Below are 57,671 nucleotides of genomic sequence, written 5' to 3' on the forward strand. Positions count from 1 at the left end.
GGCTAAATACTACCTAGCGACCGATAGTGAACCAGTACCGTGAGGGAAAGGTGAAAAGCACCCCGGGAGGGGAGTGAAATAGTACCTGAAACCGTGTGCTTACAAATAGTCGGAGCCCGTTAAAAGGGTGACGGCGTGCCTTTTGTAGAATGAACCGGCGAGTTACGGTAGCGTGCGAGGTTAAGTCGAAGAGACGGAGCCGCAGCGAAAGCGAGTCTGAATAGGGCGCAAGTACGTTGCCGTAGACCCGAAACCGTGTGATCTAGCCATGTCCAGGGTGAAGGTAGGGTAACACCTACTGGAGGCCCGAACCCACGCACGTTGAAAAGTGCGGGGATGAGGTGTGGCTAGCGGTGAAATTCCAATCGAACTCGGAGATAGCTGGTTCTCCCCGAAATAGCTTTAGGGCTAGCCTCGGAATAAGAGTCTTGGAGGTAGAGCACTGATTGGGCTAGGGGCCCTCATCGGGTTACCGAACTCAGTCAAACTCCGAATGCCAATGACTTATGTCCGGGAGTCAGACGGTGAGTGCTAAGATCCATCGTCAAAAGGGAAACAGCCCAGACCATCAGCTAAGGTCCCCAAGTATACGTTAAGTGGGAAACGATGTGGAGTTGCCCAGACAACCAGGATGTTGGCTTAGAAGCAGCCACCATTTAAAGAGTGCGTAATAGCTCACTGGTCGAGTGACTCTGCGCGGAAAATGTAACGGGGCTAAACGTATCACCGAAGCTATGGCAGTCCTTACGGACTGGGTAGGGGAGCGTTCCAAGCAGCAGTGAAGCCGTACTGGAAAGAGCGGTGGAGCGCTTGGAAGTGAGAATGCCGGTGTAAGTAGCGAAAAGACAAGTGAGAATCTTGTCCACCGAAAGCCTAAGGGTTCCTGGGGAAGGCTCGTCCTCCCAGGGTTAGTCGGGACCTAAGCTGAGGCCGAAAGGCGTAGGCGATGGACAACAGGTTGATATTCCTGTACCACCTCTGTTCCGCTTGAGCAATGGCGTGACGCAGGAGGATAGGGTGAGCGGCCTACTGGATGGCCGTCCAAGCAGTGAGCCTGGTGTGTAGGCAAATCCGCACACCGTAAGGGCAAGCTGTGATGGCGAGGGAAATTTTAGTACCGAAGTCCCTGATTTCACACTGCCAAGAAAAGCGTCTAGCGAGGAACAAGGTGCCCGTACCGCAAACCGACACAGGTAGGCGAGGAGAGAATCCTAAGGTGCGCGGGATAACTCTTGCTAAGGAACTCGGCAAAATGGCCCCGTAACTTCGGGAGAAGGGGCGCCCCGGTAGGGTTTATAGCCCGAGGGGGCCGCAGTGAAAAGGCCCAAGCGACTGTTTAGCAAAAACACAGGTCTCTGCGAAGCCGCAAGGCGAAGTATAGGGGCTGACGCCTGCCCGGTGCTGGAAGGTTAAGGGGATGAGTTAGCGCAAGCGAAGCTTTGAACCGAAGCCCCAGTAAACGGCGGCCGTAACTATAACGGTCCTAAGGTAGCGAAATTCCTTGTCGGGTAAGTTCCGACCCGCACGAAAGGCGTAACGACTTGGGCGCTGTCTCGGCAAGAGACCCGGTGAAATCATAATACCTGTGAAGATGCAGGTTACCCGCGACAAGACGGAAAGACCCCATGGAGCTTTACTGTAGCCTGGTATTGGAACTTTGTGCATCATGTACAGGATAGGTGGGAAGCTGAGAAGCAGGGGCGCCAGCCTCTGTGGAGCTGTCGGTGGGATACCACCCTTGATGTACGGAGTTTCTAACTCGTCGCCCTTATCGGGCGAGAGGACCATGCCAGGTGGGCAGTTTGACTGGGGCGGTCGCCTCCCAAAAGGTAACGGAGGCGCCCAAAGGTTCCCTCAGAATGGTCGGAAATCATTCGTAGAGTGTAAAGGCAGAAGGGAGCTTGACTGCGAGACCTACAAGTCGAGCAGGGACGAAAGTCGGGCTTAGTGATCCGGTGGTTCCGCATGGAAGGGCCATCGCTCAACGGATAAAAGCTACCCTGGGGATAACAGGCTTATCTCCCCCAAGAGTCCACATCGACGGGGAGGTTTGGCACCTCGATGTCGGCTCATCGCATCCTGGGGCTGAAGTAGGTCCCAAGGGTTGGGCTGTTCGCCCATTAAAGCGGTACGCGAGCTGGGTTCAGAACGTCGTGAGACAGTTCGGTCCCTATCTGTCGCGGGCGCAGGAAGTTTGAGGAGAGCTGTCCTTAGTACGAGAGGACCGGGATGGACGCACCGCTGGTGCACCAGTTGTCACGCCAGTGGCACAGCTGGGTAGCTATGTGCGGACGGGATAAGCGCTGAAAGCATCTAAGCGTGAAGCCCCCTCCAAGATGAGACTTCCCACAGCGTTAAGCTGGTAAGACCCCTCATAGACGATGAGGTTGATAGGTTCGGTGTGGAAGCGCGGCAACGCGTGGAGCTGACGAATACTAATCGGTCGAGGGCTTATCCACACAATCCTTGCATACATGCGTATTCAGTTTTGAAGGAATGAACGAGCCATCCGGGTAGGGTGGTTTTTTTGTTGAGAATAGGATGAAGAAAACCTTCTTGCTTTCGGCAGCGAGAAGGTTTTTTTCTAAGAAACGTGTATCTGACTGAGACAAAGTTCACGGATGCGCATAGAGCGAGTTTTTTTGTTGAACTTGCCTCATAATAACAGTGGGAAAAGATTCGATGTGGTACTCCAGAAACTCCTCAAGAAGGACACGCTCTGCGTAATCATGAGTGAACGTGATTTCGCCCCACCACTCTGTTTCGTAACGGCAGAGCATGCTGAGCAGGTATAGCAGCAAGTAATGGCTGGCCCATTCAGGAAGGGGCAGCGTGTTTGCGGAACCGTTCCAAAAAAACAGTTCATCACCCAGAACACGGAACAAGGGATGTTGCTCCAGGGTATAAAGGGCGGAATGAGGAAGGAGCAGTTCTTTGCCCGTTCCCTTTTTCCAATGAAGTCGTTCTGCATGCCACCCAGCAGGTGCCAGGCGGCGGATGTACTGCGCAAACGTATCGCACGAGTAAGCCAAAGGGCCGTCCTGTTTTTCCGGGAAAACGATGGACATCCAGGACTCGCATGAACCCATAGAATGCCCGTCGGCAGAGTCCGCTGAAGGCGAATGGATGCATGAGTTCAGCTTCAGGCGAAGCCAGAGCGGTTGGGCATGGGTGAGCAAAGCGATCGTCTGGCTGACCCCGGGCATCGAGGTCACAAGTTCGCGGACGACATAGCGGTCCTGCAAAGGAGAAAGCTCGAATACATGGGCAAGATGGGCAAAAAAACCCTCTTTTTGCGGTCGGATCTCGTCCTCAATCAATGAGTACGTGCTGCGCTTGAGCCTCCTGGTCGTAACCCCATGCTGAAGCACCCGGCTGTTTTGCGGATAGGCGGGATCACGGGTCAAAAGCATTCCTTTTAGCAAATGGGCAGAACCATAAAATAGGAGCAACGGCCGTACAGATAGTTCGGCTGTTTCGGCAGTCCTGTAATATTGTCGGGCTTGCTTCCAAAAATAGAGGAAACGCGTGCTGTTTTGAAAGGCTAACCGATCGGCGTGTTCCAACTCTATACCTTCATAGCAGGCAGTCAAAAACTTCCGCGCCGTCGGCTCCGCCTCCAAAAATTGGAACGTTTTCCACGCATGGTCCATTAGAATTCACCTTCGATAATTTTCGTATGTAAGATGCAATTGCCTGTGATTTTTTTGATTTATCTGGATAATCTACTCCATACCCGAACGTTGTACGCATTTCTTGACAGTAAATTATGGCGTTTGCTAAACTGTCTTAAACTATCACCGAGGGGAGACTGCTACTGTGCGGGAAGATAAATTTGTAAAAGAGGGTCTAACATTTGATGACGTATTGCTCATTCCGGCAAGATCGGAAGTGTTGCCAAGGGATGTTGACTTAAAAACGAGATTGAGCGATTCCGTTATTTTGAACATTCCCCTGATCAGTGCCGGCATGGATACGGTGACGGAATCAGCCCTTGCCATTGCGATGGCGCGCCAGGGCGGTATCGGGATCATCCATAAAAATATGACCGTCGAGCAGCAGGCGAGTGAAGTCGACCGCGTCAAACGCTCGGAAAGCGGAGTCATCACCAATCCGTTTTCGTTGACCCAAAACCATACGGTGCAGGACGCTGATGCGCTGATGGGCAAATACCGCATTTCCGGGGTGCCAATCGTAGACGAGGGAAACCGCCTGATTGGGATTTTGACGAACCGCGACCTTCGTTTCGTGCACGATTTCTCTACGCCTATCCGTGAAGTGATGACCAAGGACAACCTGGTGACTGCACCGGTAGGGACGACCCTCCACCAGGCGGAAGCCATCCTGCAAAAGCATAAGATCGAAAAGCTTCCATTGGTGGACGAGCAGAACATCCTCAAAGGCCTGATCACCATCAAGGACATCGAAAAGGCGATCCAATATCCGAATGCGGCGAAAGACCCGCAAGGCCGCCTGTTGTGTGGTGCAGCGGTAGGTGTATCCGCCGACACGTTCGATCGCTCGGCTGCTTTGGTCAAAGCGGGTGTGGACGTGCTGGTAGTGGATACCGCGCATGGCCATTCCAAAGGGGTCATCGAGACCGTCAAGGAATTGAGAAAGCTGTATCCGGAGCTCACCATCGTGGCAGGGAACGTCGCCACAGGGGAAGCGACACGCGACCTGATCGAAGCTGGGGCTTCCGTCGTAAAGGTCGGGATCGGTCCCGGCTCGATTTGTACCACTCGTGTAGTAGCAGGTATCGGGGTTCCGCAAATTACCGCGATTCACGACTGTGCCCGTGTAGCTCGAGAGTACAATATTCCAATTATTGCCGACGGGGGCATCAAATACTCGGGCGATTTGCCAAAAGCGATTGCAGCCGGCGCTTCCGCTATTATGATCGGCAGCTTGTTTGCGGGTACCGAGGAAAGCCCGGGAGAATTTGAGATCTTCCAGGGCCGCCGCTTCAAGGTATACCGCGGGATGGGATCCATTGGCGCCATGAAAGCAGGCAGCAAGGATCGTTACTTCCAGGAAAATGAGCAAAAGCTGGTTCCAGAGGGAATCGAGGGACGCGTCCCTTACAAAGGACCGTTGGCAGACGTGACCTATCAGCTGATTGGTGGATTGCGTGCAGGCATGGGGTATTGCGGAGCGAAAACAATCAACGATCTAATCGAAAACGCCCAGTTTGTGCGCATCACCGGTGCCGGCCTTCGTGAAAGCCACCCGCATGACGTGCAGATTACGAAGGAAGCTCCAAACTACTCAATTTCCTAAGAAACGTTTAGTACACAAGACCTAAACCCCCCTTTCCTTCTAAATGAAAGGGGGGTTATTTCATAGATTTCCATAATCCACAGGTGCAAACAAGCTTCAAGCATGCCTATTACCTATGGTAAACTAAAAATGTTGTGCTTGTTTTAGCAAGGAAGCCAGAAAATCGACAGAAATGGGAGAGTGAGAGAAACTGATGAAACGAAAGACATGGACCAAGCGATTAACAGGTCTGTTCCTTTCTGTCGCTGTATTTGCTACAGCCATGGGAGGAGCCGCGACGAAGGCCGATGCAGCACCCGAAGCCAATCTACAACTGGCAGCCAAATCTGCCATTCTCTTAGAAGCATCCACGGGGAAAATTTTGTACAGCATGAATCCGGACATACCATTACCTCCTGCCAGCATGAGTAAAATGATGTCGGAGTATTTGGTGCAAGAGGCCGTCAAGCAAAAGAAGATCAGCTGGGACGAGCAAGTGCCGGTAAGCGAGTACGCTTTTTATGTAGCGAAGATCTCTGACGCATCCGGTGTCTACTTGAATATGGGAGAGTCGTTTTCCGTCCGAGACTTGTACAAGGCGATGGCTGTCGTATCGGCAAACGATGCTACCGTGCTGTTGGCCGAAAAAGTAGCCGGCAGCGAAGCCAACTTCGTGCAAATGATGAACAAGAAGGCAAAAGAACTGGGCATGACCAACACCTCGTTTGTGACTTCTACAGGGCTGCCCGCGAACGAACTGGGGCCGTACTCCGTTCAAACCGATCAGGTGGAAAACCTGATGTCTGCCCGTGACTCGGCGATTCTCGCCCGTGCTTTGATCCGCGATTTCCCGGAAGCGCTCGAGGTATCCAAAATTCCTCGTCTGACGTTCCGTCCAAGTAAGCCAAATGAGAAAAAAGCAAACTACAACTGGATGCTTCCTGATCTGAACAACTACTACCCAGGCGTGGACGGTTTGAAGACCGGATATACCGCCCTTGCAAAGTATTGCTTCACCGGTACGGCAACTCGCGACAACATGCGCCTCATTTCCGTCGTCATGGGTGCCGATAGCGAAACCAAACGCTTTGTGGAAACGAAAAAGATGTTCGACTACGGTTTCAGCAACTTCAAGCTCACGAAGCAAATGGACAAGGGTGCCACCGTCAAAGGCTTCGAGACCGCTCCTTTGAAAAACGGTGTGGATCTGACAGTGGGCGCAGTAACCGGCAAAGAAGTAAACGTAGTGACCAAAATCGGTTCGGATGCGAAATTCACTCCGACCGTCACCTTCCAGAACCTCACCGCTCCAATCAAGCAAGGCCAAGTGATCGGTAAGCTGGCCTTGAAAGAAGAAGGAGCAAAGGACAGCGATTACCTGCAGCCGGAGGACGCTCAAAACGCGGGCGTAGACATCGTGGCAAGTCAGGAAGTCGAGGAAGGCAGCTGGATTCGCCTGTTCTTCCGCAGCATCATCCAATTTTTCAGCAATCTGTTCAGCAGTGCCACAGGCAAGTAAATCACCAACCCCATCTCATGACGAGGTGGGGTTTTCTTTTTGCATTTTTTTGAACTGCAGAAATAAGTGTTGTTTTTTTCACCCGGTTTCGTTTACAATGGCCTTAGCTAACGAGGCATAACACCACATAACACTTTGAATCTCACTTCATGTTATAGGGGGAAGCAAAATGGTACAAGTAGGAACATCCCGCGTAAAAAAAGGTATGGCTGAAATGCAAAAGGGCGGCGTCATCATGGACGTCGTGAATGCGGAGCAGGCGAAGATTGCGGAAGCTGCCGGGGCTGTTGCGGTCATGGCATTGGAGCGCGTGCCCTCCGACATTCGCGCGGCGGGCGGCGTAGCTCGTATGGCTGATCTGAGCATTGTGGAAGAAGTGTTGAATGCTGTATCGATTCCTGTCATGGCCAAAGCGCGTATCGGCCATTTCGTGGAAGCGCGTGTTCTGGAGTCCATGGGCGTGGATTACCTCGATGAAAGCGAAGTACTGACCCCTGCGGACGATTTGTACCATATCAATAAAAAAGACTTCACGGTTCCGTTCGTATGTGGTGCCCGCGACCTGGGTGAAGCGCTGCGCCGCATCGGCGAAGGGGCATCCATGATCCGGACCAAGGGCGAGCCGGGAACTGGGAACATCGTGGAAGCCGTTCGCCATATGCGTACGATGATGGCACAGATTCGCAAAGTCCAGGCGATGTCCTACGACGAGCTGATGGCCGAAGCGAAAAATCTGGGTGCGCCTTACGAGCTGCTGGAGCAAGTGCACAAAACAGGGAAGCTGTCGGTCGTCAACTTCGCAGCAGGCGGCGTAGCAACTCCTGCGGATGCGGCCCTGATGATGCAGCTCGGTTCTGATGGCGTATTCGTCGGCTCCGGTATCTTCAAATCCGAAAATCCGGAGAAATTCGCCCGCGCGATCGTGGAAGCGACGACCCACTACGACGATTACGAATTGATCGCCCGCGTATCCAAAGGTTTGGGAAGTGCGATGACCGGCATCGAAATTTCCAAAATCCGTGAAGCCGATCGCATGCAAGAGCGCGGCTGGTAAGGTGAGCGATATGAAAATCGGTGTACTGGCCTTGCAAGGAGCGGTAGCAGAGCACGTAGGCATGCTGGAGCAAGCGGGAGCTACGGCCGTTGCCGTGAAGAAGGTGGAAGAGCTCGACGATTTGGACGGACTGGTCATTCCGGGCGGAGAGAGCACGACGATCGGCAAGCTGATGAACAAGTACGGCTTCATGGAAGCGATCCGCCGATTTGGAGCAGAGAAGAAACCGATTTTCGGGACATGTGCCGGAGCGATCCTCCTGGCGAACCGGGTCAACGGCCAGGAGGAAGCTCATCTTGGCCTGATGGATATGAAAGTGGAGCGCAATGCGTTTGGCCGGCAAAAGGAAAGCTTTGAGGTAACGATGCCTGTAGCGGGTGTGGCCGCTGATTACCCGATGGTGTTTATCCGAGCGCCTTATATCATGGAAGTCGGGGAAAACGGTCAGGTGCTGGCGAAATACGAAGAAAAAATCGTAGCAGCGCGGGATCGGCACTATCTGGCGGCGGCCTTTCATCCGGAATTGACCGATGATATTCGGTTGCATCGATACTTCCTCGATATGGTGAGGGAGTATCGCAGCTAACGAAGGGAATACGGCTTGCCACCCTTTTTCCGGGTGAGAAAGCAGGGGCACGAGCGGGAACAAAAGACCGGCATGAGTGGATGCCGGTCTTCTCTTTGCTTATGCCTCCAAAGAGCCGCCCTTGAACAGGAAAAACTGGTGGAAGTCAGGATAGCCGCCCTTTACATAGGTATAGAACATGTAGTACAGTTAACAATAGTAGAAGAAATGGATGAAAGAATGCGATGATGAGAACAAGTACTTCGCAATTGCCTGGCCTAGAGAGTCGGTGGTAGGTGCAAACCGATCCGGTGTGCGAAGGAATCCATCTCGGAGTGGCAAAGGATCAACTTTGCCCGGTCCCGTCCCGTTAAGACGGAAGAGTGGACAGATGCGACGAGTATGAGTGCATTTGTCAACAAGGGTGGCAACGCGGGTATACAACACTCGTCCCTTACCAGGGGACGGGTGTTTTTTGTTTTTCGAAAATCGATTCGGAGGGATTCTCATGTTGGACGTAAAAGTATTGCGCCAGGATCTGGAGGAAGTAAGACGCCGCTTGGCCCATCGCAATGAAGATATTTCGGCATTGGACCAATTTGCGGAAGTGGACGAAAAACGCCGCCAGCTGATTCAGGAAGCGGATACGTTGAAAAACAAGCGAAATACCGTCTCGGAGCAAGTGGCGGTGATGAAGCGCAACAAGGAAAACGCAGACCATTTGATCGCCGAAATGAAAGAAGTAAACGAACGCATCAAAGCGCTGGACGAAGAGCTGCGTCAGCTGGATGAGCAGCTGGAATTCATCTTGCTGAGCCTGCCAAACCTGCCGCATGAAAGCGTTCCGGTAGGCACTTCGGAAGACGACAACGTGGTCGCTTGGACATGGGGAGAGCCGCGGCAGTTTGATTTTGAACCAAAGCCGCACTGGGATCTGGCCAGCCAGGCAGGGATTCTCGATTTTGAGGCAGCGGCAAAAGTAACCGGCAGCCGTTTCGTATTTTACAAAGGCATGGGCGCTCGTCTGGAGCGTGCCCTGATGAACTTCATGCTCGATTTGCACGCCAATGAACACGGCTACGAAGAAGTCATCCCGCCGTACATCGTCAACCGCACGAGCATGACGGGGACCGGGCAATTGCCTAAGTTCGAAGAGGACGCGTTCAAACTGGAAGGACCGGATTATTTCCTGATCCCGACAGCGGAAGTTCCGGTGACCAACATGCACCGTGACGAGATCATGGATGGAGCAGACCTGCCTCGCTACTATGCGGCGTACAGCGCTTGTTTCCGTTCGGAAGCGGGCTCGGCTGGGCGCGACACGCGCGGACTCATTCGCCAGCATCAGTTCAACAAAGTCGAACTGGTCAAATTCGTCAAGCCGGAGGAATCGTACGACGAGCTGGACAAATTGGTGAAAAACGCAGAGAAAGTCCTGCAGCTCCTCGGATTGCCATACCGGGTCCTCTCGATGTGCACGGGCGACCTCGGCTTTACGGCTGCCAAGAAGTTTGACCTCGAAGTATGGATTCCAAGCAACAACATGTACCGGGAAATCTCGTCGTGCTCGAATTTCGAAGATTACCAGGCTCGTCGTGCGAATATCCGCTTCCGCCGCGACACCAAATCGAAGCCGGAATTCGTGCATACACTGAATGGATCGGGCCTCGCGATTGGCCGAACCGTCGCTGCCATTTTGGAAAACTACCAGGAGGCGGACGGCACGATCGTCATTCCGGAGGTGCTGCGTCCGTATATGGGCGGAGTCGAAAAGATCTCGCCGAAATAAGAAGAAGCCTCAGAGCGACAGCTCTTGTTCCTACGGGACAAGGGCTGTTTTTTTATTCGGTAAGACATACCAAGACAACGAACAAGAGAGAAAGTGAGACTTGTACACTTGGGGTGCAAAAAGCTTGCCGGGGGCAAGTTTCCAATGGCACTAGACCCTGGTGGCGCAGGCCTTGATGCCGCAAAAGATACGAAGCCGCCGTTGTGTTATAACACAGAAAGAATTTTCTAAAAATGGTGTTGCACTGTACCAATTGCTGTTATATAATAAAAACAAATCTTCCGAGTATTGTTTTAATACAGAATAAAGATGTGGAGGGAATGGAAAATGGACTGCTACCGTTGCGAAGGAAATGGCGAACAAAATTGCACGAGGTGTGGGGGAGTAGGCCACGACGAAAGTGGGGCGGCTTGCCATCATTGTCTTGGAGTCGGGCATGTCATCTGCAGTCATTGCAGTGGCAGCGGATATCAGGAGTAAGACCATTTTTTTTGAACCGACTGTACTATAATAATTCAACAAAAAAATATCTGTATCATAATAACGTTCTGTAAAAGGAGGAGGAGATGTTTTGACTACTATACCGACCAATCCGTATCCACTGGAGCTGAGCATCACTGGTGAAATGCACGAAGGGTATCGAGAAATTCTCACGCCGGAAGCGATCCAATTCATCATCAAGCTGGAAAGGGAGTTCGGAGACAGGCGGCTGCAGCTGCTCGCCGCACGTCAGGAGCGGCAACAGCAGCTGGACGCCGGAAAACGGCCGGACTTCTTGCCGGAAACCGAGGAGATCCGGAAAGGGGATTGGACGGTAGCCCCCTTGCCTCGTGACTTGCAGGATCGGCGCGTAGAAATTACAGGTCCGGCGGGCGATCGGAAAATGGTCATCAATGCACTCAATTCCGGGGCGCGACTCTTCATGGCCGACTTCGAAGACGCCAACTCGCCTACGTGGGAAAACACAATTCAAGGCCAGATCAATATGAAGGACGCAGTTCGCCGCAACATTTCCTACACCAGCCCCGAAGGCAAGCATTACGCGCTTAACGAAAAAACAGCGGTACTGATCGTCCGTCCCCGGGGATGGCACCTCGATGAAAAGCACATCGCTCTGGACGACAGGCCGATTTCGGGCAGCCTGTTCGACTTTGGACTCTATTTTTACCACAATGTGCAGGCTCTTCTGGCGAACGGCACAGCCCCCTACTTTTATTTGCCCAAGCTGGAAAGCCATCTGGAAGCTCGTCTCTGGAACGATGTGTTCCTTTTCGCCCAGGATGAGCTCCACATTCCACGCGGCACCATCCGGGCCACGGTATTGATCGAGACGATTCTCGCCGCCTTTGAAATGGACGAAATTTTGTACGAGCTGCGCGATCACAGCGCCGGACTCAACTGCGGACGGTGGGATTACATTTTCAGCTACATCAAAAAGCTGCGCAACCAGCCGGATGTCATCACACCCGACCGCGCTCAAGTGACGATGACGGTGCCTTTTATGAAGGCGTACACATCTCTTGCAGTAAAGACATGCCACAGACGGCAGGCGCCTTGCATCGGCGGGATGGCCGCGCAGATTCCGGTCAAGAACGACCCGGTCAAAAATGAAGAGGCGATCGCCAAGGTACGCGCCGACAAAGAGCGGGAGGCATACGACGGGCACGACGGGACATGGGTAGCGCATCCGGCCCTGGTGCCAGTGGCGATGGAAGTGTTCAACCGCCTGATGAGGGAACCCAACCAGATCTGGTACAAACGCGAGGATGTGCAAGTGACGGCCGGCGACCTGCTGGCTGTGCCGGAAGGTGTGATCACCGAGGAAGGGGTCCGCACGAATATCAGTGTCGGTCTGCAATACGTCGAGGCTTGGCTGCGCGGCTTTGGCGCCGTGCCCATCAACAATCTGATGGAGGACGCTGCGACCGCGGAAATTTCCCGGGCACAAGTCTGGCACTGGATTCGTCATCCCCGAGGCGTCTTGCAGGATGGGCGCAAGGTGACGGAGGGCCTGGTCAAACAATGGCTAAGCGAAGAGCTGCAGGCATTGAAAACGGCGATGGGGCCGGAGCGCTACGATGCGAGCAAGCTATCGCAGGCAGGCGAGCTGTTCCTTTCGCTCGTGACCGAGGATGAATTCGAAGACTTCTTGACCGTTCCAGGCTACCGCTATCTTTCCTGAGCAACCTCTATCGAGGCCCTGCCTGCAGAAGAGCAGAGCAGCCGCGATTTAGCAGGTCATAAAAATGATTGATAAAAATTGGAGTGGGGGAAATGAAAATGGGCAAACAAACCAAGCAAGAAGCGATTCAGCAGCTGGAGCAAAGCTGGAAATCCGAGCGTTTCCAGGGGATTACCCGTACTTACACCGCAGAAGACGTGGTCCGTCTGCGCGGATCTGTCCAGATCGAACATACCTTGGCCCGCCTCGGTGCCGAGCGGCTGTGGCAGCTGCTCCATAGCGAGCACCACATCAAGGCGTTGGGCGCTCTTACCGGGAATCAGGCTATCCAACAGGTCAAAGCGGGGCTGAAGGCGATTTACCTCAGCGGCTGGCAAGTGGCGGCAGATGCCAATCTCTCCGGGCAAATGTACCCCGATCAAAGTCTTTACCCAGCCAACAGCGTGCCCCATGTCGTCAAGCGCATCAATCAGGCGCTGCAGCGCGCCGACCAAATCGATCAGTCGGAGGGTGGTACGGACACTTACTGGTTTGCGCCGATCGTGGCTGACGCCGAGGCAGGGTTTGGCGGGCCGCTCAACGTCTTCGAGCTGATGAAAAGCATGATTGAAGCGGGAGCAGCCGGCGTTCATTTCGAGGATCAGCTCGCTTCCGAGAAAAAATGCGGCCATATGGGCGGGAAAGTGCTGATTCCCACCCAGGCGGCAGTTCGCAACCTGATCTCGGCCCGGTTCGCGGCAGACGTGATGGGAGTTCCGACGATCATCGTGGCACGCACCGATGCCAATGGCGCTTTCCTGATCACGAGCGACATCGATGAGCAGGATCGTCCATTCCTTACCGGGGAACGTACCCCCGAAGGATTCTTCCGTCTGCGCGGCGGACTCGATGCGGCGATTGCCCGCGGTCTGGCTTACGCTCCATACGCCGACCTGATCTGGTGCGAGACGTCCGAGCCAAACCTGGAGGAAGCACGCCGTTTTGCCGAAGCCATCCATGCGAAATATCCCGGAAAGCTGCTTGCCTACAACTGCTCGCCGTCCTTCAACTGGAAGAAGAAGCTGGACGAAGCTTCGATCGCACGCTTCCAGGAAGAGTTGGGCGAGATGGGCTACAAATTCCAGTTCGTGACCTTGGCAGGCTTCCACGCCTTGAACTACAGCATGTTCGAGTTGGCCAGAGGCTATCGCGACCGCGGCATGGCGGCATACTCCGAGCTGCAGCAAGCGGAGTTCGCCAGCGAGGTGCACGGCTATACGGCGACCCGCCACCAGCGCGAGGTAGGCACCGGGTACTTCGACGAGGTCGCACAGGTCATCGCAGGAGGGAATTCCTCCACGACGGCATTGACCGGATCGACAGAGGAAGAGCAGTTTGCCCACCAGTGAGGAGGAAAGCCGTTCCTTCGTCCAAAATGAGCAAGCGTGTTTGCCAAAAGAGGGGGATCGGCATATAATAAGAGGGTAAGCAGCAGAACAACTCGTCTGACTGCGCCCGTGTCCTCGTAGCTCAGCAGGATAGAGCGTCAGTTTCCTAAACTGTAGGTCGGAGGTTCGAATCCTCTCGGGGACGCCATTGTAGGGAAAACCTTGGTGTATCAAGGTTTTTTCTTTTTTTATGGCGCTCTGTTGACCAACGGTTTACCTTCTGAAATCAGGTAGACTGTGGTTTCAAGCGGCATGAAACTGTTGGTGTAATTGCCTAGCTTATGAATGACTGTGTTATCTCCTGTAGTCGATGTCAGGAGGAAAAGACATTGGAAACAGGCACAGAAAGCAGAAAAGGGAAAAGAATCGTTCTGCAACGTGGGAAAGCTTCATCAGGGGATATAAGTACGCTTAGAGAGAGCCAGACGACCATTCAAGAGGCGTTTGAACTGTTTGTGTGTATTAAAGAAGCAGAGAATGTAAAAACACGTACAAAGAGCGAATACTATGTCCAGTACCGATACTTTGTGGATTGGCTCCAAGAGCAGCATTCAGAGGTTGTGTACGTGCAAGACGTGTCCACTTCAATGATTCGGTCTTACATCAACTACTTAGCTTATGAAAAGGAGAAATACGAAGGTATACCCTACCGTAGTGAAATGCTCGGTAATCAAAAGGGGTTATGCCTTACACCATCAATATCCGTATACGGTTTCTTAAATGCTGGTTCAACGTACTGGTCAGAGAAAAGCTAGTGCTTGATAGCCCTGTAAAGAACATAAAGTTGATGAAGGTCGATATAGACTTGAAAGACCCTTTGACCGAAGATGAAGTCCGATTGCTACTTCAACAGCCAAATCAGCGACAGTATGCCCAATATCGTGATTATGTGATGCTCATGCTGTTTATCGACAGCGGAATGAGGGTTCAAGAGGTGTGCGCCCTTGATGTTGAGGATATTGACCTTACTACCAGATGTGTTCACTTGCCAGCAAGCAAAAATAAAAATCGGAAATCGAGGGTAATCCTGTTATCAGCGGAAGTCATTCGCCTTCTACAAGAATTGATTACCGAGACACGGCAATATTTCGATACTAATGTCCTTTTTGTCAGCAACTTTGGTGAGAGATTAACACCTGATGGCATAAGAACAAATATCAAAAAATACGCGAAGAGAGCGGGACTTAGAAAGACTGTGTCTCCTCACGCATTTCGAAGGTTTTACGCGAAGCATTCTGCCTTGAACGGAATGGATTTGTTTTCATTACAGCGGATACTGGGACACGCTGATATCACCACCACAAGGCGTTATATACAGCTCAATAATGAGGATTTGGTCCAGCAGCATAATCAGTATAGTCCCTTGTCTAATGTTCTGAGAAAGAAAAGAAGAGAATACTAACCACAACTAAAATGAAACGCAGGAAAGCATGTGATTCCTGCGTTTCATTTTTTCAATATGAATGCTCTTTTTCGTTCTATAGCGTATATTCACTCAAAATAAATTGTGGGTCTAATAAATAATCAATAGGGTACACATCGTCATTTGCTGTAATCAACGCTTTTACTAATCCAACTTTATATGGCCCTGTGATTTCGATGACAAGAAAAGCGTCCCGCTTTTTCGAGAGGGGATAAATCACATTGTTTGAATCAAATACTTTGTTCTCATAATCAAATGTAGAAATGTAGAAGGAAAGCCCTTGCCACTTTGTTTTATAAATCTTAAAGGCTCGATTTACTACTAGGTTGATGAGTTTGTCTTTTGTTAGATTCAATTCAATGCCAATTAAATACCCGTCCTTATCCAAGTCATTACAATATTCCGCATCAATCTCAGTTCCGAGAGCCTGTTTGTAGGTTTTTTCGGACAAACTCATACCTTCAAGGAAATTACTTTTGTCTGATTCTATTTCCAAAGGTATCTGTAATGAATGTTCATCAACATATTGGCTTATTTTATTGTCTTTATCACATAGAAGTTTTTTCAAATTTTCTTTTGGTGGTTGTACATAGATATATCCCATATTACAGTAGGCATCACATGTAATAATCACTAGTGTCAGCTCCATTTCATTTTCACATATTCAAGGCGAGTTTTATCTGACTATAGAATCTAGATAAAAAATACCATCGGCTGCACTTATGAAAAAATCTCAATTGAATTGAGATTTTATTTATAAAACGATTACATTAAAAGGAATTTAGAGAGAGTGTTCTAAATGTTCTAATAAATTCTTTTTAAATCACCGTACTCAAATATATCCTCTAAACCATTGCTAATTACAAGCGAGTTATCTATATCAAAAGTAATCCAACTGTGATTATTGTTAAGATGCTTTATGGCGTAACGAAACATGTCCAATATTTTTTTGTCACTAGGTAGCTTGTCAGTCTTGGATATTATGGTGATACTTTTCCACTCTTTTTATATAAATAATACCATCTTCTTTTAGCTTTGTTTGAAAACTCTTCAATTGTTAGTCTTCCAAATTTGACTTGTAACCAATGACCTCCAAAATCGCATTCAATGTACAATTTGATACCTGGAAAAGCAACATCTAACAAATAATTTCCAACAGCATAATTGATTTTTCCACCAACTACGTTTTTAATTTGAAGTTGTTGTCTGGAACAGGGGCCATTCCCATTCATACTTAATGTTTCTTTAGCTTTGTTTAATATTTCCTTGTTTTGCATGGGATATTTGACGTTATACTTTCTCAGTGTTGTATTAATCTGTTTCATTCTTACCTTTGGGTGTAGGGTAGGGCTAACATGTCCATATTTCTCTAAATTCGTTTTCATTATTTTCTCTTTAATCTCTTTATTTTGAGCAGGTGCTTTTGTTCCATACCGCTCCAAGACTGTCTGTTGAACTTTTTCTCTAATCAATCTGCTAACCATACAATTTTCTCCACCATATCTTTTAATACAGGTATCCTTTTGCTTTTGTCTGATTTCTTGAATTTGGTTCGTACTTTCTACTCCATATTTTAGTAAATTACTTTCCTTTATCTTCAGAGGTCTGCATTCATAACAACAATCCTTATTCAAATTCGCCTTTTTATGTTGTGTGGCATAATCTCCATATGCTTTTAGGCTCACGTTTTTTTCACAATAGTCACATAACACTTGAACAATAGCGCGACAACCATCTGTTAATTCATTAATATTAGCTTCAAAAGCATCTCCATATTCAGTGAAGATATATCCCTTTTTTATGTACCATTTTTTATTTCTTTTTGTCCATCTGATACTTATACTTTCATCCAGTAACATGGCACTACCTCCTTGAAGGGATATAATTCCCAAACATGGGAGGATAATTCGTGAATTTAAATTATTTATTCTGCCAAATGCCAAAGAAAGTATTCACCTGTTACAGATATTTTTATGTGATTAACAAAGAACGTGCTGGTGGTTCATGTTGAACGAAAAAAGTCTGTACAGTTGGAAGATAATGGGGTACCAAATAGTGGTGAGTTTCAGCATCAAGAGAGAAAGTTGATTGCATAGGGTTTACGCGATTTCGTAATTCCCTAGGTCGTTTGCTTTTTGGTTTAGGTCTGAGATTGACAGGGATAAAATCGCAACACTTTTTGGAGCAGTAAACCCATTTGCCACGAGAAGGAGAATCGTGTAAAGGGTCTTAGGCTGTCTGTTTCGTAAAATCCGTTCTATTACACCCTTATATAACAATATAGTTAGTACGTTTCAATAAGAGTTTTTCTATTACATTATACATGTACTTATTGTTAAATGAGGGAGGAGTTGAACGGATTTTAAAATTTTACAAAAACGAACTAATAATCGGATGAATCTAAAACAGTGGAATAAGTTATGGAAAAAACACTATGTAAAATGTAAGGGTAAAAAAATTAAGTCCTTTATCATGTAACATGGCAGGTAAATTTGGAATGCAATTGCCAAACCGAATATGAATTACTTTGACCAACACAAATGAGTGCTGGTCTTTTTTTTGCACAAAAAAACTGTTGGAGTGATTGAGATATGAGAGCGGAGACAGATTACTTCTTTTGTTACACCCCCAAGATGATGGCACATCTGAAGAAAAGTGGATTTAGATACATTTGTTCTGCGTTACATGAGAAGAGCGGCAATAGGTTTTGGTTGTTTCAGAGAAGTCCAGGAATGCAAGAGTGTATTGATAGTTTTAAGGGATAGGATTTTGCCAGTGGATAATCAATCGTATGGGATAAATAGACAGGAGAGATGGCGAAATGGCGAGAAAACGACAAGCATTCTTTACAGCTGTATTTTGCAACTCAAAAATGCAGAGTTTGGCGGCCAATTTATGCAGAACACTGCCAACATCAATACAAAAGAATTTAGGAAGACTTCATGCTGGATAGAGCATGGCGCAGTCGGTAGCTTTCTCCGGTAAACGCCAGAATATGGGCGTGGTGGACGAGGCGATCCACAAGGGCTGCCGTCAATCGCGTATCTCCAAACACCGTATTCCACTGCCCAAACTCCAAATTCGACGTCACAATCACACTGTTTCTCTCATAGCAGGCCGAGATAACATGAAACAACAGCTCAGCCCCCGTTTGGTGAAAGGGAACAAACCCAACCTCGTCCAAAATCAACAACTCACAGTCTGCCAGTTCTTTTTGAAACCGCATCAGTGCCCCATTCGCGTGTTTTTCCTGCAAGAGCGCAACCAGATCGGGAACACGGAAGAATCGAACGGCATATCCCCTTCGGCACGCCTCTACGCCAAGCGCTGTTGCCAGATGGGTCTTCCCCGTGCCCACTTTTCCCAGCATCAGCACATTTTCCTTGCGCTCCAAAAAACGTAGGTCGATCAATCCCTCCTTTGTACATGTTTCCGGTAAGGTGACTGCCTCAAAAGCGTAATCTTCCAGTGTCTTCAGTTGGGGAAACGCGGCTTTCTTTATCAGTCGCTTCAGCTTTGTCTCCTCCCGCCGTTGAATCTCCATCCGCAAGACTCCCAGCAAGAAGCTCTCCCGATCTTCAAACGGCACCTGTTCATAGGTTTCCATCACATGCGCCAAATGCAAAGTTTTGCACACCTTTGCCAGCTCTTCTCTCATTCCACCCTCACCCCCAGGATCCGGTCGTACTCATCCAGCATGGGTATCTGCCCGTGAAGGGCAGGGGGTGTATGCGACTCTGAAAACGGTTCCGGGCGGAAAACAGGGTGTTTTATCGCGTAAAGGGCATGCTCCAAGGCAACAGCCAGATGCTCTTGCTGATGCGACAATTCTCCCAGTACTTGCCCGATTTCCTCCAACGTATAGGTGTCGAGCAATCGATGGAGCAGGCGAATTCGTGCTTTTCGTGCATTCATGTCTTCCACCGTCAAAAACGTTTGGAGCGCCTGAGGCATCATGTTGGTAAAGGAAGAATACATCACCGCCCGCGGGCGTTTTTCATATCTCTTCAATACCGCCTTCCAATCTACTGAAATGACTTTCTCCGTATAGGGACGAGGCAATGTCACAATCGGGGTATATGTCCCGTCTGCCGTTAACACCTCCAGCACATCCCACTTGACTTTCACCAAAACCGGCTGCATGGCCCGACACTGCGGCAACGGGAAGAGAGCCGCGTCAAACGACAGCTCAGCGTATTTGTTCAGGTGGCACGTCTCCAGCCGGAAAATCTCCAGCGGTGTCGTCGGCAGCGTCAGCAGCTTGCATTTTTCTTGCTCCCACAACTCGGCAATGGTTTGCTTTTTCACATAGTGAGGGCGCTGCATATCCGCACGGGCAGCTTCCGCCAAATACGTCTCCAGTTGTTCCGGCGTATCGATAACCGGTGGCGGAACACACCAGTTCCGGCGTCCATACCCCACTTTGTTTTCCACATGGCCTTTCTCATGGCCGCTGTATGGATTGCAAAACAGGGGCTCAAAGCGGTAATGGGCGCAGAAACGCCGAAACGCTTCCGTACACTCTCGTTTTCCGCCTTGCTGGATGGACACAACAGCAGCGGACAAGTTGTCAAACCAAATCTTGCGAGGAACCCCTCCCATTTGCTGAAATAGCCGCCCTAAGGCCTCCAGAAAGCATTCCGTGTTTTCTTTCGGAACCGGGAACACAAAGGCGGCATTGCTGTACGGAAACGACAGGGTCAATACTTTCCGCTCCACCAGTTCTCCCGACTTGACCACGTACACCGTCCCGAAGTCAGCCTGAGCTTCTCCACCTGGATGCTCCAAACGCTCAAAATGTTCGGCTCGTTCGGCTGCCATGGCTTTCTTCCGTTTGGAGACATATTCGGATACCGTTCGCTGCCCGCCAGGGAAGCCGTACTCATCCCGTAACCGCTGAAACATGCGGACGGCTGTATGGCGTTGCTTGCGTGGAAGACGCTCATCATCCTCCAGCCATGTGTCAATAATCTCTAAGTACGGTCCCAACACCGGATGGCGGCCTTTTCGCTTGCATACCGGTTCATTCCAATCGTCGCGATCCGCATATTTCTTGGCGGTTCGCCAATTCACCTGGACACGTTCCGCAATTTCCTGAATCGAACACCCTTCGACTTCTCGCAAAAATCGGATATACTGTTGTTGTGGCACTTTCAACATTCCTCTCACTCCCTCAGATTTTCGCCAAATCCAAGGGTAGATTTTGTAGGGGGATGTTGGCAAGTGCCTTTTTCATGGCCTCAGAATTGCGGTGGAACTCTGCAGTTTTCCGCCGCAATTCTCTGCACTTTTATCCTGCCATAAACAACAGCGAAAGAAATGAGAGAATTGATGGATGTTAATGAGTTTCAAAACTATGTGCATATGCCTAATGAAATCTATTCTGATTTCACAAGAGCATTTGCAGAATTGAAAGAGGAAACAGATAATGGTACAAGGTCATCACACATTGCATATGCTTTTGGATACACCTTCTTGGCGCACTATATGTGGAGATATGCAAGATTTTACACTTGGAACAATGCAAAAGGTTCTGTACCTATCAACGAAGCAATCATTAAGCAGATGTTGGGTTTCCCTGCTAAATCGGAAGCATACACTTGGTTGACCAAAAACAAAACTGGATTCTTAGAACAGATTGGTTACATTAACAAGGTTACTGATAAGCCAATTGCTTATTATCACGATGAAGATAGGATAGACCTTTTCTTTTCAATGGAGAGCGAATGTGGTTCGCCAGATAAGGTCAATCATAAAGGTTGGAAAGTAGCAATGCCAGTTAAAGGTATGTGGAGAAACCCAGAAGATAAAGGAAAATATACCTTAGAAACAGGCACATTTCACATCATCGACAACACGCACATGATTGATATGGATACATTCATCTACTGCATCACGAATCCAGAGTTGGGTGTTGAAGGATTCTATCTGTATTCCTTTTTGAAATTTATGACAGACAAGTTCAACAACGCTTTTGACTGTTCCAATATGAGAATGGCCAGAATGACAGGTTTATCGGTTGATGAAATCAAGAATCAAATCAACAACTTGGAGCGATACAACATGATTACGAATGACCACAAACCTTACTGCTTGGATAAGCCAAAGGATAAGAAGTGTAAAGCAAACACTTATGGCATCCTTGAACATGACCAGTTCGCAAAGAACTTGATGCAGATGAATGTGATTCCAAAGCAAGTTAAAATCTCCAAAGAGAGATATAAACGTGAGGTTGGATGGGCGAACGAGCGTGAGATTGATGGCAATATCATAGACACAGACACAGGTGAGATTATCAGAAGTGTTCCGAATTTCACTGTAGATGACATTGAGGATATGGACATGGAAGACTTGCCTTTTGAGTTCCAGTAAAAGCAATCCATTCGAGGGAGAGTGGGTTGCTTTTTAATTTGACTAATTGGAGTGATTCAAATGATATTTGCAAAGGAAATGGTTCGTATTTGGGGATTAAAGCACAGTGGCGAAGAAATGGTTCAGAAAGTGGTATTTGGGCAGACAGACAAGTCAACGTATAAGTTCCAGAGCGGTGGTGGCTCTGGATTCTTCAACTATCAGAAGATGCGTTGGTACGATTGCGTGAATGAGCAATGGCGTGTCACTGATGAGCTGCCTTTGTTTGGTGAATTTATCATCGACTTGGCAACAGGAAATGTGGACATTGACGTTCACTTTCACAGGAGAAAAACACTTGTAGTTTAAAGGAGTCGATGAACCGTCAGAGTACGTCCAATCGCGTTATTGGTTCGTATCGTAAAATCTGCTCACGGGGTTTGTGAGTGGGAGAGTTCGCCCCGCTCCAATCAGCCTTGATGGTTGGAAACCTGTAAAGTACCCCCTAATGGCTAGGGGGTTACATCTTATTCAATGCTTTAAGCTGTTCTTCTTGGCTGGGGTCAATGTATATAGCAGTGGTTTGGATTGATTCATGTCTTGCAAGTCGTCTAATAACCTCGATTGGTGTACCTGCGTTAGCAAGGTTCTTGCAAAATGAATGGCGAAAACGGTGAGGTGTGATATTATCCATGTTTGCTAGTTTAGCATATTTATCGAGCATGACTTGTATTCCCCTTACCCCTAATTGTCCGCTTCTTTCTGATACAAACAGGGAGGAGGATTCAACATATTTTTCGTCAGTCAATGATTGGCGATATTTTAGCCATTGACGCAAGTTCTTACTGTATTTGTTGATTAAAACAACAGTAGCATACTTTCCATGCTTCCCTTCCCTTATGGTCAGAGTAGTATCTCCATTTACCTTCACATCATCTAGTTTTAATTCCTCAATTTCTGCTACCCTAAGACCCGCATAGAGCATAATGTCGATGATTGCGAGGTTTCTAATGCGCTTAGATTCATTCTTCTCCAATTCTACATAGCTGATGAAGCGTTCTTGTTCTTCTTTGGTCAGCCATTTAGATGTATCCTTTTCACCAACTTTATCTGTGGTTTGTATCTTCTGAATCTTTATCCTAGTCATGGGATTATCTGAAATAAGTCCTTGTTCAGCAAGATAAGAGAAGAAAGTTCTTAGTGAAGCTATACTTTTGTTTATGGTCGCTTGCTTACGATTCAGTCTGTGTTTCATATACCCAAGATACTCTTTAACATCTATCGGTTTTATTTCTGTTATGTTGCTGTGTCCTGTTGAGCCTATGTACCAATCAGTGAATTGGTTTATGGTTGTCCTATATGCTTTGATTGTTTTTTCATCCTTGCCTTCTTCATGAAGCCAGTTCAGAAACTGATTGAGGTGTTCCATATAGTAATCCTCCTACATTTCAAGGTATTCTACGAACAATTAATTTGTTGATTTTAAAGTGTTCTACGAATAATATAGTATAATTCGGAGGTATATTCAACACAGAATATTAATTCTACGAACAAATTTGCAATCGAAACTAACCAAAAGTTTTTTCGTATAACTAGTATGATTAGAACACTTGAGAGGTGGTCAGCGATGACTTCAAAAAATGTTGAGAAAAAGAAAGAGCCACTAGGAGGTATAGCTGTTGCCATTTCTATGGTATTAGCAGCGCTATTTTTATTTCTTAATCCATCATATTTAGGAATTGTTATAGTCACAAATACTGTAGGTACAGTGTTAATGATTTTTGGGATAATTGGATTAAGTATCGAAATTAACAAAATGATAGGTGAGAAGCCAATCGGTTTTGATGATGTTGGATTAGGTTTCGCATTTTTGGTTTTTTGGGCAATAATTTATCACTATTTTGGTGGTGTAATTGTCAACTGGATACTTTTGTTTTTTTTATTCTTTGGATTATATGGAAGTGTTTTGGGCATTGCGAAAATAATCAACTTTGTCTCGTTTGAAGTACATAATAAAAAGCAAAAATGGTTACGATTTGCTGTTTTTTTAATACAAGTCCTTGGATTTGGCGCTACTATTCTACAATACTTAACATCATTTAAACTAATGTAAAGAACATTCATTACGAATGTTCTTTTTATATGACAAAGTCAGGTAGTCTAGAATGGGGGAGTAATGATAAAAAGCTATGGAATCTACTTCAGAGTAGATGGAGCTTCTGGTCTGTAATATTAGCGCTCACGTACTTTGTCGGTGAAGGAATCACCCTTAATAGTGTGAGAGGAGACAAGACATCAACGTTTGTAATTGCATTAAGAACCGTAACTTATCAAACAATATAATCGAACAAAAAGGGATGAGAACAAGTCACTTAAAAAATGAAAGCAGATATAACTTGGCACGTTTGTGAGTGATTTGGTGTTACAGGTGCTTTCATTTGTTTCCAAACGAGAGCGTGAGAACATTAGGAAAAAATTAGAGGCTTACACTGGATACAAATTATCTGAAGCGGCTAAGAAAAGAGGTTACAGATGTGCAATTTATTGAGTTGTTAGGGCTTTAAAAGAGTGGTAATCATAAAGTTAAATAGATAGGGATATGTTTCCAAATCAGGTTGTTGTATAATAACGTCGGAAGTCAAAATCATATTGATAAAAATCAATATAAAGGAGATATAAATGGAACTTACTGAAATTTTAGATTCTATAGAAATTCTAATAGAATCTAGTAAAGAAGACTTCGGAAGCAAACAGTATGTGGCATATGAAAAATATGTTACCGAATACAATGAAATCTTGAATAATCTTCATTCGCTTGAGATGTTCAAAGAACTTAAACTAATAGAATACGTACCTTCAGGAAAGAAAGCCGCTTCGGGTGTAGGTATTACCCAGGCTGAAATAGCAAAACATAGGGAAGTTGTTTATGAAGCCACAAAACTCTATAAAAGAGTACGAACAATTCTTAAGCCAACTTCTGAAGAAGTGAACCCCTTAAATATTTTAGAATTGCTCTTTGTGAAATTCCACTCTGTTGCTAGACAATTGAGAGTAAGACATAGTAAAAGAGATACGTTAGACGTTAATGATGAATACGACGTTCAAGATTTACTGCATGCTCTATTGAAGATTTACTTTGATGATATCAGAGTAGAAGAATGGACTCCAAGTTATGCGGGGAGTTCTAAAAGAATGGATTTCTTACTAAAAAATGAAGGCATCGTTGTAGAAGTGAAGAAAACAAGGGATAAATTATCAGATAAAGAAGTCGGGGAACAGTTGATAATAGATACCGCAACCTATGAAGTACATCCAAATTGCAAGACGTTAGTATGCTTTGTTTATGACCCAGAGGGTAGAATTGGTAATCCTAAAGGGCTTGAAAATGACCTCTCAAAAGAATCGGAGCAAGGGATGAATGTGTATACATACATTTTCCCAAAATGATATATAAAGTTTACAGCCCATAATGCAAATTCGTAATTTTGGAATATTATTTTAAAGGATGGAAATCTTATATGTTCACACTACCTCTACCAGTAAAGCAATTATATTTTGGAAGAGTCGATGCATCTACAGAAATAAATGAAGATAAAGAAAAATTTTTAAAAAACTTCTATGATGCAAATAATGTTGTAGGTGAAATAACATCAAATCCAATTAAGTTTCTGATATTAGGAAAAAAAGGAACTGGAAAAACATCAGTAAGTAAATTTATTGAGCTCAGTATTTCTGAAAAATACACAGCGAAATATATTAACTTTGAAGAGTTTGACTACATCCAATTCTCTGAGTTTAAAAGTGATAATCGTGATGAGTATGAGCAATATTCAACTCCTTGGAAATGGATATTATACTCTTATCTTTCTGAAATACTTTTATCAGAGGATAATCAGCAGATTGATTTACGTACTATTTTCCAAAAATTGTTTGGTCGTAAGGGGGTTAGTCTATCGAAATTATTAAATAAACGATTTAATGAAGGGATAGAAATACCATTTGATTTTGTTGAGGAAATACTTGGATATAAAAATGAAGTATATTTGCTCCAAGATATTGTTGAAATATTAGATGTGTTAATAAGTGAATATAAACTTCAAAGTAGTAAACAGTACTTTTTAATTATTGATGGCCTAGATGAAAAAATAAAAAAAGAAAAATACTACACAGATGCAATTCTTTCCTTCTTGTGGTCGATATCAAGGTTAAATCAAGATTTTATCAATAAAAAGTTGCCAATTAAAATTATTGCATCACTAAGAAATGATGTTTTTGATTTGATTGGTGGCTCAAATGTTTATAAAAAGTACTATGACAACGCCGTAGAGATAAAGTGGACAAATACGTCTAGTGATAAATTCTCATACCCATTAGCAGGTTTAATTTCAACAAGAATTAAAACATCATTACTCGAAAAGGGCTTTCAAGAAATTGAAGGGGATTTAGTAAAAAGACTCTTGACGACACATGTATATGGTAAGGAATGGAAAACGAGAACGTGGAACTTTATATTAGACATGACAACATATAAACCTAGAGATGTAATTTCATTTCTACAAGAGTGCCATGAAATTTGTAATGAAGATGTAAAACAAATTCCACAAAGCGTAGTATGGCAAGCATTAAACAATTACTCCAAATATCTAGTAAAAGAATTTAAATCTGAACTCCATGGTCATATTACGAAAGAACAAGCTGACGAGATTTTTGATGTAATTTTTCCTTCGCTTGGAAAAACCTTTAATTATAATGACTTTTATCTGAAAATAGGAAAAAGTAAACATTGTCTAGAACTGACTGGGGGAGACATATTAAGGCTTTTTTATGAATTAGGTATTGTTGGATTCTATGTGAATGATTCGCACATAGAATGGTATCATAGAGAGAAAAGTATAGTGAAGAAAGAATTCAGCTCACAGTCAAGTAAATATCAAATTAATCAGGGGTTATACAAAGCACTTTCTTTTTGGTAAAAGGAATGAACTTTGTAACAATAATTTCATGTTGATTTTATAGTCAGTTAGAGCATAAAGATTAATGTATCAAAACACCATTTGTTTGGTGTTTTTTGTTTTTATCCTTCTTAAATTGAATTGAATAATGTATATTAAAACTGTGTGATAAAAAACTTTAGACTGTTGGAGTAACCACAGTCTGTAGGCTAGGCTAAAAGCCAATATATGCAGATATATCAAGGTTTTGAATGTCCTCGTAGCTCAGCAGGATAGAGCGTCAGTTTCCTAAACTGTAGGTCGGAGGTTCGAATCCTCTCGGGGACGCCATCGAAAAACCGCGTGATTGCGCGGTTTTTTTGTTTTTCGTCGAAAAAGGAAACCGACGGCAATCGCGGTCATAATCGATTCAGCACAGGGGGGGCGTTTAACGCGGCTGGTTTTTTCAAACCATACAGGTGCAAGGATCGAGTATCGGAGGAGGAGTGCTGTTTGCAAGGCTATATGCAATCCATTGAATCCATTATTGCCGCGATCAACGATCTCCCGGGCAAACTGATGACCGTTGTTTTTTCTTCGATTACCCAGCCAATCCAAACCTTGACCCATACATTGGTCGTGACGAACATCCTTTTGGGGTTGCTTGTTGTGGCATCCATCGCGAATTTCTGCATGCTTTGGAGAAACGGAAGGAAATGAGCGAGAGGGCGTCTTCCCAGGTTCCCGGACGACTCCGTGCTCGGAGCCGAACCCAAGCGGCGTTCCCCTGAGCACCAGGGGTTACTTTCCGTACAGGATTGATTTGGGGAAATCATCTATGATATGATTTCGTTTGTTGTAACATATTTGTTATATCAAATAATCTGAGAGAGAAGAGGGATCCTTTTGAATCTTGATGATGCGATCGGGTTTCTGATCAATAACACGGGCCGGAGCCTGACACGTTTATTGACGAGCCAGTTCAGCCATCTGGATGTTACGCCGGAGCAATGGTCGGTATTGAAACGGCTGGAGGAAGAGGACGGCATCACGCTGAAGGAATTGAGCAAGCGGGTAGGAAAAGACCAGGCCAACGTCACGCGAATATCGGATTTGCTGGAACGAAAAGGGTATTTGCTCCGCAAGCCCAACCCGGAAGATAAGCGGTCTTCGCTCGTCTGCTTGACGGATGCGGGGAGAGCGATCACCAACCAGCTGATTCCAATCGACGAAAGTGTGCATGAAATGGCCCTCAAGGGGATATCGGAGCAAGAGATCCAGTTTTTGAAGCAGCTGCTCGCGAGAATCAGAGAGAATGTAGGCGCGGAATAGAGAGAGCATGGCGCCGAGTGGATAGGAGAGATTTATTTGCATAAACAGCCCCTTTGGACCAGGGACTTCATTAAAATTTGTCTGAGTAGCTTGTTTTTATTCATCACCTACTATGCGCTTGTCGCAACCTTGCCCATCTACATAATGGAGACGCTGCGAGGCGGCGAACGGGAAGTGGGCTTGGCACTGACGTCTTTTATCATCGCAGCGGTAATTGTTCGGCCGATTGCGGGGAAATGGGTGGACGAGCTGGGCAAGAAAAAGGTGGCCCTCTTGGCATCCGCCTTGTTTATGGCATCTACCTTTTCGTATGTGGGGGTCGCCAGTCTCTTTTTTCTGTTGGCGCTTCGCTTTGTGCACGGGATCAGTTTCGGTTTTTCGACGACAGCCATGGCTGCCATCGCGACCGACCTCGTACCTGAGCAGCGCAAAGGGGAAGGAATCGGCTATTACGCGCTGTTCATGAATTTGGCGATGGTCATTGGTCCTTTTCTGGGTCTGATGATTATGAATACGTACAGCTTTTCCGTACTATGTATGCTCATATCCGTGTTTGCCGTCATCTCTTTCGGGTGCGGAGGATGGACCAAGGTTCGGGAAGCGCAGACCGCTGCCCGGAAAAAGCCAGCGCAAGCCTTCTCCTGGAAAAGCTTTATCGAGCCAGGTGCCATGCCGATTTCGCTGACTGCCTGTCTCATGTCATTCGCGTACAGCGGACTTCTTTCTTTCATTCCCGTCTATGCAAAGGAGATCGGAGCGGCTGGGGTATCCAGCTACTTTTTTGTGATTTACGCGATCATGATCGTATTGTCCCGCCCTTTTACCGGGAAGCTGTTTGACCGGCTGGGCGAGCACGTCGTGATTTATCCCAGCATCGTCCTGTACGCCATCGGGCTCGTCCTGCTGAGCCAGGCTACTGGACCCGTCCTGTTCCTGGTGGCCAGTGCCGTCATCGGTCTGGGCTACGGAAGCGTGTTTCCGAGTTTTCAGGCCATTGCCATCCAGTCATCGCCGACAGAACGAAGAGGACTTGCAACCGGCACTTACTACTTGCTGTTCGATCTGGGAATGGGAGTGGGGTCGTTCGTGCTGGCGATCGTCGCAGCGGCTACGAACCTTGGATGGATGTACATGATCTCTTCCTGGATCGTAGCTTTCGCAGGAGTCGTTTACTACAGCTTGCATCACCGCGCGGCAAACAAGAAACAACGCCGGGAAAGAGAGCTCTTGCAGCTATCGGAATGATAAAAACAAGGACCCTTTCGCAACAGAGGGGGTCCTTGCTTGCATGAAAAAAGCGCCTCTGCCGCTATGCAACGGCTGCAGGCGCTTTGATTTTGGAATGTACGTTACGCGATGTTCTTTTTGCCAAAGAGTACGCCATCCAAACTGTATTTGGTACTTCCGCTGATGGCGAGGGACAGAGTGATAGCAAGCAGTGCCAGTTCGAGCTCGTAGCCGGCTCCGCCTTGTCCACCCATAAAACCCGCAGGCAGCTTCGCTTTGATGATCGCACCAGCCATGACGATCGCCATGACCGCAGAAAATACGCGGGTGCCCAAACCCAAAATCAGCGCAATGCCGCCGATGACTTCCACGAAAGCGACAAAGTAAGCGATAAAGGCCGGAAGTCCCATCGATCCGAAGAACCCTGCGACGTTATCCAGCCCCATTTGAAACTTGGCGATACCGTGAATGACAAACGTGATGCCGGCAATGATGCGCAAGACGATGGCGCTCCATTCAAATCGAGAAGACATGTATAAGTACCTCCTGGAATCATTTATACTAAGTAACTTTGTTACTTTTCGTTAGTAAGTTTATAATAATAAATAAACCGAGTCAAGATCATTCTTTGGCAGGTAACATATGCCACCAAGCTGCACTTTAAAAGCGCCCTTCCCAATCATTCTTTTTGATGGATGAGCGAAAGAGCGGTATACTGAAAAGAGAATGGGGTGATTCCGATGAAACAGTCCTCCCTCTGTCCCAAATTTGAAAAAGGCATGCAGTTGCTTGGAAAACGATGGACAGGGTTAATCTTATATCAATTGCTGGAGGGACCTCAGCGCTTTTGCGCGCTGGAAGGGGCTCTGCCTGTAAGCGGAAGGCTGCTTTCTGAACGTCTGAAGGATCTGGAGAAGGAAGGTCTTGTGCATCGGCAAGTATACACCGATTCGGCTCCCATACGGGTGGAGTACTCGTTGACTGACATGGGCCTCGCCCTGGAACCGGTATTGAAAGGCATTGAAAGCTGGGCTCAGGAATGGATTGAACTGAAGGCGGAAGATGCAGCAGACTGCTGTGAATAGGCATGGCCACGATGAAATGACAATAGCGCCGGGTACGCTTCCGACGCTTCCCGCGCAAACATAAAAAATGGCCCGGTACGGCTCAAACCGTTACCGGGCCTCGTTCATTATCTGGCAAAAAAGCGGAAGCCGCTACAGCTTCGTGATTTCGTCTTTCAGCAGCTCCGATTGGGTACCGAAGACTACCTGCACGCTTCCTTGGCCGAGCTTCATCACGCCGGCTGCACCGAGCTCTTTCAAGCCTTTCTCGTTGACGATCTTGTCGTCCTTGAGGATCAGGCGCAGGCGGGTAATGCACGCGTCGACGTTGACGATGTTTTCTTTTCCGCCGATCAGGGTCAGTACTTGTTTTGCTTTTTCCTGCATGGTGTTGGCTCCTCCGGTTTTGCTGACTTCTGCATCGTCATCCTCTCGTCCCGGCGTCTTGATGTTCAATTTCACGATCAGGATGCGGAACAGGAAGTAGTACACGACCGCAAACGCCAGACCGATCGGGATGATCAGCCAAGCATTGGTGGAAAGCGGGAAGTTCAGTGCGTAGTCGATCAAGCCAGCGGAGAAGCCAAAGCCGTGCTTGATGCCCATCGCAGTGACGATATACCCGGAAACACCCGTCAAGATCGCGTGGATCACGTACAGCAGGGGCGCAGCGAACATGAATGCAAACTCGAGCGGCTCCGTAATCCCTGTCAGGAACGATGCGAGAGCCGTACCGATGAAGACGGAGGCGATTGCTTTGCGTTTTTCCGGCTTCGCCGTGTGGATGATGGCGAAAGCGGCCGCTGGCAGAGCGAACATCATGATTGGGAAGAATCCGGTCATGAACATACCGGCCGATTTGTCGCCGGCAAAGAAGCGGTTCAGGTCGCCATGGACTACTTTTCCTGCCGCATCGGTAAAGTCACCGATCTGGAACCAGGCGATGGCATTCAATACGTGGTGCAGACCAAACGGAATGAGCAAACGGTTGAAGAACCCGAACAAACCGGCGCCAATCGCACCCAACCCTACGATCCAGTTCCCCATGCTGGTCAAGGCATCCTGGATCGGGCCCCAGATAATCCCGAAGATGAGTCCGATGATGACCATGCTAAGCGAGGTAACGATCGGAACGAAGCGCTTCCCGCCGAAGAAGCCCAGCCACTCGGGGAGCTTGATGTTGTGGTAGCGGTTGTAGCAGTATGCAGCCACACCGCCCGCCAGGATACCGCCCAGTACGCCCATGTTCAGTTTCGCTTCGTCGGCGATGAATGGCATGGCGGCAGGCACCTTGGAGAGCACCGCAGTCAGCACCATGTAGGCGATGACAGCAGCCAGGGCGGCGACGGCGTCTCCTGCCAGGCCGATTGCGACCCCGACGGCGAAGATCAAGGATAAGTTATCGAAAATAGCAGATCCGCCGGCATTCAAGAATGGCGCAATGTACTGGTTCAGAAAACCACCGACAGCAGGTCCGAGGTGGAACTCGGTTTCGTAGTTGATGGCACCGAAGCGGAGCAAGAGCGCCGCGGCCGGCAAAGTGGCGACTGGGAGCATCAAGGCTTTCCCAATCTTTTGCAGAAAGGCGAGCATAGAAAAACCTCCTTAAAATGAAATGGTTATCAGCAAGTCATGCTCCGGATGAAAGGCAGAGGATGAGAGCTCGAAGAATGGCCGGAGACGACTGTTCTGATCAAAAATGGAATCGCTTACAAACCGAGGGAAAAAACAACAAAACAGCTCATCTGCTTTGTTGTTTTTCCCTTTCGGCATGAACGAAGCGGCTTTGTTGCCATCAACCCGCGAATTCTTGATGGAACAAGTCCTGGATCTGCGCGGCGGCATCTTCTTCATCCGAGCCATCGATCTGGATGAGCAATTGGTCGCCTTGCGATACTCCCAGCGTCATAATGCCGAGAATGCTTCGCGCGTCCACTGTTTTATCGCCCTTGTTCAAGGTGATTTTAGACTGGGACCTGGATGCGCGACTGACCAACAGGGCGGCAGGGCGCGCGTGCAGCCCGCCTTCTACGGTGACAGTCACCTGAAACTCGATCATGGGGTTCCCCTCCCGCTACGAAATCTGTTTGTAGTCTATTTCAAAAGAACAGTCATGAGCGGGTCCTGGCCTGCTTGCACGTTGGCCTTGGCCACGACATTCTTTTCCGCTACGACATCCTGGTTGGTAATCACGATCGGTGTCACGATCGGGCATCCGGCTTGCTCCAAAGCGGCAGAGTCAAACTGGATCAGCTTGTCGCCCGCCTTCACCTGGTCCCCGACGGAGACAAACGGCGTGAAGCCTTGCCCTTTCAGCTTGACGGTGTCGATCCCGATGTGCATGAGGATCTCCAGGCCGGAATCGCTGGTGAGGCCGATGGCATGGTGGGTCGGGAACAGGTGCGTCACTTTGGCGTCGATCGGGGAGATCAAAAGCCCCTCGGAAGGCAGGATCGCTACGCCGTCTCCCACTACTTTCTGGGCAAAGACGGGATCCGGTACTTCGGATAGCGGCACGATGGCTCCGGTCAAAGGGGCGAGAAAGGTCACTTCTTGCTGTTTTTTGCGAGAAAATAAACTGCGTAGCATAACTTCCTCCTTTTGCGTTGAACGAAAATAGGCATGAGCAGGCTCCATACATACGACATACTTACTATGTCCGTATGTTCTCGCCGCTCATGCCTAGTCGAACTAGTAACACGCAGGATGATCGATATTTATGGTTGTTGTTGCAGCAAACGAAACACGTGCATGGCCATGTAGCCGATCTCGTCTTCCGGTACTGCCATTTCCAATCGGGACGAGATGTGGGCGGCCAGCTCGGAGGCTAGCTGATAGGCTTCCGGAATCATTGTTTTGACCCGGTCCAGCAATGGATTTTGAATCGACTTTTGCTGGCGGATGCGATCGACGGCAAAGCGCAGGTGAGTGATGAGCCGCACGTAGTCGACGGTACTGCGCTCAATCGTAATGCCGGTCTTTTGTTCAATGATATTCACCAGTTCGTTGATCATGTTGGTGAATTGGACCGTTTTGCTGACCGGCATATAGCTGATGGCCGAGTGGATGTGCAGGGCCAAAAAGCCGATTTCGCTTTCAGGGATATCCTGCCCAAACGCCTTCTTGATCATCTCTGCCGCCCGTTTTGCCAACGCGTATTCTTTGGCGTACAGCGACTGAATCTCAAACAGGAACGGATTTATGATCTCCATGCCGTTTTTCAACCGGTAGATGGCGAACTGGATATGGTCGGGCAAAGCCACGTGGACGTGCTCGTTCAATTTCGGGGTGATCTCGCTGGCGACAAGCGCGATGATTTCTTCCGCAATGCCTACGACAGCAGGATCGACCTGACTGAGAATGGTCTGGTACTGCTTTTGATGGCTTTCACTTTCCAACCGAAAGCGCTTCTCCACCCGAGGGTCGTGGGCAGGAATGGCATTCCCGGGCTTGGCGCCGAATCCGATCCCTTTGCCGAACAGCACGATCTCCTGCTTGGTCTCGGGTTCCTCAACGAGTACGACGTTGTGGTTCAACACGCGTGTGATCGCATATGGTTTTTCATGTTCGCGGGACAACCAATTCCACCACCTTGTGAGCCCCAAACGGTTACGGTGCATAAGAAAAAGCCGAAAAAACCTTTTTACTAATAAAAAGATCTTCTCGGCTCATGCCTGCTTTACCAGTAACACGCCTGTGTGAAAACGCTTTAATTGATCTTTATCATAGCGTACGATTTTTTCGTTGTCAATTCCCTTGTACGAAGGGGGAATGCGTATCTTTTTACCAGAAGGATTGCCCCAAAATATGGTAAAGTTACAAAGGGCATAAGAATCAAAACAAAGGTGCGGATGGACATGTTTATCCATTTATTCCGAGGAAGAAAAAGGGAGTACCTGGCTGTGGAGCTCGTCCTTTTTGCCGGCATGCTGATCTATGACCTCGCAAGCATTACGCTTGGCACTTTTTCGCCGCGTGTCGCCTTTCTCTTCGTTGCACTGATTTTCCTGGTGAGAGTGCTGGAGGGCTTCATGAGAAAATCCAGTCTGATGTCACTCGCCATTTTCATAGCGGGTCTGGTGATCCTGTTCACAAGCGATTAAGTCCGCTCCCTGTCCTGCTGCGTGGCACTTGAAGAGGACATGGAAAAAGGACTTGCGAAGCCCGTTCGCGAATAACAAAACAAACTGACGGATGCGCAGGTGTGATCCGCCAGTCTGCCCGGTCATTTGGTGAATTTGTCCGCAATGGTCGAAGCGCAAAACGAGTTCGGCTTGATCTCGGCGCGGAAATGGTTCGTCTCTGCTAAGCTTAGCAGGGACTGGATAAACTTACGGGTAGGGCCATTCGTTCCGATGTCAAAATGCAGCCGGATCGGCGTGTCATGCTGGTGTTCGCGCAAATATTGGCGTATCTCTGTGGCGAGGCCTACGGCGTACATGGCTTCCTGGAAAATGCGCTGCTGCAGCGATGAGTAACGACGCTCCTGAAATTTGTGGTAAAAGAATGTGCCTCCATGTCCAGGGCGAATGACCGTGATGACTAGGGCAAAAAATGTTCCACGGCTCTTGAGTTGCGAGTCGGCCCCTACGATAATTTCAAATGGACCCGGCATGGACGTGACCGTTTGTTCGATCAGGGAGAACACATCCTCCTTGGGAAGTACTCCTCTCGTCGGACTGTGAAAGCAATCAAACAGCGTACCTGCAGAGGTTAAACCCACTCACATCCCTCCAGATCGAGGCAATCTAAAGAATCCATGCATGACCCGTACATCATTAATGTATGTAATCTCCCAGAGAGTATGTGAAAGGTAAGGACAAAAACGTAACGAATCAATCAAATAGCGGAGGTTCTCCTCGCCCTACTATGCAACGAGCCGTACTAGCCAATACCAAGTGATGGATCCACAATGAAATTCGATAACTAAGAACCTGGTTCTTATTTATAAAAATGAGCGGGGACCCTTCCCCAAACCAAACAAACATGCAGGAGGCTCACACAAACATGATGAATCAAATTCTCCCTCTGGTAAAAGAAAACCGCAAAGCATCCCACGACATAGATCCTGTGTTTTTGAACCGCTGGTCTCCGCGTTCGTACAAGTCCGACCCGATTCCGGAAGAAGTGCTGTACAGCGTGCTCGAAGCCGCACGATGGGCGCCATCTGCGAACAATGAACAGCCGTGGCGTTTTGTTCTTGCCCGCAGCCAGGAAGACAAGGAGCGGTTTTACTCGTTTATCGCGGATGCGAACCGTGTCTGGTGCGAAAAAGCGCCTGTGTTGATCCTCGCAGTCGCAAAAACGATCAGCTCGCGAGGAACCCACAACCGGGCCTATGCCTTCGACACAGGCGCGGCATGCGGATTCCTCTCGTTGGAAGCCAGCCGCCAAGGCTTGATTACGCACGTCATGGGCGGGTTTGACCGGGAAAAAGCGAGCGAAGTGCTGGGAATCCCCGATGGGTATGAGCCGCAAGTGGTCATCGCCATCGGTTACCAAGGGGATAAGGAAGTGCTGCCCGAGGCGCTCCAAGAGAGGGAAAAACCATCCACTCGCCGCGAGCTGTCCGAAACCGTGATGGAAGGCGTGTTTGCGGAAAAGTGATGGGACTGGAACAAGAGCAGTATACGCAGCATGAAGTTTACATGAAAGCAGCCATGGAAGAAGCGGCAAAAGCGGCCGCGCTCGGAGAAGTGCCGATCGGAGCCGTCATCGTGCGCGGCGGGGAAATCGTCGGCCGTGGCTACAATCTGCGGGAGACGCAAAAGGATCCTACGCTGCATGCGGAAATGATCGCCATCCGCGAAGCCAGCGAGCGGCTCGGGGGATGGCGGCTGATCGGCTGTACGCTGTACGTGACCCTCGAGCCTTGCCCGATGTGCGCGGGTGCCATCGTGCAGAGCAGGATCGAGCAGGTCGTGTACGGAGCGCGCGATCCCAAAGCAGGATGCGCCGGCACGTTGATGAACCTGCTGGAAGAGCCCCGTTTTAACCACCAGGTCCCTGTCGTGGAGGGGGTTCTTGGGGAGGAATGCGGACAAATGCTGAAGGACTTCTTCCGAGCCTTGCGCCAAAAGCGGCAGACAAACGGTGACTGAACGGAGTTTATCGTCGGAAAAACGAACCGCCCGGCATCGGCGAAAAGCCTGCGGGCGGTTCGTTTGTTCTAAATCGCGGTCGCTCATCCTTGAAGTGCTTCGATAGAGGTTTTCTTATTACCGCTGGTTTTGCAGCATGTCCAGCTCTTCCTCGGTCAGCTCGCGGTATTCACCCGGCTTGAGAGCGGGGTCGAGATGCAGAGGGCCCATGCGGATGCGCTGCAGGTAGGTCACGTTCAGATCGAAAGCGGCAAACATGCGCTTTACCTGATGGAACTTGCCTTCCATGATCGTGACGCGGATCTCGGAGGTGTCGCCTGACGAGAGGATCTCCAGCTTGGCAGGCAAAGTCGTGAAATCCTCCAGCTCCACTCCTTTGGCGAATTCCTCGACATGGCGCTCCGTTACCCGGCCATCGATGCGGGCGAAATACTCCTTGTCGACCTTTTTCTTTGGAGACAGCAGGTTATGCGACAGCTGTCCATCATTGGTCAACAGCAAGAGTCCTTCCGTATCAATATCGAGCCGTCCGACCGGATGCACCTTGATTGCCCATTCATAAGGCAAGAGGTCCACGACGGTCTCGTGGAGGTTGTCCTCCGTAGCAGAGACCACTCCCGGCGGCTTGTTCATCATGACATAGACCCAACGTTTGAAGTTCAATGGCTCTCCGTCTACGACGATCTCCTGTTCCTCCGCGATCACGTGCATGCCGGGATCGGTAGCGACCTCGCCATCGACGACGACCAGCCGCTGCTTGACCAGGGCCTTCACTTCCTTGCGTGTGCCCAGTCCCATATTGGCAAGCACTTTATCCAAACGCTCACGTTTCATGTATGTTCCTCACTTTTCTTTCATCTATAAAGCAGTCTGAACCTGGTGGGTATGATTATTAGTTTGGCCTAATACGGTTCGCAAATCAAGAGGAATGGAGAGATAAAGTCTTGCATTTTGTCCGGAGATTTGCTATAGTTAATAATGTTTCTGATCGAACTTCAAATCATGGAGAGATACCCAAGTGGTCATAAGGGGACGCACTCGAAATGCGTTAGGCGTCGTGAGGCGTGCGTGGGTTCGAATCCCACTCTCTCCGCTTACCAGGAAGCATGATTTTGCCCGAGTGGCAAGGTCGTGCTTTTTTCTTTTTCTAGGGAAAAGGTCTCCCCCTATTTGGCATACAGGCAGGTACTCCCATAAAGCCATATTCGGCGAAGGGATTGACAGCAGGACATTCTCTGCTTACTATATACCCATAGGGGTATTAGTATACGAAGCCGAAAACTATTTCGTACACGCTACGCTTTCAGGCGGAGCCCCCGAAGTGAAAAAGGTGACAGCAAAAACAGGGAGGGGTATAGATGACAGCAAGACAGACGATTTCGGCCGATCAAGTATTGGATTGCAAAGGGCTTGCCTGTCCGATGCCGATCGTTCGGACGAAGAAGGCTATAGACGCGCTGCTGCCAGGGCAGGTGATCGAGGTACAGGCGACGGACAAGGGTTCGCTGGCCGACATGCAAGGCTGGGCCAAAAACACGGGACATCAGTATCTGGGGACTGTTCACGAAGGAGAGGTGCTCAGGCATTTTCTCCGCAAGGCCAATGACGGGGAGACCAAGGAGGAAACGAAATTTCCTCATACGATCTCCAATGAAGAGCTGGCGTACAAGCTGGAAAAGCGGGAGCCAATCGTCGTCCTGGATGTAAGGGAACCGGCGGAATATGCGTTTCAGCGCATTCCTGCGTCAATTTCAATACCTCTGGGGGTATTGGAGGAGCGGATTGGGGAATTGAACCCGGAAGATGAGATCGTTGTCGTGTGCCGCTCCGGCAATCGCAGTGACCTGGCTTGCCGCTTGCTCGCGGAAAAAGGCTTCACCCGAGTCAAAAATGTCGTTCCCGGAATGGCAGGATGGACAGGACCGACAGAAAGCCAACAATAAGCCAACGATAAGGGGGAAGGAACATGAACCAACAACAAACGGCTTTGCATCCGATGACACCACACGAACTGACGCAAATACTGTTTCAAAAACAGCCGTTGTTCATCCTGGATGTGCGGAATGAGAGCGATTTTCGTGATTGGAAGATCGAAGGCCATCACGTCGATATCATCAATGTCCCTTACTTTGAGCTGATGGACGGAGTCGAGCGGGTTTTGGACAAAATTCCTGCAGGGCAAAAGGTGTTGGTCGTTTGCGCCAAGGAAGGGTCGTCGATCTTCGTGGCGGAAAAGCTCCTCGAAGCGGGTATCCCCAATGTGCATTACTTGCAGGGCGGCATGAGGGCATGGAGCGAGCACCTGGAACCCGTGAAGGTAGGGGACCTCCGTGGGGGAGGAGAACTGTACCAATTTGTGCGGATCGGAAAAGGCTGCCTGTCCTACATGGTGGTATCAGACGGAAAAGCAGCGGTGATCGACACGCTGCGCATGACCGATGTGTACACGGAATTTGCCGGGAAGCTCGGTGTCTCGATCGTGCACACGCTGGACACGCACCTGCACGCCGACCACATTTCAGGCGGGAGAATGCTGGCAGAGCAAACAGGAGCTACGTACTGGCTTCCGGAAAAGGATGCGGAAGAAGTGCAGTTCCCGTATGAGAAACTGGAGGAAGGCCGGGACATTCGGATTGGAAGCTCGACGCTCTCCATTCACCCCATCTATTCCCCGGGTCATACCATTGGGAGTACATCGATCATCCTGGACGATACGTACTTGCTTACTGGAGACATTCTGTTCGTAGCCTCGATCGGACGACCGGATCTGGCAGGTAAAGCGGAAGATTGGGTGGGAGATCTGCGCAATACTTTGTATAATCGATTCAAGGGACTCCCGATGAACCTGATCGTCCTGCCCGCCCACTTTGGCAGCTATATCGAGCTGGGCGAGGGAGGAAAAGTATCCGCCCGATTGGGTGACCTGTTCGCCAACAATCCCGGTCTGCAAATGAAGGACGAAAGCGAGTTCCGCAGGGCGGTGACGGAAAACCTGCCGCCGCAGCCCCATGCGTACCAGGAAATTCGTCAAACCAACATGGGAAAAATAACGCCGGATGCCGAGCAGCAGCACGAAATGGAAATCGGTCCAAATCGCTGCGCGGTGCATGAGCAGGCGTAATTCATAACATCTGTGAAAACAGGTAGAAAGGGAGGAAACGAACATGGCGGATATCATTGTAGATACAAAAGGAATGGCATGCCCCATGCCGATCGTCAAAGCAAAAAAAGCACTGGATAGCCTGGCACCTGGCCAAACCATGGAGGTGCTTTCCACGGATAAAGGCTCGCTCAACGATTTTCAGGCGTGGGTCAAACAAACCAAGAATGAACTGGTAGCCCAGGAGGAGGAAAACGGGGTCTACAAGTTTTTGGTCAAAAAATTGTAAAAAGACGGGCGGGCACGTCACGTCGCGGCGTGTTCGCTCATTTCCCGTCCTCGTAGACGATGCGAACACCCAGGTGGGTAAACGTCTCTTCTCTGTAATGGCCGTTCGGGCACGTTTTTTCGCAGCGCCATTCGTCGACTTGGGAACGTAGAGGCTCGCCGCAGGTGGGGCAACGATGTTGAAAGATCGATTGTAAATATCGAATCATTTATACCACCTTATTCACATTAAAATACTTGGATTTATTTTAACCGAGAAGCGCTCATTTGAAAAGCAGGCAAGGAGAGTTTTCGGTCAGCCCCTTTTGGGGAGGAAGGAGGGCGCATGGACGCACCATTGTTTGTACTAATGCTTTTGTTGGGATTGGTCGGCTCGTTCTTTTCCGGCCTGCTCGGCATAGGCGGAGCGATCATCAACTATCCGTTGCTGCTCTTCGTGCCGGATTGGCTGGGGGTCGGCCACTTCACCGCGCAGGAAGTGTCGTCGATTTCCATGTTCCAGGTGTTTTTTTCCTCGCTGTCAGGGGTGCTGGCCTTCCGCAGGAAAAACGGAAAAAGCTCGCCGCAGATTCACAAAGGTCTGGTGAAAGACATGGGGATCAGCATCCTTTTGGGCAGCCTGCTTGGCGGGGTCACCTCGAAGTACTTGTCGGCAAGCAGCATCAATCTGGTCTACGGCATTTTGGCTATTGTGGCCGTCGTCCTGATGCTGATGAAAAACAGAGCGAATGAAGAGAGCGTGAAGGATGTCGCCTACAACCGGAGCATCGCCATTCCTTCTGCGTTTCTCGTCGGGACGGTGTCCGGAATCGTGGGGGCAGGGGGAGCTTTTATACTCATCCCCATCATGCTGACCGTGCTAAGGATTCCGACGAGGGTGACAATCGCCTCTTCATTGGCCATTGTATTCATTTCCGCCATCGGTGGTGTAGCAGGAAAGCTGACGGCAGGACATATTCCGCTTTGGCCTGTGCTGTTCACGGTGATTGGCAGCGTGATCGGCGCACCGCTCGGGAGCCGCATCAGCGCCAAAATTAACGTAAACGTCTTGCGTTACGGCTTGCTGGTTCTGATCTGTGCGACCGCGATCAAAATTTGGAGTGACATCTTGTAAGCGAAAAGGAAGGGCCTTGCTTGCAGGGGCGCTCTGCGCGCATTTTATTACCCATAGGGGTATTGGTATAAATCGGATTCAAAAAGGAGAGGGGTTTTCCATGGATACGCAAAAAGAAAAAACGACCATCGTCCTGTTCAGCGGAGATCTGGACAAAGCCATCGCCGCCTTCATCATCGCAAACGGCGCGGCAGCCTACGATCATGATGTCACGATCTTCTTTACCTTTTGGGGATTGAACACCATGCGCAAAGACGAAATCGTGAAAACAAACAAAGGATTTTTGGAAAAGGCGTTTGGCTGGATGATGCCTCGAGGGGCGAAACGGCTCGGATTGTCCAAGATGAACATGCTGGGGATGGGACCGAAAATGATCAAGCACGTCATGAAGAAGCACAACGCCCTGACGCTGCCGCAGCTGATCGAGCTGGCTCAGGAGCAGGGAGTGAAGCTGGTAGCTTGTACGATGACGATGGATCTGCTGGGGCTCAAGCAGGAAGAGCTGGTCGACGGCATGGAGTTCGCCGGTGTAGCGGCTTACTTGGGAGATGCCACACAGGCCAAAGTGAATTTGTTTATTTAAACCGTTCCCACTTTCGGATGGTATACCTGTATATGTATACTTGATAAAGGAGGTAGAGCAAATGGATTACAACTACGGTGATGATATCAAAAAGCGGCTGCGCAGAATCGAGGGACAGGTTCGCGGAGTTTTGAAAATGATGGATGAGCAGAAGAACTGCAAGGATGTTGTCGCCCAACTGTCAGCTGTGCGCAATGCGACAGATAGAGCGATCGCGCAGATCGTGGCGGAAAATCTCCAACGCTGCTTGCTGGACGAGCAGGCATCGGGCGGGGACCCCGGCAAAATGGTCAAGGAAGCGGTGGAGCTGCTGGTAAAAAGCCGCTGACCGATCGGCCATTCACGGGAAGAGGAGAGATGCCCGCATAAAAACGAAATTCCGTCTCGGCGGAGACATCCGCCATAGAAAAAGGCTCCGCCAAGCTGAAAAGCTAAGCAGCGGAGCCTTATTTTGCGTTGTATCACAAACGCGCGCCAGATCCGGCACGCGCCTGACACCTGCATGTTTTGAAAAGTCAGCGGCTTCACGCATCCGCTAAGGTAATCGCGAAGCGCTGTCAGAATCAGTCTATGTACCTGATCGCCGCCAAAATCATCCCTGCGATCACCACTTCTCCTTGCTCCACCTCCAGCCCGTCTGCATAGCCGCTCACAGGCGAGAGGATGTCCACCGACTTGCCTGCCTGATCCAGCGTGAAAAGCACTTCGCCCTCCTCCACCCGTCCCCCTGGAAGGAAGCGGATACGGGTGATCGTCCCAGCGATAGGGGATACGACGTCATACTTTAAAGCCAATCTGCTCACCCCGACTTAGTTTCTCTTGGATTTCCTGATACTTGCGGCTAATGGTGGACTGGCTGACACCCAGCATTTTGGCTGCCATGGAGGTCGTTTTATACTCGTCCATCGCCATCTTGATCAACTGCTCCTCCATTGCCCTCGTCGCTTCCTTCAGCGGCATGATCTTGGTCAGGCGCTGCTTCAAATACTGTTTCTTCCCTTTTTTCAGCAAAGGGGTGATGTGGTGAGCCTCAATCAAATCTTCGTCGGCGGTCACGACGAGCCGCTCGATGATGTTTTGCAGCTCGCGGACGTTGCCCGGCCAGGAGTAGGACTCGAGCAAGTCCAGGGCGTCCTGGGACAGCTGCGCGTTCCGCTGGTACTTCTCGTTAAACGTTTGCAAAAAGTGGAGGCCGATCAGCGGGATGTCCTCGGGCCGGTCGCGCAGCGGTGGAATCGCGACGGGGATGACGTTCAGCCGGTAGTACAGGTCTTCGCGGAATGTACCCTCTTCCACCATTTTCTCGAGGTTCTTGTTGGTGGCGGCGATAATTTGCACATCGACCTCGACGACCTCCGAGCCCCCGACCGGGATGATCTCCCTCTCCTGCAGCACCCGCAGGAGCTTCACTTGAAGATTGAGCGGCATCTCGCCGATCTCGTCCAAAAACAGGACGCCTTTGTGCGCCATCCGGAAATATCCGGGCTTTCCGTTGGAATTCGCCCCGGTAAAGGCTCCTTTCTCGTAGCCGAACAGTTCGCTTTCCAGGAGCGTCTCGGGGATGGCCCCGCAGTTGACTTTGACGAACGGCTTGCTGCTGCGGGCCCCCAGCTCGTAGATCGTCCGGGCAAACACCTCTTTGCCCACCCCTGATTCTCCGGTCAACAGGACGGTCGAGGACGTGCCGGCGATCTTGTGGATGTACTTCATCACTTTCTCGATCTGCTCGCTTGCGTAGATCAGCTGCCGGCTTTTGCCGTATTGTTTCTGGTCGCGCAGGTGCTCCAGTTCTTTTTTGTATTTTTCGGACATTTTTTTGGCCTGGAGCAGCTCTTCCTTCAGCAGCATCGTTTCGGTCACGTCGCGAAGAGCGATGACGATGCGCTCCAGCTTGCCCTTGTCGTCGAAAATGGGGTTGCCGACGGCCAAAACATTCTTGCCAGAGCGGCTTTCCTGGGTGACCGACACCTTGCGCTTGCGCTCGATCACCATTTTTACGATAGCGGAGAAAAAAGTGCCCTCGTGCTCCAGCTCCATCAGGTTGAGGCCGATCAGCTGTTCTTTGTCGATCTCCCAGAAGTCCTTGATTAAATTGCCGCTGTAGCGAAGCAAAACGCCGTTTTCATCCAGAACCAGGATCTCATCGTAGATGGAGGACAATATTCCTTGCAGGTCCGTATTCAAATTTTTGACGTACGCCATCTCCATCGCCATTTTTTCAATAAACGGCAGGTCCTGGAGCACGATGATCGCTCCCGTGACGTTGCCGTGCTGGTTGCGGATCGGACCGAAGTCGGCAAGGACGCCGATGCGATCGTTGACGATGATGTGGTTGAGGATGGTCTCGCCGTGTTCTACGACCTTCAGGAACAGAGCCGGATCGAGCAATTCCCCCGCCCGCTGCCGCCGCAGTTCTTCCGGAGTGATGCGCATCATCCGCAGCACCTCGGAGCTGAAGTTTTCGATGCGCCCGTGCACGTCGGCGATGACGATGCCCATCGGAATGGAATTGAGCAGCGAACGGATCCAGTCGGTATGGGACGATTGGCTCGTCAGCAAATAGTAGAGAATGTCTTCCCGATGAAGATATCCTTCTGTCTTGCCTTCCCGGTTCTGGATGACGACGACTTCCTCGCCGAATACTTTGAAAAAATCGAGCATGTCCGCTTCCTGCTGAAAAAACGTCAGGTTGGTGTGAAACGGCAGCTGCCGCACTTGCCGTTTGAGCCAGTCCGGATCGTCGAGGAACGGCATGATGTCGGTATTTCTTATGTAGGCAACGATGCTGCCGTCTTGCGTGGCATCCGTGACAAACACGTAACGCTCGTTGAACCGGGACATGATGTTCCATAAATCGTTGGCGGAAGATTCAAACGATACGGTATACGCTTTTCTGACAAGCCATTTTGAAGCCATAGGTCCTCCCCATGCTGACAGGATTGTTTCCTTTCATTATAAACGGGGCTTCGAAGGACGGGAAAGCGGAAAAGAAGACCGGGTGGACAGTCTTCTTTTCCTCATGGAATGCTTACAGCTTAATTTGCGGCAGCACGTTTCGGAACGTTTCGATGACCCGGTCCGCTTCTTCGTACGTAATCGTGAGCGGCGGTTCGATCCGGATCGTTTTGGCGTTGATGAGTGTACCGGCGACGAGCACGCCGTTGTCGAACAAGCCTTTGGACACCTCATAGCCAATTTCGTCGCTGTGGAACTCGATGCCGATCAACAGACCTTTACCGCGCACTTCCATCACTTTGTCGCTGTGGGCAGCTGCTGCTTCGCGCAAGCCTTTCAGCATGTATTCGCCCATTTCCGTGCAGCGGTCGAGCAGGTTTTCTTCGATCAGGACGTTGAACGTCGCGATTGCCGCCGCACACGCCAGCGGATTGCCGCCAAAGGTGGTCGTCTGGACGAACGGATTGGGAAAGAAGCTCTTGAACACTTCTTCGGTCGCCACGACAGCGCCCGCCGGCATGATGCCGCCGCCAAACGCTTTTGCCAGGCAGAGGATGTCCGGGACGACGCCGTAGTGCTCGCAGCAAAACATTTTGCCGGTGCGGCCCATGCCGGTCTGGACTTCGTCGAGGATCAGCAGAGCGCCGTACTGGTCGCACAGCTCGCGCACCTGCTTGAGGTAGTCGTCAGGCGGCAGGTTGACCCCGCCTTCTCCCTGGATGGGCTCCAGGATGACCCCGGCGATCTCTTCGCCGACGAGCGCGCAAGCCTCGAACGTTTTGCGCATCATTTCAATGTCGCCGAAGTGCACGTGGCGGAAGCCCGGAATCATCGGCAAAAACGGCTTGCGGAACACGCCTTTGGCCGTGGCGGACAGGGAGCCCAAGCTCTTGCCGTGGAAGGCTTTGGTCGTCGCGATGAAGCTCGTGCGGCCTGTGTGCATTTTCGCCAGCTTGATGGCTGCTTCCACCGTCTCCGTCCCGCTGTTGGCGAAGTAGGCGTATTTCAGGTCGCCTGGAGTGATGTCGGCGAGAATTTTGGCAAGCATGGCGCGCAGCGGGTCGAGCAAATCCTGGCTGTGCAGCGGCTGACGATTGAGCTGATTGATGACTGCCTCGACTACTTTCGGATGGCGGTGGCCGACGTTGTAGATCCCGAAGCCGCCCAGGCAGTCAATGTACACCTTGCCATTTACGTCCATGAACGAGTTGGGGCCGGCGTCTTTCCACTCGACGGCAGCGAACTGGCCGTCCTTGGTCACCGACTTGCGGTAGCCGAGGAAGCCGGGATTGACGTGGTCGCGGAAATTGTCCACGGTTTGGCGGGTGACCCACTCCGCCTCTTCCTTGGTGATCTCTTCCTTTGCAATGAGGTCGAGGACCTGCTTCGTATATTCGTACACGTCTTTATATTGTTCTTTTACGTTCACACTCTCCACAGCTTTACTCATCGTGTTGTCCTCCTGAATGGTTTGGATTCTTAATTTTCGAACCAGCCCGTCGGCTGAACTGCCAGGTTGATGTTGATTTGCTTCACTTCGGTGTACTCCTCGAAGCCGTACGTGCCCAGCCCGCGGCCGATCCCGCTCTGCTTGTAGCCGCCCCAAGGGGCTTCGTTGTAAGTCGGATGGTAACAGTTGATCCAGGTGATGCCCGCGCGCAGCTTCTTGATGACGCGCATCGCCTTGGCCCCGTCCTGGGTGAAGACACCGCCAGCCAGACCGTATACCGTGTCGTTGGCGATGCGGATCGCGTCGGCCTCGTCGCGGAAGCGCTGGATGGCCAGGACCGGCCCGAAGATCTCTTCCTGGACAATTCGCATGGAAGGTGTGGTGTCGGTGAAAATGGTTGGCTCGACGAAGAATCCTTTTTCCAGTCCGCTTGCGGTGATGCGGTTGCCGCCGCATACGAGGCGAGCGCCTTCCGCCTTGCCCAGCTCAATGTAGTGCAGCACCTTTTCCATGTGCGCCTGGCTGACGAGCGGCCCCATCTCGGTCGCCGGATCGTCTCCAGGGCCGACGCGAATTTTTTTCGCTCGTTCCACCAGCCGCTCCACGAACCGGTCGTGGATACTGTCTTCCAGCAGCAGCCGGGATCCCGCAGAGCAGACCTGGCCCTGGTTGGCGAAAATGCCGAAGAGCGCATAATCGACGGCTGTCTCGAAGTCGGCGTCGGCAAAAACGATATTGGGGGATTTGCCGCCCAGCTCAAGCGAGATTTTTTTGATGTTGCCTGTAGCCGCTTTCATGATGCTGCGCCCGGTCACGGTGCCGCCGGTAAACGAGATTTTGTCGACGAGGTGGCTTTCCGCCAGCTCGTTGCCGACAGTCTGACCAGGGCCCAGTACGAGGTTGGCGACGCCTTTCGGGATGCCGACTTCCTCGATGATTTCGAACAGTTTGATCGCGGTGACCGGGGTCACTTCCGACGGCTTGAAGACGATTGTATTGCCTGCCGCGAGCGCCGGAGCGATTTTCCACACGCCCATCAGCAGCGGATAGTTCCACGGCGTGATCAGGCCGCAGACGCCGACAGGCTCTCGGACGACCATCGCCTGCACGGGATCGGCGACGTGGTACGTCTGGCCGTCCGGCTTGGTGACCATGCCGGCGTAGTAACGAAAGCAGGCTGCCGCGTCCGCGACGTCAAAGGCGGTTTCCCGAAGCGGTTTTCCATTGTCCAGCGTTTCCAGTCGTCCGATTTCCTCCGCACGCTGCTCGAGCTTGTCGGCGATGGCCAGCAGGTAACGGGCGCGCTCGGCTGCCGGCAGGTCGGACCAGATTCCACTGTCAAACGCCTCCCGCGCGACTTGGATCGCGTGACGGGCATCGGCGACGTCACCTTCTGCCGACAGGGCGATTCCTTCTCCATTTGCGGGATTCACAATCTCGCGGGTCTTTTTGCTTTGCGCGTCGACCCATTCCCCGTTGATGTACATCTTCAGGTTCAACATCCAACGAATCCTCTCCCTTCCGCTTTTCCCTTCAGCCATTACGATGAGCAAGTCTCGTGCCAACAGGGAAAGGAGGCTCTGCCTGCGATTTGGCATGAGCGATGCAGGGATGGGTTATTCAAAAAATCATAAATTATGCAAAAATGAATAACTTTCATCTCGCGGATTCGGATGGGAAAACGTCTTACAGGGGAGAGGCACCGGCACGATCTAGCCTCCCGCGCATGGCGAATGCTGCGAAAAAAAACAGCTCTCCAGCGAAGCGAATGCACGCCAAGCGAGAGAGCTGCAAATGGATGGTGTGTTTACATGTGCGATCCGGCCATCAGGACTGCGATCCGCATTGCTGCACCTGAAAGATCTATGCCTGTTCCTTCACCTTCAACGCTACCAAAGCTGAAAAGTCGTGAATCAGCGTGGCAGCCAGCAGTGCCGTAATCTGCGTCGGATCGTAAGGCGGCAGCACCTCTACCAGGTCGAAACCGATGTAGTTCATGCCGCTGAGGGAACGGATGATTTGAAGGGCTTCGTGACTGGTGAAGCCGCCGACCTCCAGCGTGCCGGTGCCGGGCGCGAAAGCCGGGTCGACGAAGTCGATGTCAAATGTCAAAAAGCAGGGCGTATCCCCAATCGTCGCTTTGATTTGCTTGACCACGTCGTCGATACCTCGGTTGCGCAGCTCCTGCGTCGTAATGACGTTGTAGCCCAGCTCATAGCTCGCCTCGAGGTCGCCGGGGTGGTTCAGCGTTCCACGGATGCCGACCTGGAACACCTTGTCCGGGATGAGCAGCCCTTCCTCGTGGGCGCGGATGAATGGAGAGCCGTGCCAGTATTTCTCGTCGTAGTACGTATCCCACGTGTCCGTATGCGAATCGAACTGGATCAGCGCGACCTGTCCGTAAACCTTTTTGGCAGCCCGCAGCGACGCCAGCGTGATCGAGTGGTCGCCGCCAAGTCCAATGGGGACGATGCCTTTATTCATCAGATCGAGCATGGCTGCTTCCATCAGCTCGTAGCTGCGGTGGATGTTGTGCGGAATGACCGGCACGTCTCCGATGTCGATCGCGTTCGTGTCGTCAAACGGATACACCTTGTGTGTCGGATGGTAGGGAAACAGCGTCATGGAGGCCTGGCGGATCGCCTGCGGGGCGAACCGGGCTCCTACGCGGAAGGAAGCCGCCGTGTCGAACGGCTGGCCAAGGATGGCCACCTTGGCGTTTTCCCTGCTGGAGGGCAGGCGCATGAACGTTCCCGTCGTACAAAATTCTGGTTTGACATCAGGTGTAAGTGGATATTGCATGGTTAGTAATCCTCCGGTTTCGGTTTAGTTGCGGTTGAACACCACCAGTTTCATCTCGGTCATTTCCTCAACCGCGTATTTCAGGCCTTCCCGTCCGGTTCCGCTCTCCTTCACGCCGCCGTACGGCATGTGGTCGACGCGGAACGTGGGGATGTCATTGATCATCACGCCGCCGACGTGCAGCTGCTGGGCCGCCATCAGCGCCGTGTGGATATTGTCCGTGTAAATGCCCGCCTGCAGACCGTAGCGGGAGTCGTTGACGAGGGCAATGCCTTCGTCGACAGAGCCGATCTTGTTGATCAGGACGATCGGGGCGAAGACCTCCTGGCAGGAGACCTTCTGAGCCGGATCGACGTCGAGCAAAATCGTCGGCAGCAAAACGTTTCCTACTGCCTTGCCGCCCGTGATGACTTTGGCTCCGTGCTGCTTCGCTTCCTCGATCCAGGCGAGGGTGCGGTCCACGTCGGCAGGGGAAATCAAGGCGGACACATCCGTCTTCGGGTCGAGCGGATCGCCGGCTGTCAAACGGTTGGTCGCAGCCATGAACGCTTTTGCGAAATCTTCGTAGAGATCCTCGTGCACGTATACGCGCTGGAGGGAGATGCACACCTGCCCCTGGAAGGCGAACGCTCCTTGGACGCAGCGGGGAATGATTTTCTGAATATCGACGCCTTTGTCTACGATCAGCGCGGCGTTGGATCCGAGCTCCAGCGTGACGCGCTTCAGGCCAGCCTTGTTGCGAATGCCGATGCCGACCGCCGGGCTTCCGGTAAACGTGACCATCTGGACGCGCTCATCCGTGACGATCAAATCGCCAACAACGCGGCCGCTGCCTGTCACGACATTGAGCGCACCGGCCGGCAGTCCCGCTTCCTGCAGAAGCTCCGCCAGGAAAAAGGCGGACAGCGGCGTTTGGCCAGCCGGCTTCAGCACGATGGTGTTTCCGGCGGCGATGGCCGGGCCGACCTTGTGGGCGACGAGATTCATCGGAAAGTTGAAAGGCGTGATCGCGCCGATGACCCCGAGCGGCTCGCGCACTGTGTAGGCCACCCGATTTTCCCCGCCGGGCGCGGCGTCGAGCGGCAGCGTCTCACCGTGGATCCGTTTTGCTTCCTCCGCGGCAAACCGGTACGTCTGGACCGTCCGCGACACTTCCCCGCGCGCCGTCGCAATTGGCTTGGCCGCCTCGAGCGCGATGATGCGGGCGGCTTCCTCTCCTCGCACTTCCAGCAGGGATGCCAGCTTGCTTAGAATCTCTGCGCGGGCGTGCGCAGGGAGGGACTTCATTTTGCCTTGCGCAGCATAGGCAGCGGCGATGGCGGCATCCACTTCCTCCGGGGTCGCCGCGGGGATTTCCGCGATCACTTCTCCGCTGTAGGGAGAAGTCAATGTTGTGTAATGGCTTGCCTGCACCCATTCACCGTTTATAAACAGACTCTTTTTATCCATGTGTGATCACCTTGTCTTTTCAAGTAATGTCTCGTCCGAAACTCGTCTGCCAAAAAGAGTGCCTTACGCCGAATGGGCGCGTGCCGGCAGCAAAATCATCGAGAGCAGGACGGCGATTAAGAACAGCTTGTTTTGCATACAACCACCTCGTGTGCCCTTTCCATTGGAAGGCCAATCCTTCCTGTCCTCACATTATTGCAAAAGTTATGCCAATTTTGAAATCGTTTCCGGGTTGTCACTCCGGTGGTTCTCTATTCGATCTTGCATCAAATATGCAAAATTGAATAACTTCCCGAAAGAAGAGAGCTGCCTCATGTCGGCAGCTCTCTTCCGTATTTCCCTCCTGGCCGGAGTTATGCCAGGTCGACAAAAACTTCTTCGATGATGTCCAGCGCCTCGGCCAGCTGCTCGTTCGTGATCACCAGGGGGCAGAGGATGCGGATAACGTTTTTGAAAATGCCTGCGCTGAGCGTCACGACGCCACGCTGGTTGCAGGCCGCCACGATTTTGGCGGTCAGTTCATCAGCGGGTGCCTTGGTGGATCGATCCTTCACCAGCTCCACGGCAACCATCGCCCCCAGGGCACGTACATCGCCAATCGCCGCGTGCTTTTCCTGCATGGCCCGGAAGCGGGAGACGACAGTCGCGCCAATCAGGTTGGCCCGTTCCGGAAGGTTTTCCTCTTCCATCATTTCGATGACTTTCAGAGCCGCTACGCAGCCGAGCGGGCTGCCGCCATACGTTCCGCCGATCTGGCCGGGCTCCGGCGCGTCCATTATCTCCGCGCGCCCGGTTACGGCGCTGATCGGAAGGCCGGCCGCAATTGACTTGGACATGGTCATCAGATCAGGCACGACGCCGAAATGCTCCATGGCAAACATTTTGCCTGTGCGGCCAAAGCCGGTCTGGATCTCGTCGGCGATGAACAGGATGCCGTGTTTTTCGCAGATCGCCTTCACGCCCTGCACGAAGGTCTTGGACGGGATGACGAAGCCGCCCTCGCCCTGCACCGGCTCCATGATGATCGCGGCCACTTCTTCCGCCGCCACTTCCACGAGGAAAAATTCCTCCAGCTTTTTCAATATCTCCCGGTCCAGCTCCTCGGACGACATGCCGTGCGGGGCTCGGTAATAGTACGGATACTGCATTTTGTACACATCCGGAGCGAACGGGCCGAAGCCGTATTTGTAAGGCTTCACCTTGCTGGTCAGCGACATCCCCAGGAGGGTGCGGCCGTGGAAGCCCCGTTCAAAGGAAATGACCGCCTTGCGTCCCGTGTATTTGCGGGCGATTTTGATCGCGTTTTCCACCGCTTCAGCACCGCTGTTCAAGAAAAACGTCTTTTTCGGATGATTCCCGGGAGTGATCTGGTTCAGCTTTTCCGCAAGCGCTACGTAAGGCTCGTACATCATGACGTGGAAGCAAGGGTGAATGTACTTGTCCAACTGTTCCTTGAGCGCTTCCACTACTTTAGGCGGACAGTGGCCCGCATTCAGAGTACCGATCGCGCCGGCAAAGTCAATGAACGTGTTGCCGTCGACATCGGTCAGCAGGGCGCCTTCTCCTTTGGCGGCAAAACTGGATACGGTCGTGAACGGACCGCGGGGAACGTGCTCTTCCTTTTTCGCCAGCAAGGCCTGCGCATTCGGCCCGGGGATCGGCGTCTGGATGTTGACATAGCTTCTTGTCGTGCTGCTCATCGAAATCTCTCCTCCCACTTTCTCTCTTTCCGCCGCCAAAATTTTGCAAGAAACATGCCAAGGCCGGATGTGGTACGGACTCGCTTCTGCGTAATCGCACGACCCACGGTGACCCGGACGCCGCTATTCATTTTTGGATAGTCTATGATTTTTTGAATAATAATACGGCACGCAATAGCCTGTGCCCAAACGGACGGGCTTGATCCGAGGGCACTTCATCAGGTTGGCACATCCCTTGCAATCAGATGACCTTGCAACAACAGACGGCATTTTCAAACAAGGGAGGCTGTGAACCATGAGACAAAGGGGTAGACCGCAAGCGACATACAGCCGCGCAGCCGGGGGGATGGACCGATTATCACTGTGAAGAGGAGTCTGAATTGATACCAACTTTTTATAGCAGTAAATTTTAAGCGCTTACAACATACCGAGGTAAATTCTGACATAAAAGGGGATTGGTCATGCACAAAAACGTGGAACAAGAACATTTTCCTACATTGAAAAGAAGCTTGAAGCTGTGGCAGGTCATCGTTCTGGGTTTGGGATATTTAACCCCTCTCACTGTTTTCGATACGTACGGAATCGTCACTCAGGAAACGAGCGGGCATGTTCCCACCGCCTACATTCTCGCGCTGGCAGCCATGCTGTTCACTGCCTCCAGCTACGGAAAAATGGTCAAAGTCTTCCCTGTCGCCGGGTCTGCGTACTCCTACGCCCGCCAGACGATTAATCCGCATCTCGGTTTTTTGGTCGGCTGGGTGTCCCTCCTCGACTATGTATTCCTGCCGATCATCAATGTGCTGCTCGGAAAAATCTACTTGGCAGCCATGTTTCCCTCCGTTCCGGACTGGCTTCTCGGCATTCTGCTCGCGGCCGTGACGACTGCCGTCAATCTCCGCGGGATCGGATCGACCGCCAACTTCAACACGTGGCTCGTCGTCTTCCAGGTGCTGGTCGTCGGTATTTTCACTTGTTTGGCTATCCAGCATCTGTCGGGAGCCGCCACAACCGCCAACCCGTTTCCCATCACTCCGTTTTACGGGGAAGGAATATCGTTCCCGACGCTTCTGTCCGGGGCCGCGATTCTCTGTTTTTCCTTTCTCGGATTTGACGCGGTCACGACCTATACAGAAGAAGCGATCGACCCGATGAAAACCATTCCGCGGGGCATTTTTCTGGTCGCTCTGATCGGGGGCGTCATCTTCATCACCGCTTCCTATTTCACCCAGCTGGCTTTTCCCGACATCACCCGCTTCCAAAATTCCGATTCGCCTTCACCGGAAATGTCGATGATCCTGGGCGGTGACCTGTTCCACACGGTGTTCGTCGCCGGAAGCATCACCGCAGCTCTCGCATCCGGAGTCGCGTCGCACACGAGCGCTTCCCGCCTGCTGTTCGCCATGGGAAGGGAAAATGTTCTGCCGCAAAAGCTGTTTGGGCGGCTGCATCCGACCAGAGGCATTCCCGTAGGCAATGTTCTTTTCATCGGGGCGATTTCCCTGTCCGCGTTGTTCCTCGACCTGGAAACGGCGCTCGCCTTCATCAATTTCGGCGCACTGACCGCCTTTACCGCCGTCAACGTGTCGGTCTTCGCACACTATTACATTCGAAAGAAGCAGCGTTCTCTGAAGGACACGCTCTCGTATGTCATCTCCCCGTTGATTGGGGCCAGCTTCGTCGCTTTTCTGTGGTTCAATCTCGACAGTCAGGCGCTGACGCTCGGCATCGTCTGGACACTCGTCGGGATCGGGTATTTGCTCGTCACGACCAAAGGCTTCCGCAAACGGCCGCCAGTGATCGAGTACGAGGATGCGATTTGACATTCGCACGCGAATAGACCGCAGCTGGTATCATTTTTGCAATATTCCTTCAACCATCCTGGATGTCCCATACCATTTCAAGAGGTGAGTGTCATGGCATTTGACTACCTGTACGATCAATCGGAAAACATCCTGTCCCGCTACGTCGCGTTTGCCACAGAACATACGCGCTATGACCTGGGACTGTTCTACTCCCAGCATTTTGACGGCAAAAGCTTTGTGGTTTCCCTGCAAAACATGCAGTCCATCCTCATTTCCTCCGATGACATTGGCTACGACCACGGCTGGGTCGAGAGGCTGGGTGTGCGTGCGGAAGATGTGGACGTCGTCTCCAGTTTTTTGAAAAGGACGCTCACTTCCTTGTTCAACAATCACGACCTGGATTAACCGAAGGGCCTGCAGCATCACCGCTTGGCAGGGAAATCCGCAAGAAGAAATAAAACAGCAAGATAGCCCGCAGAGACGGAAGAGGGAGGGACGCCGATCTGCGGGTTTTCCCCTTGCAGGAAAGGGGGAGGGAAATCCAGCTTGACAAACCGAAGTTGTTGTAACTAAAATGATTACAACAGGAGGCATCGGGAGCTCCTTGTTTTTTGGAGGAATTGTAACTGATTTGGTTACAACGAAATCTGACGTTATAGAATCGCCCAAACTGATCTATTCTATTATCCATGGAGGGAATCACTCATGAAAATCGCCATTGTTGGAGCAAGCGGAAAAGCAGGAAAACAGATTATGAAGGAAGCGCTGGACCGCGGACATGAAGTGACAGCGATCGTGCGTGACGCGTCCAAAATGACCGAACCAAACGTCGCTGTGCTGGAAAAGGACGTATTTGCATTGAAATCAGACGATCTGAAAGGGTTCGATGTGGTCGTCAATGCGTTTGGCGCCCCGTTCGGCCAGGAGCATCTGCACGTAGAGGCAGGAAATGTGCTGATTGAAGCGCTGAAAGGAGCTCCCGACACCCGACTGTTCGTAGTCGGCGGGGCAGGCAGCCTGTTCGTCGACGAGGCAAAAACGACACGCGTTCTGGAAACGCCAGATTTCCCGGAGATGTTTTTGGCTACGGCAAAAAACCAGGGAGAAAATCTTCGCATTTTGCAAGGAACCGACAACATTTCGTGGACGTTCCTCAGCCCGTCCGCTTTCTTTGATGCGGAAGGTCCACGCACCGGCTCGTACGTGTCAGGAAAAGACCACCTGCTGGTAAACGCGAGCGGGCAAAGCTACATCAGCTACGCCGACTACGCGATTGCCGTGCTGGACGAAATCGAGGATCCAAAGCACATCAATGAACGGTTCACTGTCGGATCGAAATAACCCGACGCTGCAAAAAAACACCGACCGGACAGAAAAAAGACCAGTCTCCATGATCAGGAGCTGGTCTTTTTGCATGTTTGGAAAGGCTCTGTCCGCTGACGAAAACGCAAGCCGGATTAGCGTACAAGGGATCCGATCACCGGGTAATGGAACGGTCTTCCGTTCAGCGAGTAAATGATCCCTTTGATCGGATAGTAGATTCCCATCAAACCGAAGACGATCAGGAAAGGGATCCCTACCAAAATGAACGACAGGGCCCAGGATATGCTGATCAGAACACCCATAATGACGTGGAACAGAAGAGCTTGCAGAGCCATATTTTTCGCATCGCGATCAGACATGAGCAGCCAAACTACCAATGGCACCAGAAAAGGGGCGAAAAAGGCGCTCGCATGGGTAATCGCTTTGACTCCGTTATAATTCATGTAAAAGTCCTCCTTGGCGTATATGACGAACTAGTTATGTCCTTATTGTACATGAGGGGGAAAACTGACAAAAACCATCAAAAGCGTGATTTCCCGCTCCGCCTGCAGACGGAGGAAAACTCCTTTCCGATCGTTTACTGTAAATCTTAAGAAATTCTTTTGATTTTTTACAAGGAAATCTAAAGGTGAAATGGTTATGATGACAGATAAACAGAGAAATGGGGCGAGGATGAGATGATGATCAATTGCCATCAACCGGTCAGCATCAAGGAACGGCTGATGTTCTTCTATAATTTTTTGCAGGCTCCCGGACAGGTAGGGAGCATTACCCCTAGCTCGCATGCGCTCGCGAAGCAAATGATGAAGCCGATCGAGTGGGAGAATGCCCATACGATTGTGGAATTGGGGGCGGGAACCGGCATTTTTACCAAATGGATTCATGAGCTGAAAAGGCCGGACACGACATTTCTCTCCTTTGAAAAAGAGAACAGCATGAGAAACAGGCTGGAACAGCTTTTTCCGGACGTTCTTTTCCACGAGGACGCCGTGGAATTGATAAGCGTCTTGCGCGAAGCCGGTCTGGGTAAGGCAGACGGGATCATTTCCGGGCTCCCTTTCGCCAACTTCCCACAGAAGCTCCGTGACGAAATCATGGAGCAGGTGTATGCGGCGCTGAAGCCGGGCGGAGTCTTCGTGGCGTTTCAGTACTCGCTGCAAATGAAAAAACAGCTGCAATCCGTCTTTTCGGATGTCTCCGTGCGCCTGGTTCCTTTCAACCTGCCGCCAGCCTTTGTGTACGTGTGCCGAAAAGAGATTGGATAAGAAACAGGAGGATACGCATAAATGGTAGTGGATATGCTGACCGATTCAGTAGGCCAGTTTGGCTACTTGGCCCTCTTTTTCATGCTATGGCTCGGAATCGTCGGGATGCCGATTCCCGACGAAGTGATTGTTTTGTCGGCTGGCGTGCTGACCGCTACAGGGGTACTCCAGGTCGTACCCGCGTTTATAGCGACGTATCTGGGAGTCGTCTCCGGGCTGTCGCTCGGGTATGTGCTGGGCAGGACAGTAGGGGCACCGGCGCTGAACTGGATCGGACGGAAAAAAGGGATGAACAAGTATGTGGCGCGGGCCCAGGCGCTCCTGGAGCGGTATGGGAGCTACGCGCTGTGCATCAGCTATTTTTTGCCGGTCGTTCGGCACGTGGTCCCTTATTTGGTGGGGATCGGCAAGATGACGTTTCGCCGTTACGCCTTGTTCTCGTACACAACCGGACTGGTTTGGACCCTGATTCTGTTTGTGATCGGACATATCACCGGCAACAATATCGCCTATCTGGACGTGCATTTGGGCACAGTGACGACAGGAATGGCGGCGGGCATCGTAGCAGTAGCCCTCATCGGAGTGGCAGCGGTGTACGGATACAGAGGATGGAAAAAGCGCAAATCAGGCGTCGCGGTCTCCAAGGAATAGGATGGGAAACTTCCGTTTTTGCGGAAGTTTTTTTGTACTCGCCCCTTTATAATAGACGGGAGTGAGGGGAGAGAGAAACAATCGTGGCAACCAAAAAGCAATTGCTCTGGGCCGACCTTTCCTTGTTTGTCATTGCACTGGCCTGGGGGTATACGTTTATTTTGAGCAAAGACCTGCTTAGAGAGCTCGCTCCCTTTACCTTTTTGGGGACGAGGTTTCTCATCGCCGGGCTCATTCTGCTCCCGTTTGTCTGGAGGCGGCTGAGAACGGCTGGCAAGGAAGTGTGGCGGCAAGGTATCTTGTGCGGCGTCGTCTTGTGTGCGGCTTTTACCTTGCAGCTTCTGGGAATTGATCGGACGACGCCGGGGAAAGCGGGTGTGATCACGGGGACCAATGTCATTTTGGTGCCGTTTCTTTCCTACCTGTGGCTGCGCAAAACGGTGGGAAAAGGGGCGGTCATCGGTAGCATTCTCGCATTTGCAGGACTCGTCTGTCTGTCGGGGGAGGGAGAGTGGACGGGGCTTTCCACAGGTGACCTGCTAGTGTTCTTGTGTGCCATTTTCTTTGCCGCGCACATCTTGATGGTCGACAGCTTCTATGAAAAAAAGGCGGACATCGATCCGCTCAGCTTCGTCATGATTCAATTGCTCGTGGTTGGCGTGGTCGATACAGCTCTGGCGGTATGTACGGAGCCATTTCCACAACCGCTTAGCCCGTATGGATGGTTCGCCTACTGGTTTGATTGCCTGCTTGGTACATTGCTTGCCTATGTCGTTCAAATCAAGGCGCAGCAGTTTTCGCCGCCGGTGCACGTCAGCATTTTGCTGTCGCTGGAAGCCGTTTTTGCCTTCCTGTTTTCCTGGCTGCTCTGGGGCGAGCTGGTCACGCCGATCATTCTCACTGGTGTTTTTCTCATGCTGGCGGGGATTTACATCGCAGAGATCAGCGATCACGGTTCCTGATTT

At 50.6% G+C, this 57,671-nt stretch carries 55 protein-coding genes, 3 tRNA genes, 1 rRNA gene and 1 other annotated feature (1 of these 60 running past the window's edge); of the genes, 37 read left to right on the top strand and 22 right to left on the bottom strand.

Annotated elements, in window-relative coordinates; all coding sequences use genetic code 11:
- Positions 1-2,459: ribosomal RNA gene (locus tag RGB73_RS00230) — 23S ribosomal RNA — on the top strand; it begins 469 nt to the left of the window's first position.
- A 156-nt stretch (positions 2,460-2,615) separates the two neighbouring features.
- Here RGB73_RS00230 and RGB73_RS00235 read toward each other — a convergent pair.
- Positions 2,616-3,566: a YaaC family protein gene (locus tag RGB73_RS00235; protein WP_310767657.1), complete on the bottom strand. Its 951-nt coding sequence runs from the start codon at positions 3,564-3,566 to the stop codon at positions 2,616-2,618.
- A gap of 253 nt (positions 3,567-3,819) precedes the next feature.
- Here RGB73_RS00235 and guaB point away from each other — a divergent pair, with 253 nt between their 5' ends.
- From guaB to RGB73_RS00285, 10 genes are all read left to right on the top strand, one after another.
- Positions 3,820-5,280: an IMP dehydrogenase gene (gene guaB, locus RGB73_RS00240; RefSeq protein WP_310767659.1), complete on the top strand. Its 1,461-nt coding sequence runs from the start codon at positions 3,820-3,822 to the stop codon at positions 5,278-5,280.
- Between the two features lie 193 nt (positions 5,281-5,473).
- On the top strand, positions 5,474-6,778 hold the full coding sequence (locus RGB73_RS00245; RefSeq protein WP_310767661.1) for a D-alanyl-D-alanine carboxypeptidase family protein: 1,305 nt from the start codon (positions 5,474-5,476) through the stop codon (positions 6,776-6,778).
- A 169-nt stretch (positions 6,779-6,947) separates the two neighbouring features.
- Positions 6,948-7,832 (top strand): pyridoxal 5'-phosphate synthase lyase subunit PdxS, encoded by an 885-nt coding sequence (gene pdxS, locus RGB73_RS00250; protein WP_310767663.1) that lies wholly within the window; start codon positions 6,948-6,950, stop codon positions 7,830-7,832.
- A gap of 10 nt (positions 7,833-7,842) precedes the next feature.
- The gene (pdxT, locus tag RGB73_RS00255) at positions 7,843-8,418 is read left to right on the top strand and encodes a pyridoxal 5'-phosphate synthase glutaminase subunit PdxT (protein ID WP_310767665.1); all 576 of its coding nucleotides are present in this window, start codon (positions 7,843-7,845) and stop codon (positions 8,416-8,418) included.
- 215 nt (positions 8,419-8,633) lie between these two features.
- Positions 8,634-8,855 (top strand) — a binding site (T-box leader).
- A gap of 50 nt (positions 8,856-8,905) precedes the next feature.
- Positions 8,906-10,186 carry a serine--tRNA ligase gene (gene serS / locus RGB73_RS00260; protein WP_310767667.1) on the top strand — a complete coding sequence of 427 codons (1,281 nt, stop codon included), beginning with the start codon at positions 8,906-8,908 and terminating at the stop codon, positions 10,184-10,186.
- A 571-nt stretch (positions 10,187-10,757) separates the two neighbouring features.
- A complete protein-coding gene (gene aceB / locus RGB73_RS00265; RefSeq protein WP_310767669.1) occupies positions 10,758-12,368 on the top strand; it encodes a malate synthase A in 1,611 nt (536 codons plus the stop codon).
- Positions 12,369-12,466: 98 nt separating this feature from the next.
- Positions 12,467-13,756 carry an isocitrate lyase gene (gene aceA / locus RGB73_RS00270; RefSeq protein ID WP_310774030.1) on the top strand — a complete coding sequence of 430 codons (1,290 nt, stop codon included), beginning with the start codon at positions 12,467-12,469 and terminating at the stop codon, positions 13,754-13,756.
- Positions 13,757-13,866: 110 nt separating this feature from the next.
- Positions 13,867-13,943, top strand: a tRNA-Arg gene (locus tag RGB73_RS00275).
- 181 nt (positions 13,944-14,124) lie between these two features.
- Entirely contained in the window at positions 14,125-14,550 is a 426-nt protein-coding gene (locus tag RGB73_RS00280; RefSeq protein WP_310767671.1) for a hypothetical protein, read from the top strand.
- A 50-nt stretch (positions 14,551-14,600) separates the two neighbouring features.
- The gene (locus tag RGB73_RS00285) at positions 14,601-15,197 is read left to right on the top strand and encodes a tyrosine-type recombinase/integrase (protein WP_310767673.1); all 597 of its coding nucleotides are present in this window, start codon (positions 14,601-14,603) and stop codon (positions 15,195-15,197) included.
- A 76-nt stretch (positions 15,198-15,273) separates the two neighbouring features.
- Here RGB73_RS00285 and RGB73_RS00290 read toward each other — a convergent pair whose 3' ends face one another.
- From RGB73_RS00290 to istA, 4 genes are all read right to left on the bottom strand, one after another.
- A complete protein-coding gene (locus RGB73_RS00290) occupies positions 15,274-15,867 on the bottom strand; it encodes a hypothetical protein (protein WP_310767675.1) in 594 nt (197 codons plus the stop codon).
- Between the two features lie 331 nt (positions 15,868-16,198).
- The gene (locus tag RGB73_RS00295) at positions 16,199-17,077 is read right to left on the bottom strand and encodes a DUF7487 domain-containing protein (RefSeq protein WP_310767677.1); all 879 of its coding nucleotides are present in this window, start codon (positions 17,075-17,077) and stop codon (positions 16,199-16,201) included.
- Positions 17,078-18,147: 1,070 nt separating this feature from the next.
- Positions 18,148-18,876: an IS21-like element helper ATPase IstB gene (gene istB, locus RGB73_RS00300; RefSeq protein ID WP_023555238.1), complete on the bottom strand. Its 729-nt coding sequence runs from the start codon at positions 18,874-18,876 to the stop codon at positions 18,148-18,150.
- Complete coding sequence (istA, locus tag RGB73_RS00305; protein WP_024985199.1) at positions 18,873-20,378, bottom strand: IS21 family transposase; 1,506 nt, start codon at positions 20,376-20,378, stop codon at positions 18,873-18,875. Before istA ends, istB begins: the two co-directional genes overlap by 4 nt.
- A 171-nt stretch (positions 20,379-20,549) precedes the next feature.
- On the opposite strand from istA, the gene RGB73_RS00310 reads away from it, so the two are divergent.
- Positions 20,550-21,590: a hypothetical protein gene (locus RGB73_RS00310; protein WP_310767678.1), complete on the top strand. Its 1,041-nt coding sequence runs from the start codon at positions 20,550-20,552 to the stop codon at positions 21,588-21,590.
- Positions 21,591-21,650: 60 nt separating this feature from the next.
- Entirely contained in the window at positions 21,651-21,938 is a 288-nt protein-coding gene (locus tag RGB73_RS00315; protein ID WP_310767680.1) for a hypothetical protein, read from the top strand.
- Positions 21,939-22,089: 151 nt separating this feature from the next.
- Here RGB73_RS00315 and RGB73_RS00320 read toward each other — a convergent pair whose 3' ends face one another.
- Positions 22,090-22,998 carry a tyrosine-type recombinase/integrase gene (locus RGB73_RS00320; RefSeq protein ID WP_310767682.1) on the bottom strand — a complete coding sequence of 303 codons (909 nt, stop codon included), beginning with the start codon at positions 22,996-22,998 and terminating at the stop codon, positions 22,090-22,092.
- Positions 22,999-23,196: 198 nt separating this feature from the next.
- Here RGB73_RS00320 and RGB73_RS00325 point away from each other — a divergent pair, with 198 nt between their 5' ends.
- The 7 genes from RGB73_RS00325 (at position 23,197) to RGB73_RS00355 (ending at position 29,077) form a co-directional block, all read left to right on the top strand.
- Positions 23,197-23,682, top strand: a complete 486-nt coding sequence (locus RGB73_RS00325; RefSeq protein ID WP_310767684.1) for a hypothetical protein — start codon at positions 23,197-23,199, stop codon at positions 23,680-23,682.
- Between the two features lie 566 nt (positions 23,683-24,248).
- Positions 24,249-25,016 (top strand): PD-(D/E)XK nuclease domain-containing protein, encoded by a 768-nt coding sequence (locus RGB73_RS00330; RefSeq protein WP_310767686.1) that lies wholly within the window; start codon positions 24,249-24,251, stop codon positions 25,014-25,016.
- 71 nt (positions 25,017-25,087) lie between these two features.
- On the top strand, positions 25,088-26,542 hold the full coding sequence (locus tag RGB73_RS00335) for a P-loop ATPase, Sll1717 family (RefSeq protein ID WP_310767688.1): 1,455 nt from the start codon (positions 25,088-25,090) through the stop codon (positions 26,540-26,542).
- 232 nt (positions 26,543-26,774) lie between these two features.
- Positions 26,775-26,851, top strand: a tRNA-Arg gene (locus tag RGB73_RS00340).
- Between the two features lie 162 nt (positions 26,852-27,013).
- A complete protein-coding gene (locus RGB73_RS00345) occupies positions 27,014-27,220 on the top strand; it encodes a hypothetical protein (RefSeq protein WP_310767690.1) in 207 nt (68 codons plus the stop codon).
- A gap of 186 nt (positions 27,221-27,406) precedes the next feature.
- Positions 27,407-27,832 (top strand): MarR family winged helix-turn-helix transcriptional regulator, encoded by a 426-nt coding sequence (locus tag RGB73_RS00350; protein ID WP_310767693.1) that lies wholly within the window; start codon positions 27,407-27,409, stop codon positions 27,830-27,832.
- Between the two features lie 36 nt (positions 27,833-27,868).
- A complete protein-coding gene (locus RGB73_RS00355; RefSeq protein ID WP_310767695.1) occupies positions 27,869-29,077 on the top strand; it encodes an MFS transporter in 1,209 nt (402 codons plus the stop codon).
- Positions 29,078-29,181: 104 nt separating this feature from the next.
- Here the strand turns inward: RGB73_RS00355 and RGB73_RS00360 are convergent, their stop codons facing one another.
- Positions 29,182-29,592 carry a DoxX family protein gene (locus RGB73_RS00360; protein WP_310767697.1) on the bottom strand — a complete coding sequence of 137 codons (411 nt, stop codon included), beginning with the start codon at positions 29,590-29,592 and terminating at the stop codon, positions 29,182-29,184.
- A gap of 207 nt (positions 29,593-29,799) precedes the next feature.
- On the opposite strand from RGB73_RS00360, the gene RGB73_RS00365 reads away from it, so the two are divergent.
- Entirely contained in the window at positions 29,800-30,144 is a 345-nt protein-coding gene (locus tag RGB73_RS00365; RefSeq protein WP_310767699.1) for a winged helix-turn-helix transcriptional regulator, read from the top strand.
- Between the two features lie 132 nt (positions 30,145-30,276).
- On the opposite strand, the gene nagE is transcribed toward RGB73_RS00365, so the two are convergent.
- The 4 genes from nagE to glcT form a co-directional block, all read right to left on the bottom strand.
- Positions 30,277-31,716, bottom strand: a complete 1,440-nt coding sequence (nagE, locus tag RGB73_RS00370; protein ID WP_310767700.1) for an N-acetylglucosamine-specific PTS transporter subunit IIBC — start codon at positions 31,714-31,716, stop codon at positions 30,277-30,279.
- Positions 31,717-31,918: 202 nt separating this feature from the next.
- Positions 31,919-32,182, bottom strand: a complete 264-nt coding sequence (locus RGB73_RS00375; RefSeq protein WP_310767701.1) for an HPr family phosphocarrier protein — start codon at positions 32,180-32,182, stop codon at positions 31,919-31,921.
- Positions 32,183-32,217: 35 nt separating this feature from the next.
- Positions 32,218-32,712, bottom strand: a complete 495-nt coding sequence (locus RGB73_RS00380; RefSeq protein ID WP_310767702.1) for a PTS sugar transporter subunit IIA — start codon at positions 32,710-32,712, stop codon at positions 32,218-32,220.
- A gap of 128 nt (positions 32,713-32,840) precedes the next feature.
- Complete coding sequence (glcT, locus tag RGB73_RS00385) at positions 32,841-33,701, bottom strand: glucose PTS transporter transcription antiterminator GlcT (RefSeq protein ID WP_310767704.1); 861 nt, start codon at positions 33,699-33,701, stop codon at positions 32,841-32,843.
- A 324-nt stretch (positions 33,702-34,025) separates the two neighbouring features.
- On the opposite strand from glcT, the gene RGB73_RS00390 reads away from it, so the two are divergent.
- Positions 34,026-34,226 carry a hypothetical protein gene (locus RGB73_RS00390; protein ID WP_310767706.1) on the top strand — a complete coding sequence of 67 codons (201 nt, stop codon included), beginning with the start codon at positions 34,026-34,028 and terminating at the stop codon, positions 34,224-34,226.
- A 122-nt stretch (positions 34,227-34,348) separates the two neighbouring features.
- Here RGB73_RS00390 and RGB73_RS00395 read toward each other — a convergent pair whose 3' ends face one another.
- A complete protein-coding gene (locus tag RGB73_RS00395) occupies positions 34,349-34,846 on the bottom strand; it encodes a ribonuclease H-like YkuK family protein (protein ID WP_310767708.1) in 498 nt (165 codons plus the stop codon).
- A gap of 284 nt (positions 34,847-35,130) precedes the next feature.
- On the opposite strand from RGB73_RS00395, the gene RGB73_RS00400 reads away from it, so the two are divergent.
- Entirely contained in the window at positions 35,131-35,730 is a 600-nt protein-coding gene (locus RGB73_RS00400) for a nitroreductase family protein (protein ID WP_310767710.1), read from the top strand.
- Complete coding sequence (gene tadA, locus RGB73_RS00405; protein WP_310767712.1) at positions 35,730-36,224, top strand: tRNA adenosine(34) deaminase TadA; 495 nt, start codon at positions 35,730-35,732, stop codon at positions 36,222-36,224. Before RGB73_RS00400 ends, tadA begins: the two co-directional genes overlap by 1 nt.
- Positions 36,225-36,341: 117 nt before the next feature.
- Here the strand turns inward: tadA and RGB73_RS00410 are convergent, their stop codons facing one another.
- On the bottom strand, positions 36,342-37,058 hold the full coding sequence (locus RGB73_RS00410; protein WP_310767714.1) for a pseudouridine synthase: 717 nt from the start codon (positions 37,056-37,058) through the stop codon (positions 36,342-36,344).
- Positions 37,059-37,228: 170 nt separating this feature from the next.
- Here RGB73_RS00410 and RGB73_RS00415 point away from each other — a divergent pair.
- The 4 genes from RGB73_RS00415 to RGB73_RS00430 all read left to right on the top strand — a co-directional run bounded on the left by RGB73_RS00415 (position 37,229) and on the right by RGB73_RS00430 (position 39,613).
- A tRNA-Ser gene (locus RGB73_RS00415) sits at positions 37,229-37,317 on the top strand.
- A gap of 265 nt (positions 37,318-37,582) precedes the next feature.
- On the top strand, positions 37,583-38,167 hold the full coding sequence (locus RGB73_RS00420) for a sulfurtransferase TusA family protein (RefSeq protein ID WP_310767716.1): 585 nt from the start codon (positions 37,583-37,585) through the stop codon (positions 38,165-38,167).
- 23 nt (positions 38,168-38,190) lie between these two features.
- Entirely contained in the window at positions 38,191-39,345 is a 1,155-nt protein-coding gene (locus tag RGB73_RS00425; RefSeq protein ID WP_310767718.1) for an MBL fold metallo-hydrolase, read from the top strand.
- 43 nt (positions 39,346-39,388) lie between these two features.
- Positions 39,389-39,613: a sulfurtransferase TusA family protein gene (locus RGB73_RS00430; RefSeq protein WP_310767720.1), complete on the top strand. Its 225-nt coding sequence runs from the start codon at positions 39,389-39,391 to the stop codon at positions 39,611-39,613.
- Between the two features lie 37 nt (positions 39,614-39,650).
- Here RGB73_RS00430 and RGB73_RS00435 read toward each other — a convergent pair whose 3' ends face one another.
- Positions 39,651-39,821 (bottom strand): hypothetical protein, encoded by a 171-nt coding sequence (locus RGB73_RS00435; RefSeq protein ID WP_310767722.1) that lies wholly within the window; start codon positions 39,819-39,821, stop codon positions 39,651-39,653.
- Between the two features lie 116 nt (positions 39,822-39,937).
- On the opposite strand from RGB73_RS00435, the gene RGB73_RS00440 reads away from it, so the two are divergent.
- The 3 genes from RGB73_RS00440 (at position 39,938) to RGB73_RS00450 (ending at position 41,637) form a co-directional block, all read left to right on the top strand.
- The gene (locus tag RGB73_RS00440) at positions 39,938-40,726 is read left to right on the top strand and encodes a sulfite exporter TauE/SafE family protein (protein WP_310767724.1); all 789 of its coding nucleotides are present in this window, start codon (positions 39,938-39,940) and stop codon (positions 40,724-40,726) included.
- Positions 40,727-40,826: 100 nt separating this feature from the next.
- The gene (locus tag RGB73_RS00445; protein WP_310767726.1) at positions 40,827-41,309 is read left to right on the top strand and encodes a DsrE/DsrF/DrsH-like family protein; all 483 of its coding nucleotides are present in this window, start codon (positions 40,827-40,829) and stop codon (positions 41,307-41,309) included.
- Positions 41,310-41,370: 61 nt separating this feature from the next.
- Positions 41,371-41,637 (top strand): metal-sensitive transcriptional regulator, encoded by a 267-nt coding sequence (locus tag RGB73_RS00450; RefSeq protein ID WP_310767727.1) that lies wholly within the window; start codon positions 41,371-41,373, stop codon positions 41,635-41,637.
- 235 nt (positions 41,638-41,872) lie between these two features.
- Here the strand turns inward: RGB73_RS00450 and RGB73_RS00455 are convergent, their stop codons facing one another.
- From RGB73_RS00455 to gabT, 7 genes are all read right to left on the bottom strand, one after another.
- Positions 41,873-42,103, bottom strand: coding sequence for a biotin/lipoyl-containing protein (locus tag RGB73_RS00455; protein ID WP_310767729.1), 231 nt, complete (start codon positions 42,101-42,103; stop codon positions 41,873-41,875).
- Positions 42,087-44,225 (bottom strand): sigma 54-interacting transcriptional regulator, encoded by a 2,139-nt coding sequence (locus RGB73_RS00460; RefSeq protein ID WP_310767731.1) that lies wholly within the window; start codon positions 44,223-44,225, stop codon positions 42,087-42,089. The genes RGB73_RS00455 and RGB73_RS00460 overlap by 17 nt, the downstream gene beginning before the upstream one ends.
- A 112-nt stretch (positions 44,226-44,337) precedes the next feature.
- Positions 44,338-45,714 carry a putrescine aminotransferase gene (locus RGB73_RS00465; protein WP_310767733.1) on the bottom strand — a complete coding sequence of 459 codons (1,377 nt, stop codon included), beginning with the start codon at positions 45,712-45,714 and terminating at the stop codon, positions 44,338-44,340.
- 29 nt (positions 45,715-45,743) lie between these two features.
- On the bottom strand, positions 45,744-47,216 hold the full coding sequence (locus tag RGB73_RS00470; protein ID WP_310767735.1) for an aldehyde dehydrogenase family protein: 1,473 nt from the start codon (positions 47,214-47,216) through the stop codon (positions 45,744-45,746).
- A 361-nt stretch (positions 47,217-47,577) separates the two neighbouring features.
- On the bottom strand, positions 47,578-48,516 hold the full coding sequence (speB, locus tag RGB73_RS00475) for an agmatinase (protein WP_310767737.1): 939 nt from the start codon (positions 48,514-48,516) through the stop codon (positions 47,578-47,580).
- Positions 48,517-48,540: 24 nt separating this feature from the next.
- Positions 48,541-49,965: an aldehyde dehydrogenase family protein gene (locus RGB73_RS00480; RefSeq protein ID WP_310767739.1), complete on the bottom strand. Its 1,425-nt coding sequence runs from the start codon at positions 49,963-49,965 to the stop codon at positions 48,541-48,543.
- Positions 49,966-50,318: 353 nt separating this feature from the next.
- Positions 50,319-51,665 (bottom strand): 4-aminobutyrate--2-oxoglutarate transaminase, encoded by a 1,347-nt coding sequence (gabT, locus tag RGB73_RS00485; protein ID WP_310767741.1) that lies wholly within the window; start codon positions 51,663-51,665, stop codon positions 50,319-50,321.
- Positions 51,666-52,126: 461 nt separating this feature from the next.
- On the opposite strand from gabT, the gene RGB73_RS00490 reads away from it, so the two are divergent.
- From RGB73_RS00490 to RGB73_RS00500, 3 genes are all read left to right on the top strand, one after another.
- A complete protein-coding gene (locus RGB73_RS00490) occupies positions 52,127-53,485 on the top strand; it encodes an APC family permease (RefSeq protein WP_310767743.1) in 1,359 nt (452 codons plus the stop codon).
- Between the two features lie 93 nt (positions 53,486-53,578).
- A complete protein-coding gene (locus tag RGB73_RS00495) occupies positions 53,579-53,872 on the top strand; it encodes an SAV0927 family protein (RefSeq protein ID WP_310767745.1) in 294 nt (97 codons plus the stop codon).
- A gap of 300 nt (positions 53,873-54,172) precedes the next feature.
- Positions 54,173-54,808: an NAD(P)-dependent oxidoreductase gene (locus tag RGB73_RS00500; RefSeq protein WP_310767748.1), complete on the top strand. Its 636-nt coding sequence runs from the start codon at positions 54,173-54,175 to the stop codon at positions 54,806-54,808.
- Positions 54,809-54,924: 116 nt separating this feature from the next.
- Here the strand turns inward: RGB73_RS00500 and RGB73_RS00505 are convergent, their stop codons facing one another.
- On the bottom strand, positions 54,925-55,233 hold the full coding sequence (locus RGB73_RS00505; RefSeq protein WP_310767749.1) for a magnetosome magnetite crystal formation protein family: 309 nt from the start codon (positions 55,231-55,233) through the stop codon (positions 54,925-54,927).
- Positions 55,234-55,467: 234 nt separating this feature from the next.
- On the opposite strand from RGB73_RS00505, the gene RGB73_RS00510 reads away from it, so the two are divergent.
- The 3 genes from RGB73_RS00510 to RGB73_RS00520 all read left to right on the top strand — a co-directional run bounded on the left by RGB73_RS00510 (position 55,468) and on the right by RGB73_RS00520 (position 57,668).
- On the top strand, positions 55,468-56,055 hold the full coding sequence (locus RGB73_RS00510; protein ID WP_310767750.1) for a class I SAM-dependent methyltransferase: 588 nt from the start codon (positions 55,468-55,470) through the stop codon (positions 56,053-56,055).
- Between the two features lie 21 nt (positions 56,056-56,076).
- Positions 56,077-56,706, top strand: a complete 630-nt coding sequence (locus RGB73_RS00515) for a DedA family protein (RefSeq protein ID WP_310767752.1) — start codon at positions 56,077-56,079, stop codon at positions 56,704-56,706.
- Between the two features lie 83 nt (positions 56,707-56,789).
- Positions 56,790-57,668: a DMT family transporter gene (locus RGB73_RS00520; protein ID WP_310767754.1), complete on the top strand. Its 879-nt coding sequence runs from the start codon at positions 56,790-56,792 to the stop codon at positions 57,666-57,668.
- The last annotated feature ends 3 nt before the right edge of the window (positions 57,669-57,671 follow it).

Origin of the sequence: Brevibacillus brevis (assembly GCF_031583145.1) — a bacterium.
Taxonomy (GTDB): Bacteria; Bacillota; Bacilli; order Brevibacillales; family Brevibacillaceae; genus Brevibacillus; species Brevibacillus brevis_E.

Coding starts and splice junctions, on each gene's coding strand:
- RGB73_RS00245 (WP_310767661.1), top strand. CDS start 5,474: ATGAAACGAAAGACATGGACCAAGCGATTAACAGGTCTGTTCCTTTCT.
- pdxS (WP_310767663.1), top strand. CDS start 6,948: ATGGTACAAGTAGGAACATCCCGCGTAAAAAAAGGTATGGCTGAAATG.
- pdxT (WP_310767665.1), top strand. CDS start 7,843: ATGAAAATCGGTGTACTGGCCTTGCAAGGAGCGGTAGCAGAGCACGTA.
- serS (WP_310767667.1), top strand. CDS start 8,906: ATGTTGGACGTAAAAGTATTGCGCCAGGATCTGGAGGAAGTAAGACGC.
- aceA (WP_310774030.1), top strand. CDS start 12,467: ATGGGCAAACAAACCAAGCAAGAAGCGATTCAGCAGCTGGAGCAAAGC.
- RGB73_RS00290 (WP_310767675.1), bottom strand. CDS start 15,867: ATGGAGCTGACACTAGTGATTATTACATGTGATGCCTACTGTAATATG.
- RGB73_RS00295 (WP_310767677.1), bottom strand. CDS start 17,077: ATGTTACTGGATGAAAGTATAAGTATCAGATGGACAAAAAGAAATAAA.
- istB (WP_023555238.1), bottom strand. CDS start 18,876: ATGAGAGAAGAGCTGGCAAAGGTGTGCAAAACTTTGCATTTGGCGCAT.
- istA (WP_024985199.1), bottom strand. CDS start 20,378: ATGTTGAAAGTGCCACAACAACAGTATATCCGATTTTTGCGAGAAGTC.
- RGB73_RS00310 (WP_310767678.1), top strand. CDS start 20,550: ATGGATGTTAATGAGTTTCAAAACTATGTGCATATGCCTAATGAAATC.
- RGB73_RS00315 (WP_310767680.1), top strand. CDS start 21,651: ATGATATTTGCAAAGGAAATGGTTCGTATTTGGGGATTAAAGCACAGT.
- RGB73_RS00320 (WP_310767682.1), bottom strand. CDS start 22,998: ATGGAACACCTCAATCAGTTTCTGAACTGGCTTCATGAAGAAGGCAAG.
- RGB73_RS00325 (WP_310767684.1), top strand. CDS start 23,197: ATGACTTCAAAAAATGTTGAGAAAAAGAAAGAGCCACTAGGAGGTATA.
- RGB73_RS00330 (WP_310767686.1), top strand. CDS start 24,249: ATGGAACTTACTGAAATTTTAGATTCTATAGAAATTCTAATAGAATCT.
- RGB73_RS00335 (WP_310767688.1), top strand. CDS start 25,088: ATGTTCACACTACCTCTACCAGTAAAGCAATTATATTTTGGAAGAGTC.
- RGB73_RS00360 (WP_310767697.1), bottom strand. CDS start 29,592: ATGTCTTCTCGATTTGAATGGAGCGCCATCGTCTTGCGCATCATTGCC.
- RGB73_RS00365 (WP_310767699.1), top strand. CDS start 29,800: ATGAAACAGTCCTCCCTCTGTCCCAAATTTGAAAAAGGCATGCAGTTG.
- nagE (WP_310767700.1), bottom strand. CDS start 31,716: ATGCTCGCCTTTCTGCAAAAGATTGGGAAAGCCTTGATGCTCCCAGTC.
- RGB73_RS00375 (WP_310767701.1), bottom strand. CDS start 32,182: ATGATCGAGTTTCAGGTGACTGTCACCGTAGAAGGCGGGCTGCACGCG.
- RGB73_RS00380 (WP_310767702.1), bottom strand. CDS start 32,712: ATGCTACGCAGTTTATTTTCTCGCAAAAAACAGCAAGAAGTGACCTTT.
- RGB73_RS00400 (WP_310767710.1), top strand. CDS start 35,131: ATGATGAATCAAATTCTCCCTCTGGTAAAAGAAAACCGCAAAGCATCC.
- tadA (WP_310767712.1), top strand. CDS start 35,730: ATGGGACTGGAACAAGAGCAGTATACGCAGCATGAAGTTTACATGAAA.
- RGB73_RS00410 (WP_310767714.1), bottom strand. CDS start 37,058: ATGAAACGTGAGCGTTTGGATAAAGTGCTTGCCAATATGGGACTGGGC.
- RGB73_RS00420 (WP_310767716.1), top strand. CDS start 37,583: ATGACAGCAAGACAGACGATTTCGGCCGATCAAGTATTGGATTGCAAA.
- RGB73_RS00425 (WP_310767718.1), top strand. CDS start 38,191: ATGAACCAACAACAAACGGCTTTGCATCCGATGACACCACACGAACTG.
- RGB73_RS00430 (WP_310767720.1), top strand. CDS start 39,389: ATGGCGGATATCATTGTAGATACAAAAGGAATGGCATGCCCCATGCCG.
- RGB73_RS00435 (WP_310767722.1), bottom strand. CDS start 39,821: ATGATTCGATATTTACAATCGATCTTTCAACATCGTTGCCCCACCTGC.
- RGB73_RS00440 (WP_310767724.1), top strand. CDS start 39,938: ATGGACGCACCATTGTTTGTACTAATGCTTTTGTTGGGATTGGTCGGC.
- RGB73_RS00445 (WP_310767726.1), top strand. CDS start 40,827: ATGGATACGCAAAAAGAAAAAACGACCATCGTCCTGTTCAGCGGAGAT.
- RGB73_RS00450 (WP_310767727.1), top strand. CDS start 41,371: ATGGATTACAACTACGGTGATGATATCAAAAAGCGGCTGCGCAGAATC.
- RGB73_RS00460 (WP_310767731.1), bottom strand. CDS start 44,225: ATGGCTTCAAAATGGCTTGTCAGAAAAGCGTATACCGTATCGTTTGAA.
- RGB73_RS00465 (WP_310767733.1), bottom strand. CDS start 45,714: ATGAGTAAAGCTGTGGAGAGTGTGAACGTAAAAGAACAATATAAAGAC.
- RGB73_RS00470 (WP_310767735.1), bottom strand. CDS start 47,216: ATGTTGAACCTGAAGATGTACATCAACGGGGAATGGGTCGACGCGCAA.
- speB (WP_310767737.1), bottom strand. CDS start 48,516: ATGCAATATCCACTTACACCTGATGTCAAACCAGAATTTTGTACGACG.
- RGB73_RS00480 (WP_310767739.1), bottom strand. CDS start 49,965: ATGGATAAAAAGAGTCTGTTTATAAACGGTGAATGGGTGCAGGCAAGC.
- gabT (WP_310767741.1), bottom strand. CDS start 51,665: ATGAGCAGCACGACAAGAAGCTATGTCAACATCCAGACGCCGATCCCC.
- RGB73_RS00490 (WP_310767743.1), top strand. CDS start 52,127: ATGCACAAAAACGTGGAACAAGAACATTTTCCTACATTGAAAAGAAGC.
- RGB73_RS00495 (WP_310767745.1), top strand. CDS start 53,579: ATGGCATTTGACTACCTGTACGATCAATCGGAAAACATCCTGTCCCGC.
- RGB73_RS00500 (WP_310767748.1), top strand. CDS start 54,173: ATGAAAATCGCCATTGTTGGAGCAAGCGGAAAAGCAGGAAAACAGATT.
- RGB73_RS00505 (WP_310767749.1), bottom strand. CDS start 55,233: ATGAATTATAACGGAGTCAAAGCGATTACCCATGCGAGCGCCTTTTTC.
- RGB73_RS00510 (WP_310767750.1), top strand. CDS start 55,468: ATGATGATCAATTGCCATCAACCGGTCAGCATCAAGGAACGGCTGATG.
- RGB73_RS00515 (WP_310767752.1), top strand. CDS start 56,077: ATGGTAGTGGATATGCTGACCGATTCAGTAGGCCAGTTTGGCTACTTG.